This window comes from Pseudarthrobacter raffinosi (genome assembly GCF_023913835.1).
Classification (GTDB): Bacteria; Actinomycetota; Actinomycetes; order Actinomycetales; family Micrococcaceae; genus Arthrobacter; species Arthrobacter raffinosi.
Map to the genome: position 1 here is coordinate 57280 of NZ_JAMXBG010000001.1, position 56602 is coordinate 113881.

A 56602-nucleotide genomic window follows, 5' to 3' on the forward strand; every position below is an offset into this window, starting at 1 on the left:
CACGGGTTCGGCTCGTTCTGCTCGTCGGGGCCGGCGTCGAGCGCCCGATGGTCCACCATCGCCGAGCAGCAGGAAACCAACCACGCGTTCACCGACGCCGATGAGGACCACTTTGTGCAGGAGCTCATCAACAACCTGACCGCCTACCCGTCCTACTACGCGCACATGGCCCCGGCGAACCGGCAGGGGCCAGGCCCGGCGGACCTCACCTTGCCCGAATCACTGGACGCAACAGAGCTCTCGCGCCGGCTCGCGGACGGCGAATGGGTGGTTGACCTGCGCCACCGGGTGGCGTTCGCCAGCAGCCACCTCCAGGGCTCGGTGAGCTTCGAGTACGGCCGCGGCTCCAGTTTCACCGCCTACCTGGGCTGGGTCCTGCCGTGGAACCAGCAGCTCACCTTGGTCGGTGCAGAGGACGACGTCGAAAAGGCCATCCGGACCTCTGCCGCATCGGCATCGACTCCCCCGACGCCGCCCTCGGAGCGGAGCCGTCGGCACTCGCGCCTGGCACCGCCGTCGTGCACTATCCGCGTGTGGGCTGGGAAGATCTGCTGCACGGGCGAAGCGCCGGGGACGTGGTGCTCGATGTCCGCCGGACGGAAGAGTACGACGCCGGCCACGTCGCCGGGGCGGTGAACATCCCGCTGCATGAGCTGCTGACGCGGATGGCCGAGATTCCGGCGGGCACGGTGTGGGTGCACTGCGCCACCGGATACCGCTCCGGGGTGGCTGCAAGCCTGTTGCAGCGCGCGGGCCGGCGGGTAGTTCATGTGGACGCGAAGTACGGTCCTTCTTGAGTTGTGAGGGATAGCATAAGGATGCGTCTCCGCCCAGGTCTCGGGCGGGCCCAGGTCTCGGTTTTTTGTGGGTGACGGGCGCACCTATGGGGAAGGATCCGCGTGTCTCAGACCGGTCTTCTGAATCAACGTCCCGCCATCGGCAAGAGAATGGCCATCTGGGGTTGGCTCATAGTGTTTTCTGCCGTGGTGCTGGGCGTGCTCGGACTGTTTCTTGCTGCCAACAGCGGCACTCCGGCGGCGATGGTGGCGGGCGACTTCGCCATCCTCGTGGCCGCCGCGCTGGCAGGTCGCAGCTGCGCCCGGGCCGCTCGCCGCGGTGGGGTGAACGCGCGCGCATGGACCCTGATGTCGGTGGCCGCCTATGTCTGGGCCGCCGGCCAGGCGGTCTGGACCTACTTCGGGCTCGCCAACAACCACGTGTACCCGTTCCCCTCCCTGGCCGATGCCCTGTTCCTCGCGCATTCGGTGCCGGCCGCCGTCGCGCTTTTCAGCTTTAAGCGCCCAGGCGGCACCACCCGCGTGGGACTGCTCCGGCCAGTGCTGGACGCAGCGGTCATCGCAGGCTCGGTCCTGGCGATCAGCTGGTACGTGACGCTGGGCCCGGCCCTCAGCGCCGAGGGCAACCTCCTGACCCGGCTCACCACCATGGCCTACCCTGTGGTGGACGTGATCATCACGTCGCTGGTGCTGGTCCTGGGGATGCGCCGGCAGCCCGGCGAACGGCTGCCTTGGCTGTGCTTCGGCGGCGGCCTGCTGGTCCTCACTGTCACGGACAGCAGCTACGTGCGGTTGACGTCCGACGGCGTCACGGGAGTCACCGGTTCACCGCTCGCCTTGGGCTGGATTATCGCCTTCCTCCTGATTGCGCTGGCACCGCTGGTCCCCTATGCGGAAAACCCGCGGCCGGACCGCAGGGCGTTTGCGCTGGCCCTGGAGCTGCTCCCCTACGCACCCATCCTGGTGGCTGTGGTGGTGCTCGCGGCCCCGCATGTGCAGGAAATGAGTACTTTCCTCTTGGTGGTGGCAAGAGTCACCATGGCTCTCGTCCTGGTCCGCCAGGTGCTGATCGTCATCGAGAACCTGACCCTGACCACCGGGCTGGAGCAGGAAGTGGCGGCCAGGACGGCTGAGCTGGAGGGCTTGGGCGCGATCGTGAACTCCTCCACGGACGCCATCCTGAGCACCACGCCCGACGGCATCATCACCAGCTGGAACCCGGGAGCGCAGCACCAGTACGGCTACACGGCCGCGGAAGCGATCGGCCGGGACGCGCGTTTCCTCCTGCCGCCGGGCAGTACGGACGGCGGCGACGAGGTTTTCGAGCAGCTCCGCGACGGCGGCGAGGCCATGAGCTTCGAAACGGAGCACCTGCGCAAGGACGGCGCCATCATCCCCGTGTCCTTGACCATTTCCCCCATCCGTGAAGGAGCGACAGTCCGCGGGATCGCCGTTATCGCCAGGGACATCACGCTGCGCCGGGCCGCCGAACTGGAGCTGAAGGCGGCCAGGGAAGCGGCGCTGGAATCCAGCCGGCTCAAGTCCGAGTTCCTGGCCACCATGAGCCATGAAATCCGCACCCCCATGAACGGCGTAGTGGGGCTCACCGCACTGCTGCTTGAGACGACGCCTCTGGACCAGACGCAGAAGCAGTACGCCCAGGGCGTCAAAGGCGCCGGCGAGGCGCTGCTGTCCCTCATTAACGACATCCTGGACTTCTCCAAACTGGAAGCCGGCAAGGTTGACCTGGATATCCGCGCCTTCGATCCCCGCGTCCTCGTGGAGGAAGTGGCGGGCCTGCTGACCGAGCCCGCGCAGGCCAAAAACCTGGAGCTGATCGCCTACTGCGAACCGGACGTTCCGGCCAGGCTGCAGGGTGATTCCGGCCGGATCCGCCAGATCCTGCTCAACCTCGCCTCCAACGCCGTGAAGTTCACGGCGGCCGGTGAGGTGTCCATCCGGGTGACGACGGAGACGCCTGACGCGAAACCCGGGGCCACCGCCATGGTCTGCTTCGAGGTCCGCGATACGGGAATCGGGATCGACCCTTCGCACCACGCGCGGCTGTTCGAATCCTTCTCGCAGGCTGATGCTTCCACCACCCGGCGCTACGGCGGCACCGGGCTGGGCCTGGCCATCTGCAGCCGGCTCACTGAGGCCATGGACGGTGAGATCGGGCTCGAAAGCGTCCCGGAGGAGGGCAGCACGTTCTGGTTCCGCATCCCCGTGCCTGTGGCACCGCCGTCCACGGATCCCGTGCCGGCCGCCGGTTTCCTTACCGGGCTGCGCGTCCTGGTGGTGGACGACAACGCCACCAACCGTCTGGTGCTGGAATCCCAGCTGCGCGGCTGGAAGCTGCAGCCGGAGGCCGTGCCGGATGCCCGCGCCGCGCTGGCCCGCGCCCACGAAGCCGCAACGGCCGGAGTGCCCTTCCACCTGGCCGTACTGGACCTCTGCATGCCGGATACCGATGGCCTGGAGCTGGCCCGCGAACTCAAGGCCGACGCCGCTCTGGCGGACATCGAGCTGATCATGCTCACGTCCACCATGCAGGTCAACGCCGCCGAGATCGCCGACGCGGGAGTCCGCGAATGGCTCATGAAACCGGTCCGCAGCTCCGAGTTCTACAACCGCCTGATCCGGCTGATGTCCACGAGTGAACACCATGCCCCGGCGGCTTCTGGGTCCGGCCGGCCTTCCGACGCTGAGCCGTCGGCTGAGTCGTCCGGTTCGTCGCCCGAGTCCTCCCCGGAGTCGTCCGATGCGTCGTCGCCTGAGTCCTCCCTTCGGGGCGCATTGCGGGGCCGCATCCTGGTGGTGGAGGACAACGAGGTGAACCAGCTGGTGGCCCGCGCCACGGTGACCAAGTTCGGCTACGCGGTGGACGTGGTTGCCGACGGCGCCGAAGCCGTGGCCGCCACCGCCAGCACGCGGTACGCCGCCGTCCTGATGGACTGCCACATGCCGGTGATGGACGGGTTCGAGGCCACGCGCATCATCCGTCGGCGCGACGGCGGGGCCAGCCACCTTCCCATCATCGCCATGACCGCCGGCGCCCTGGACGGGGACCGGGAACGCTGCCTCGCCGCCGGCATGGACGATTACCTCTCCAAACCGGTGGATGCCGCCGAGCTTGAAGCCGCCCTGGCCCGCTGGGTCCCCGAGCAGGCCACGGAGCGTTCTGCGCCGCCGGAGCCGACGGCTCCTCAGCGGGAGGAGGCTCCCCAGCTGCTGGCCGTCACCGGTGGACGTCCGCCGGCGCTGGATGCGGACCGGCTGGCCATGCTGCGCGACCTCGGCCCCGAGGACGGCCTGGGCCTGCTGCCCGCAACGACGGAGGCGTTCCGGAAGGACGTTCCCGCGCGGCTCGCGGCACTGCGCGAAGCGGTGACCAACGGCGGCGGGCCGGCTCTGGCGCAGGCCGCGCACGCCCTGAAGGGTGCGGCGGCCAACATCGGAGCTACCGCCGTCGCAAGTCTGAGCGGCGAGCTGGAGGACATGGGACGCAGCGGAAAGCTCGACGGCGGCCGGCAGCTGGTCAGCCGGCTGGAAGCTGAGCTGGTGCGTGTGGACTTTGAACTCGATCTAGCGCTGGAGGTGGCACAGTGAAAGTCCTGGTGGCAGATGACGATCCGGGCTCGCTCCTGGTGGCCCGCGCCGCCGTCAAACGCTCCGGGCATGACTGCCTGACGGCGGCCGACGGTGACGAGGCGTGGGCCCTGTACCTGGAACACCAGCCCGATGTGGTGGTCACGGACTGGATGATGCCCGGGATGGACGGGCTGGCGCTGTGCCGGGCCATCCGGGCGCGCGAGGCGGACCTGTACACGTACATCGTGCTGCTGACGTCGCAAGGATCCCGGGACGATGTGCTCGCCGGGCTCGCAGCCGGGGCGGACGACTACGTCACCAAGCCGCTGGATCCGTTTGTCCTGCATGCCCGGCTGCTGGTGGCGCTCCGCGTGACCACGCTGCACGCTGATCTGGCCCATTACCGGAAGGTGCTCTCGCAGCAGGCGCGGACCGATCCACTGACCGGCCTCCACAACCGGCTCAAGCTCTCCGAGGACCTCGAGCAGCTGCATGCGCGCAGCCAGCGGTACACGGAGGGGTATTGCGTGGCCATGTGCGACGTGGACAACTTCAAGAGCTACAACGACATCTACGGGCACCAGGCAGGCGATCTCGCGCTGCGTGCCGTGGCGGGGGCGCTGGTGAGTGCGGCGCGGAAAACCGACGGCGTGTACCGGTACGGCGGCGAGGAGTTCCTGCTGGTCCTGCCGAACCAGTCACAGCTGAGCGCAAAGGCCTTTATGGAGCGGGCGCTGGATACCGTGCGCGAGCTGGAAATTGTCCACTCCGGGGATCCGCTGGGGCAGCTGACGCTGAGCGCCGGGATTTCCGCGTTCACGGCCGAGCACCGGGCAGACGCCGACACCCTCCTGGGTGAAGCCGACGCCGCCCTCTACACCGCGAAGGCGGCCGGCCGGAACCGGGTGGAGCTGGCGCTGTAGCGTTTAGCCTTGGCCTGTATTGGCCGGTGGCTACGCGGCTTTTTTGCGCTGCTTGGTCTGACCCGGCTGCTTCTTCGCGGTCTGCTGCTGAGCAGGCTGCTGCTGCACCGGATGGCGCTTGGCGGGCTGCTGCTGGGTTACCGGGCGGTGCTGTGCGGGCTGTTTCGGGGCGGACTGCCTTCGGGCTTCGGGCTCGGCGGGCTGCACCGGGGCCTCAGCTTCCTCGTCCTGCACCCGTTCATCCTGCGCGGCTTCGTACTGGGCGGTCCCGTCCTGCTCCAGCTCAATCAACGCATACATCCGGTTGCGGCGCCAGCGGCGGACCAGGTCCACACCGGCAAGGATGCCTGCCAGCGGCGTCAGGACAGCCGCGGCATAGACGAACAGCATCCACGTCAGGGTGGCCATGGGAGGTTGGTTGTTGTTCAACAGGGAGAGCCCGCCGAACATGGCGATGATCCAGAAAAGCAATACTGCCGTCAACACCGCGGCCGCGGGGAAGTACTGGTTGCGTACGATTTTCTTCAGGGTTTCCATGCATTTTCCTCCTGCCTGGCCGGGGTGCGGTGAGAGGCCGCATGAACACCAGTATGCGGCTGCAGGCCCGCGGATTCGCGCAACACGCAGGCGGTGGTGACGAACCTAACTGCGGCCCGCTCGAGAGCGGTGATCGAGCCCGTCGAGATCCAGGTTTCGCCCGGCTCAACCACCGGCGGGGGCTTCCGAGCTGCGGGCATTGCCAATACCGTGGATGACACCCGCCCTGATCTTGGAGGTCCTCATGCGCAAAGTTACGTCCGGCCTGTTCCACTCCGTTGACGGCGTGGTCTCGGACCCGTTCCTCTGACAATTCGACAGCTTCGACGACGACCTCGGCAAGGCCCTGACCCGCATGATGGAAAGCGTGGACACCGTGGTGCTTGGCCGGGTGAGCTACCAGGAATGGGCTGGGTACTGGCCCACAGCGTCGGTGGACGAGGACTTCGCCGGCTTCATCAACCCGGTGGAGAAGTTTGTGGCCTCCCGGACGCTGACGGAGCCGCTCGAGTGGCAGAACTCCCACCTTCGTGGCGGGCCTGAAGGAGCGCGACGGCGGCGAGATCGCCGTCACCGGCAGCATTTCCGTGGTGCGCCAATTGCTGTTCACCGGGCTGCTGGATGAGCTGACCCTGATCACACACCCCGTGGTGGCCGGCAGCGGCCGGAAGCTGTTCCAGGACGGCGGCCCCGTGACGCGGCTCGGCCTCAAGGGCCAGTACCGGACCACGAAGGGCAACGTCGTCAGCACCTACGGACTGCTGGGCGAATAACGGGCAAAGCGGCGGTCACCACGGCGCCGCGCTCAGGGCACTTTCTGCAGATTGGTCAGAAGATGAATAAATGTGCTGGTCGGCAACGAATTCCTGCTGCTTACCCTCCTGCCTAGTGCGGAGCACGTCCTTGACGATCTGGGTGAGGGTCAGAGCCTGCCCGGCCGTCCAGGCCAGGCCGAAACGGATCGCACCGGCCTCGGAGCGCGCCCTGGTGATGATCGATTCGATGCGGTGCTGTTCTGCGGGGTAGAGCGGAATGCCCCGGTCGGTACGGTAGGAGTCGGCGGCCGCCAGCACGCGAATGGCAAGCTCGACGCCATGCCCGGCCACGTAGACGCCGGCCAATGACTCGAGGAAACCCACAAGGTTGCCCTGTGCACCCAACTCGAATCCAGCGTCGACCGCCTCGAGGAGCAGCCGTTCCGCGGCGTCGTAGTCGCCGGCCCGCTCTGCGTTTTCGGCCAGGTTAGTCAAAACTACCCCGAGGGCCCATCGATCGCCGAGCGGTCGTACAAGCCTGACGCTCTCGCGGCTCAGGTCAAGGGCTCGCGCGTGGTCACCGGCGTAGAAGGCTAACCGCTCCAGAACAACGAATGCGGCAGCGCGAGTCCGGGGGCTGGCATGAGGTATGGCCAATGCTTCTGCAGCGAGTCGGTGGGCGGTGATAGTGTCGTTGATCTCCATCGCCTGCACTGCCAGGCACATCGTGGTCCAGGCGGCGCCTTCGTCGTTGCCAGCGCTCTGGAATGCCTCAAGCGCGCGGTGGTGAAGGTCGGCCGCCGCGTCGTTGCGACCGAGGAGCCAACACAGAGTCGCTGCTCCACTGAGTGCAGGGGCTTGGAGCGAAGGTGGAGCGTCGGGTGTGCCCGCGACCAGCTTGAGAGCGATCTCGCATTGCTCGGCCACGTCCTCGGTGAGCTCCCAGTAATGCCAGAGTTGCCCGACCATTCGAAGCGCCAGGTCCGTGGAGCCATCCGGCCCCGTTGCCCACAACAGTGCGGCGCGTAAATCCGGTGTATCAGCATTCAGCAGCCGGAAGGCGTCCACTTGCTCGCGCCCCCACAGCTGTGGGCCGACAGACTCAGCGAGGCCGAGGTAGTACTCGGCATGCCGGCGCCGAACGGCCGACCCATCGTTGAGCACCCGGAGCCGGTCACGGGCAAACTCGCGAATCGAATGCAGCATCGACACGCGGCTTTGTCCCGCGGGATCGGTATAGCGATGCAGCAGGCTATGGCGGGCTAGGGAGATGAGCAAGTCTTCAGGCATCGTTTCCGTGCCCGGAGGCTGACCACAGATGCTATTGACTGCCGCCATAGTCGGATCAGCAGCGAAGACGCCGAGCTGATCGAACAGCCGCCGCTCAGCCTTACGCAACAGTTGGTGGCTCCACTCGATCGTGGCCGTGACGGTCCGCTGGCGGTCCGGAAGGTCGCGGAAGGCTGCCGGCAGCGCGGCAAGGCTGACCTCCAAGTCGTCCAGGAGCTCAGCCTCACTGTGATCCCGCAACTGGGCGGCTGCCAGTTCGATTGCCAGCGGAAGGCCGTCCAGGCGGTGGCACAGACGGGTGAGAACAGCCGCGTTGCCGTGGTTAAGATCGAAATGCGGACGGACTGCCCGGCCACGGGCCAGGAGCAGCTTCACGGCCGGCACCTCCCGTAGCAGTGTCGGCGGGAGGGGCTGGTCAATCGGGGGCAGGGCCAACGGTGCGAGCTCATATTCGTATTCGGCGCGCAGTCCCAGTCTTCGTCGGCTGGTGGTCATAATCCGCAGGTCGGGGGCGGCGGTGAGCATGCCAAGCACCACCGGCCACGCCTCCTCCAGATGTTCGAAATTGTCCAGGACCAACAACAGCCGGCGCGAGTGTAAGAAGCGAGCCGCGACCTTCAGCGGGTCTTCTCCGGCCCGGTCCTACAAGCCGAGCGCAGCAACTATGGCGGCCGGCACTTGTTGAGTCTGGGTGAGCGGGGCGAGATTGACCCAGCCCACGCCGTCGGCCATTCGCTCACCGAGCTGGGCCGCTGCTGCCAAGGCCAACCTGGTCTTGCCGGTCCCGCCGGCGCCCGTTACGGTAACCAGCCTGCACCCCTCCGCGGCATACATTGAGCACAGCTCTCTTATTTCTGCATCGCGCCCGACCAGCGGGGTGAGTTCGGCCGGGAGGTTGTCCAGCCGTTGCCTGATCCTGCGGTGTCCGTCAGCGGCGGGGGCCGCAAGCAAGGCTTCCTGCCGAAGGACCTGGCCTTCCAGTTCCTGCAGGCGTGCACCGGGATCAATACCCAGTTCCTCGACGAAGATGCTCCGCGCTTTACGGCATGCCGCCAAAGCATCGGCCTGCCGGTCAGAGCGGTACAAGGCGAGCGCAAGTGAGGCCCACAGGCGTTCCCGGTATGGATGCCGGGACACGAGCCGCTGCAGTTCCCCCACCAAAGTGCCGTGTCGGCCCAAAGCGAGCTCGACGTCGATGAGGTCTTGGTGCGCGTCCAGCTGGGCTTCCTCCAGTGCGTCCAGGTCCGGGCGCAGAAGCTCGACGTCGGCAAGGTCCGGGAAGGCGGCCCCTTTGAAGAGCTCTACAGCCTGGCGCAGATATTCGGTGCCTCCGGCCAAATCTCCTGCCTGCACGGCCAGTTCACCGGCGGTGACGTGTTCACGGAACTGCAGGAGGTCGAGCTCGTCCTCGGTGACTGTCAGCAGGTAACCGCCCGGCCGGCTTGCCAGGCGCTGGGAAGCAATCCCCTTGGACCGGTCCGGTTGGAGCAGGCGCCGCAGGTTGGCCACGTACACCTGCAGCTGCGGGCCCGGCTGCGCGGGCGGGCGGCCGTCCCAGACGGCTTCAGTCAGGAAGTCAGTGGAGACCACCGAGTTTGCCCGCAGGGCCAGGCATTCCAGGACGATCCGCAGCTTCCCGCTGCCCACAATGACCGGCGCCCCGTCGGCAACAACTTCCAGAGGGCCCAGGGTCCTGATCCACAGTGCGCCCATCGCCAAGCACCCCTCACCGACCGGCCGCTGGCCCGGACCTGGTCGGCCCGGTACCGCGGAGCTCATCGACCAGCGAGCCCATATGCCCGCCCTGACACGAGATGGCCCCGAGGAGCCACATCAACCCCATCATGCTCCTGCGGCGGGCAGAGGGTCCAGAGTCCTCGGGGAGTCCCGTCCGCGATTAAGGACCGGTTAAGGCCCGGGAGCCACGCTTGATTCACCCACCCGATATACGTTCGAAAGGAAATCCCATGAAAACAAACAGCATTACTCGCGGACTGGCGTTGTCGGCCTTTGCAGCAGCAGCCCTTGTGGCACCCGCGCAGCCGGCCTTGGCCGACGAACCGTTAATCCTCCCGGTCGGAGTCGGATGTGCCGACTTCAACCTCGGGGTGAGTGGGACGGGAGGCAAACTTCACACCAAGGAATTCTTCGACAAGGACGGCAACATCGTTCGAATCCTCACGGCAGGCAAGGGCGTCCTCCTCACCTACACCAACTATGGAACGGACCTAGGGAATCCGGTTGCGGGCAAGTCAGTCACGTTCCGGACCGATGGATCAGTGACGTCAATCAAGGTCAACCCGGACGATACCCTGACCTACACGGCCACGGGTCATCAAGGGCTCGTCATGTTCCCAGGTGACGTGCCAGCCGGACCGTCCACCACTCAGTATGTCGGAAGGATCGTCTTCAACGTCGACCTTGTTACAGGAATATTCACGTTGGTGAGTACCAAGGGATCGGCGGTTGATGTCTGCGCCAAACTGGCCAGCTGAGGCCTAGGCCCCGTTGCGTTCAATCGCCTGGCCAATAATCCGGGCGCCCTCGGGAAAGGCGCCCGGATTTGTCCCCGAGTAGTTAAGCCGGATGAACGGGCCTGCCGGTTCGGCCGGGAACCATTCGTTTCCCCCGGCGATGATCACCCCGGCGGTTTCACAATCGCGGGTCAGCCGTTCGAGGTCGGTCCCGTCGGGCAGCCGCGCCCACAGGTTCAGGCCGCCCTTGGGCACCTGCTCGATATGCGCCTGCGGGGCGTGCTGGCGCAGGCTGGTGACCAGCAGGTCCCGGCGTGATTCGAGCTGGTGGCGGAGGCTGCGAAGGTGCGTCTGCCACCCGGGCTGCGTCACGACGTCGAGCGCTGCCGCCTGGAGCAGCCCGCTGACGTACATCGATTCGGCCGCCCGGTCCGCCAGGATGCGCTCCCGCGCCGGGCCGCGGGCGATGACCGCGGCGACGCGGATCGACGGTGACACGCTCTTGGTCAGCGAGCGCAGGTAGACCACGTGGCCGGAGTCGTCGCGGGAGGCGACGGGCACGGGGTTGGAGGTGATGCCGAAATCGTGCGCCCAGTCGTCCTCCACAAGGAACGCCCCCTTCGCGCGGACCACGTCCAGGACCTGTTCACGCCGTTCGGCAGACCACTGCGCGCCCGTGGGGTTGGCGTAGTTGGGCTGCGCGTAGAACAGCCGCGCCCCGGACTCGTCAAAGGCGCGGGCCAGCTCCGCCGGGTCCGGTCCGTCCGGTCCGCTGGGCACCGGGACAACGCGCACGCCGGCCTGCGCTGCGGCCAGGATGGCGCCCCAATAGGACGGCGATTCCATGAGCAGCGGCTGTCCGCGGCCGGCGAGCGCGCTGAAGATGGAGCTCAGCCCGCTTTGGCTTCCCGGGAGTACGACGACGTCGCTCGGGTTCGGCGGGGTGGTCCCGGCCGGTGTGGAGGCACCGAGTTCGTGCGCGAACCACGACTGCAGTTCGGGCATTCCGGCCGCGGGCGGACGGAACAAGGCAGCGTCACCGCGGGCTGCCCGGGCAATAGCGGCCCGCACCAGCCGCTCGGGCAGGAGTTCGCGGTCCGGATAGCCGGAGTGGAAGGAGATGGCATCGTTGGCCACGTTGCGCATGGTGCTGGACGCCGGGGGCGGGGGCGCCAGCGGGGAACGGAGGGCCGCCGTCTGCCAGCCGTAGTCGGAGGGACGGGCGCTCCGGACGGCGCGCACAAAGGTCCCGACGCCGGGCCGGCTCTCGATCAGTCCCTGTGCCGTGAGCGTCTGCAGCGCCTTCTGCACCGTGACGGGACTGGCCTGGTACTCGGCCACCAACGAGCGCGTGGAGGGCAGCTTCGCACCGGGCGCGGCCGAAGAAATCCATTTCTTCAGGTGCGCCACAATCCGGGAACTGCTATCGTTGTTCATGAGAGACAATAGTAGCGCTACTACACTTATTCGGCCAGTGATACCGCCCGGCCAGCCCACCGGCCTCTGGTGGGGCCTCGCCGGAGTAGCGGCCTTCTCCTTCACGGTTCCTTTCACGAAGGTGGCCGTCGAGTCCCTGTCCCCGCTGTTTATCGGGTCAGGCCGTGCAGTCGTAGCCGCCATTCTCGCCGCCTTCGCACTCGCCCTCACCCGGCAGCGGCTCCCCCGCGGCACGCAGTGGGTCCGCCTCGCCGTGGTGGCCGGCGGCATCGTCGTCGGGTTTCCCCTGCTGACCTCCTTTGCACTCACCACCACACCGGCCAGCCACGGCGCCGTCGTGATCGCCCTGTTGCCCGCCGCGACGGCAGTAGCTGCAGTTCTTCGGGGGCGCGAGCGTCCACGCCTGGCGTTCTGGCTCATCACCGGCGTGGGAGCGCTGGCGGCCATCGCCTTCGCCTCCATGCAGTCCGGCGGATTCGGGCAGCTGCACTCGGCGGACCTGCTGCTCCTGGGCGCGGTGGTGGCCGCGGCCATCGGCTACGCGGAGGGCGGCCTGCTGGCCCGCGAGCTGGGCGCCTGGCAGACGGTGTCGTGGGCGCTGGTGCTGGCGTCGCCGCTGATGCTGTTCCTGGTGGCGGTGTCCGTGGCGCAGCAGCCGCCGTCGGGCACACCGGTCCAGTGGCTGGCCTTTGCGTACCTCGGCGTGGTCAGCATGTTCCTCGGCTTCTTCGCCTGGTACAGCGGCCTGGCCATCGGCCCCATGGCGCAGGTCAGCCAGATCCAGCTTGTCCAGCCCGTGCTGAGCATCTGCTGGGCGGGCCTACTGCTCGGCGAGTCGCTGACGTGGAGCACGATCGTCGGCGGCCTGGCTGTCATCCTCTGCGCGGGCGCCGCGGTCCGGGTCCGGCTCAAGCCGGCATCCTCGCAGCCCGCCGTCCCTCACCCTGCCGAGCCTCTCGCCACAAGAACCCTCGAACCTGCAAAGGATTAGCACCATGTACACGCCAGCCCATTTCGAAGCCGGCCCCGACGCCATCCAGGAACTACTCACGAGGCCCGGCGCAGCGAACCTGGTCACCATGACGCCGGGAGGCCTGCTCGCCACGCTGCTGCCGTTTGTTTACGACCCCTCGGTGGGCGAACACGGCGCGCTGCACACGCACGTCGCCAGGAACAACCCCCAGTGGTCCGAACCGGCCATCGGGGAATCCCTCATGATCGTCCAGGGCGCGGACGCCTACATTTCGCCGTCCTGGTACGCGTCCAAGGCCGAGCACGGACGCGTTGTGCCCACGTGGAACTACTCCACGGCACACGTGTACGGCCAGCTCGTGATCCATGACGACCCGGCCTGGCTCGCCGGCCAGGTCAGGCGGCTGACCAACATCAACGAAGCAGACTTCGAGCACCCGTGGAGCGTGGATGACGCGCCGGAGCGCTATATCTCGGGCCAGCTGCGCGCCATTGTGGGCATTGAACTGGTCATCACCAGGATTGAGGCGAAGACCAAGCTGAGCCAGAACCGGTCCGCGGCGGATGTGGAAGGCGTCGTGGCCGGGCTCAGCGAACGCGGGGAGACAGAAAGCGCCGCCGACGTCGAGCGGGCACGCTGACTCGGTTCAGGCCCGGTCCAGCCCAACTAGGTAGCGCTAACTGTCGTTTTGAGGCCCCATAACGACAGTTAGCGCTACCTAGTTGGGATCCTGAACCCGGCACGCCAGAACCTAGCGGGCGACGAGCGCCTCGCTGGCCTCCCACAAACCCTGCGCCAGCTCGGCGTCGTACGCCTGGGCGTTGGCCTTGGCCAGGGCGCGCTTGGCGTAGTAGGCGCCGGAGATCCAGTCGGTGCCGGCGGTGCCGTTGCTGAGCCAGAGGAGGGTGTCGGCGCCCTGGTCCGGGGTGAGCATAAAGCGGTTGAGGAGCGTCTTGTAGGCGTGCCGCATGGGGCTGGTGGACTCTGCCGCGAAGTTGGTGCGGACCACGCCCGGGTGGAACGCCGCCGTCGTGATTCCCTGCTCGCCGAAGCGGCGGTGCAGCTCGCTGGTGAAGAGGATGTTGGCGAGTTTGGCGGTGCCGTAGGCGCGGTTGGTGGAGTAGGTGTGCTCCGATTTGAGGTCGAAGAGGTCCATTTTGCCGAAGCCGTTGGCCGCGCTGGCGGTGTTGATGACCTTGGCGTTGCTGGCGGTGAGGACGTCCATCAGCTCGGTGGTGAGCAGGAACGGCGCCAGGTGGTTGATCTGGAAGGTGGACTCGTTGCCGTCCACGGTGAGCTGGTGCTTGCCCATGATGCCGCCGGCGTTGTTGGCCAGGACGTCGATCCGCTCGTAGTCGTCCTTCAGCTGCGCGGCGAGCGTGCGGACCTGATCCAGGTCGGCGAAGTCGCTGACGAAATAGTCGGCATTGAGCTCCTTCGCGATGGCCTGCGTCTTCTCCTCGGAACGGCCGACGACGACCACCCGGTCGCCTGCCTGCGTCAGCGTCCGCGCGGCTGCCGCGCCGATGCCGTCGCTGGCGCCGGTGATCACGATGGTGCGTTGGGTCAAGGGGTGTCCTTTGGTTGAGGTGGGAACCTGGGAGGTGAGTGCGGACTCCTGCAAGCCTAGCGGTACGGAAATTCTGTCCCAGTCGACTGAGCGGGCATAAGCTGCACAAAGAATCACACCGCAACCCTGGGAGAAGCACCATGGAGATGGCCAAAGCGTCCGACGAAGCCAAGGAGCGGTTCCGCTCAGTAGTGCCGGACAACCCCGAGGTGGTCGTCAAGCCGATGTTCGGCAACCTGGGCGCCTTCGTCAACGGCAACATGTTCGCCGGACTGTTCGGTTCCACCATCGGGGTGAAGCTCTCCGACGCCGACAGGCAGGTGCTCGAAAGCACGGAGCGGACCGTCCCGTTCGGCCCGGCGGAGCGGCCGATGGGCGGCTACACCGGACTGCCGGAGGTCTGGAACGCCGAGGGCGACGGCGACGACGCGCGGGCAAGCGCCTGGCTGGAGAAGGCCTTCGAGTACGTCGCGCAGCTCCCGCCGAAAGCGCCCAAGGCGGCCAAACCGCGCAAGTAGCGGCGGACCAGGAGTACGACGACGGCGGGGCGCCCAGAATTTCTCTGGACGCCCCGCCGCCGTACTTCAGTCAGCCGTGGCTGGAATCAGAGCGCTAACCCGCCACGCCAGCGAGCAGGAAGAGGACCGCGGCGATGGCGAAGCCCATCACACCGATGAGGGTTTCCATGACGGTCCAGGTCCGCAGGGTGGTCTTGACGTCCATGCCGAAGAAGCGGCCCACCAGCCAGAAGCCGGAGTCGTTGACGTGGGAGACCACCACGGAGCCTGCTGCCACGGCAATAACCAGGGCGGCGATCTGCATGCCGGTCAGTCCGGCGGTGGCCACTGCCGGGGCGATCAGGCCAGCGGTGGTGGTCAGGGCCACGGTGGCGGAACCCTGGGCGATGCGCAGGATGGCGGCGATCAGGAAGCCGGCCAGGATCAGCGGGATGCCCAGGTTGCCCAGGACATCGGCCAGTGCGTCGCCAATGCCGGAGGCACGGAGGACGCCGCCGAACATGCCGCCGGCGCCGGTGATCAGGATGACGGAGCAGACCGGCCCCAGCGAGGATTCGAGCAGCTTCTCGATGGCGCCAGCGTCCTTGCCGCGGCGGGCGCCCAGGACAAACACGGCCACCAGTACGGCGATCAGCAGGGCCACCGGGGTTTCACCGATGGTGCGCAGGACCTGGAACCACTGCTCGCTCTTGACCGAGTCGGACAGCACGCCGGAGGACGCAAGGGTGTTCAGGCCGGTGTTGATGAAGATCAGGACGAGCGGCAGGAGCAGCAGGCCGATGATGGTGCGGAAGCGCGGCGGGTGGGACTCGGCTTCAGCGCTGGCGTGGCCCAGGATTTCCGGCACCGGGAGGACCAGCTTCTTGCCGGTCCAGAGGCCGAACAGGTAGGCGGTGACGTACCAGGTGGGGATGGCGGTGATGAGGCCGGCGATCAGGACCAGGCCGATGTTGGCATCAAAGAAGGCAGCAGCGGAGACCGGGCCAGGGTGCGGCGGGAGGAAGATGTGCATCACGGAGAACGCACCGGCGGCCGGGAGGCCGTAGCGCAGCACTCCCCCGCCCAGGCGGTGGGCCACGGCGAAGACGACGGGCAGCATGACCACCAGGCCGGCGTCGAAGAAGATGGGGAAGCCGAAGATCAGGGAGGCGAGGCCCAGGGCGAACGGGGCACGCTTTTCGCCGAACACGCCGATCAGGTAGTCGGCCAGCACCTTGGCGCCGCCGCTGGTCTCAACGATGCGGCCGAGCATGGCGCCCAGGCCCACAAGGAGGGCCACGGTGCCCAAGGTTGTGCCGAACCCGTTGATCAGCACAGGAACTACCTGGTTGGCGGGGATTCCGGTGGCGAATGCGGTGGCGAGGCTGATCACGATCAGGGCGACGAGTGCGTGCATCCGCAGCTTGATGATCAGGAACAGCAGCACAACAATCGATGCCGCGGCGATGAGCAGCAGAGGTCCTGCGCCCAGCGTTTGGGTCCATCCTTCGATGACCATGGTTCTCCTTTGAAACAGAACTAATGAAATATTGGGGGAAAATCGGGCGGGCTCAGCGGCCCGGCTCAGCAGGCGCTGAGCTCAGCTGGCGCTGAGCTCCAGGTGAGCACCCGTCGCCAGGCCCGCGGGAAGCTCGAGGCCAGCCAGAACGGCGGTGACGATCTCCTCCGGGGAATTGGAGATGTCCAGGCGTTGGCTGCCGGCGGCAAGTTCGTTGCCGGTCAGCGGTTCCAGGGTGGCCAGCTGGCTGGGCAGGAGCGTGGGCGGCATAAAGTGGCCTTCGCGGCCCTGCATGCGCTGGCCGATCAGGTCGGCCCCGCCGTCGAGGTGGATGAACAGGACCCGTCCCTGCGCGTCGGAGAGCAGCTCACGGTAGCTCTGCTTAAGGGCGGAGCAGGTGAGCACGGTGCTCTTCCCGGCAGCGGCATGGGCGGTCATCCAGCCCTGGATTTCCCGCAGCCAGGGCCAGCGGTCCCCGTCCTGCAGGGGAATGCCCTGGGTCATCGTGTCGATGTTGGACTGGGGGTGGAACTCGTCCGCTTCGGCACAGGCCCAGCCAAGCTGCTGGGAAAGAGCTGCCGCAATGGTGGACTTGCCGGAACCGGCAACGCCCATCACCACCAGGTGCGTGGCTGGATACTGCATATTTTACCTCCGAAGAAGACGCCGTTGGCTAAATGAAGAAAGCTCATTGCGCATCCCACACGGAACTGCGCCGGGAGATAAGGTATCACCATTTCTAACCATAGATACTATCTTTTGGTGTCACAAGTCATACCTTTGGGAATTTGTCGGTACGATTGGAGGGCGCACAGGCGCAGAGGAAAGCAGGAAAGATGTCGACGGCGACACCACCGGACGCGGATGACGCGCACGACGGCGGGGCCTCCCCCGCCATGCATGAACGCGTTCTCGAGGCGGTTGGCGTCGCCATCGCGGCAGGGAGCCTGCCTCCGGGCAGCCGGCTGACCCTTGAGGGCCTGCAGCGGGAGTACGGCATTTCCCGCACCGTTGCACGGGACACCATGAAGGTCCTGGAGTCCATGAACCTGGTGTATTCGCGCCGGCGGGTGGGCATCGTGGTCCAGGAGCGCAGGCTGTGGAATGTCTTCGATCCCAAGCTGGTGCGCTGGCGCCTGGGCTCTGTCCGGCGCGATATTCAGTACAGCAGCCTCACGGAGCTGCGCATCGCCGTCGAGCCCATTGCAGCCGCAGGTGCTGCCCGCCGGGCGAGCGCCGCGGAACGGGCCAAGCTGGTTGCCCTGGCTGCAGAGCTGCGGCGACTGGGTGAGGCCGGCGAACTCGAGGCGTTCCTGGCCGTCGACATCGAGTTCCACTGCCTGCTGCTCCAAAGCTGCGGCAATGAGATGTTCACCGCGTTGGAAGGCATGGTGGCCGAGGTGCTCACCAGCCGGACCCAGCAGGGCCTGATGCCCTTCAAACCGCGGAACGAAGCCTTACAGGCCCACGAGGATGTTGCTGCAGCGGTGGCCCGTGGAGACGCGGTGGGGGCGGAGACCGCCGTCCACCACATCCTGGACGAGGTCCGGAACGCGATGGGCCTGCACTGACTCTTTCGGGATGCCGCGTTAGTGAGTAGCCTGCAATTAGGGGCTCATGCAAAGGGCCCATAGCTGTCATGCAGAAGTATCTGTGAGGTGGAAGATGGCCATCACTGGACATTCACGAATGGGGACCGGCTCAACCGCTGCTCCTGCGGTAGTACCCCGGCGCAAAGGCGCCATGGTGGTCAGCTGGATCACGTCCACTGACCACAAGGTCATCGGGTACATGTACCTGATCACGTCGTTCGTCTTCTTCTGCCTGGCTGGAGTTATGGCCCTGCTGATCCGGGCCGAGCTCTTCGAACCTGGCATGCAGATCCTGCAGACCAAGGAGCAGTACAACCAGCTGTTCACGATGCACGGCACCATGATGCTGCTGATGTTCGCCACCCCGCTGTTCGCCGGCTTCGGCAATGTCATCATGCCGCTGCAGATCGGCGCCCCCGACGTCGCCTTCCCGCGACTGAACGCCCTGGCCTTCTGGTTCTTCCTCTTCGGCTCCACCATCGCCGTCTCGGGCTTCATCACCCCGCAGGGCGCTGCGGCGTTCGGCTGGTTCGCCTACGCGCCATTGAACAACACCACATTCACTCCCGGCGTCGGCGGTGACTTGTGGGTCTTCGGCCTGGCACTGTCCGGATTCGGCACCATCCTGGGCGCCGTCAACTTCATCACCACCATCATCTGCATGCGCGCCCCCGGCCTGACCATGTGGCGGATGCCCATCTTCACCTGGAACACGCTGGTCACGGCCATCCTGGTGATCATGGCCTTCCCGCCGCTCGCCGCAGCACTGTTTGCCCTGGGGGCGGACCGTAAGTTCGGTGCCCACATCTATGATCCGGAGAACGGCGGCGCGGTTCTGTGGCAGCACCTGTTCTGGTTCTTCGGACACCCCGAGGTGTACATCATTGCGCTGCCGTTCTTCGGCATTGTGTCCGAGATCTTCCCGGTCTTCAGCCGCAAGCCGATCTTCGGCTACAAGGGCCTTGTCTACGCGACCATCGCCATTGCAGCCCTGTCCATGACCGTGTGGGCACACCACATGTACGTGACCGGTTCGGTACTGCTGCCGTTCTTCGCCTTCATGACCATGCTCATCGCCGTACCTACCGGCGTGAAATTCTTCAACTGGATCGGCACCATGTGGGGCGGATCCCTCACCTTCGAAACCCCCATGCTCTGGAGCCTCGGTTTCCTCATCACGTTCCTCTTCGGCGGCCTGACCGGGATCATCCTCTCCTCCCCGCCGCTGGACTTCCACGTCTCCGATTCGTACTTTGTCGTGGCGCACTTCCACTACGTGGTGTTCGGCACCGTGGTGTTCGCGATGTTCGCAGGCTTCTACTTCTGGTGGCCAAAATTCACCGGCAAAATGCTCAACGAGCGCCTCGGAAAGATCCACTTCTGGATGCTGTTCCTGGGATTCCACGGAACCTTCCTGATCCAGCACTGGCTAGGGGTCATGGGCATGCCCCGCCGCTACGCCGACTACCTGGTGGAGGACAACTTCGCCTGGATGAACCAGTTCTCCACCATCTCGTCATACCTTCTCGGCGCCTCGATGATTCCGTTCTTCTGGAACGTCTACATCACGTGGCGCAGCTCAGAGCGCGTTGAGGTGGATGACCCGTGGGGCTTCGGCGCCTCGCTCGAATGGGCCACGTCCTGCCCGCCGCCGCGCCACAACTTCACGTCCCTGCCCCGGATCCGTTCAGAGCGTCCCGCCCTGGACCTCCACCATCCGGAGCTCAGCGTTCGCGCGCACGAAACCACGCACAGCCCGGCCGCGGCCGCCCTGGGTGCTGCGGATATCGGCGAAAAGGACGTACGCAATCCGAACCCGGACGAGTGACCGGGGATTGAGCCTGCCAACCTCCGGTGGTTGAGCCTGTAGAAACCTAAACCAAGCGGCCCACAGCCTGGACCGCCAGCAGGAACTTCACGCCGCCGTCGGTTAGCAGTGCCCTGTCAAGAGGCCCCACTTTGGGCGCCGTCAGGTGCAGGCACTCGAAGTTCAGACGCACCACGCGGTTGATGTCGCTGACCCACTCGTCCGGGATGGGATGGCCGGACCGGGTGACAAACCCGGTGGCCAGCATGGCGCATCCGCGTGTTCCGGATGCTCCGGGTCCGCGACGATCTGCAGCAGTCGCCGGTAACCGCGGGGCCCGCCGAAGGCCTCCACGGGTCCGCGGTTGGCGCCGTCGACGCACAGCAGTTCCCCGGCCGGAAGGTCCGCTGAACCAAACACCTCCACGTGATGCGTCCAGCTATCGCCAAAGTCGTACTCGTATTCCAGCGCGCTTCCCGGCTTTTGGGCATCCAGCAGTTCGGAAAGGACGACGCCGGAGCCGGCTCTGCGTCCAGATCTTCCGTGAGGTCCTGGGGACCCACAATCTCCCGCGGCTTTCCGGCGCGGTCCTCCCAGCGGATGGCGTAGAGGTGGCTGTTTTCCCAGCCGAACGCGGGAACGGAAAGTTGCATGGAGGCAGTCCTGCAGGGTGCGGCCGGGGATCCGTCATGGTGCAGGCTCAACGGACTCAACTGACTCAACCGCATAGGGTTTGGTGGCCGACCGCCGCAGCGGATGACGCAGGCGCACCTGGTACGGACCGTTCCGGAACGTGGCGCGGGGGTCCAACTGGACAAGCACGAGTGGTTCGTCGCTGGCGGAGTCCAGCCGCACCACCATGCCGTCACGCCGCCCGTCCACCCACAGCGGGGTAGCCGGCTCCACGGCGGTTTCCTTAAAACGTTCCCGATATTCCTGCCCTGCGGCCAGGAAGAGTATCCCATGGGCCAGCCCAATGACTTTCAGCGGGACCACGGCGTCAGGCGGTGGGGGTTCGGGGGTGGGCCGGGCTTGCTGGTGGTATTCCTGCGCAGCTGACGCCCTGGCTGCCTTCGCGTGCCGGTTGCATTCCGCGCACCGGGTTCGCTCCCCCACAGCGGCCAACAGGGTCACTAGCAGTCTTCTGGGGGCGTGGTCCCAGCTGTCGGCCACCACCGGACACCACGCCGCGTGATAGACCGTCCCGTATTTCATCACATAGACCTGGTCATCGCCCAGTACGGGCAGCCCCTCCCGGCGGGCGGCGGGCTCCACCGGCTTGAGCTCGCCGAGGCCTCTGGTCTCTGCCTGGGCGGGGCGGCTGCCGTTGACGAACTTGCGGATGAGCGGACTGAGTTGACGTTTTGGTATTGGCACGAAGTGCGGGCCTCTCTGTGCGGCGGGATGGACTCGATCACCCCCCTGCTTGCCCACTGACTATCTTGAAGGGGTTTCTCGCAAGTTGCCAGTCGGGCGCTTTGAAGCACATCCGGGTTAACAAAAGCAGGGCCGGTCTAATGACCGGCCCTGCTTTGAAAATGAAACCCTAAGGCCCCAGAATCTCTAAAGAATTTAGAGTGCCTGGATGTTGACGGCCTGGGGACCCTTGGGGCCCTGCTCGGTTTCGAAGGAAACCTTCTGGTTCTCTTCGAGTGAGCGGAAGCCGGAAGAGGCGATCGCGGAGTAGTGAGCGAAAACGTCCTGTGAGGAGTCATCGGGGGAAATGAAGCCGAAGCCCTTTTCAGCGTTAAACCATTTGACGGTACCAGTAGCCATTATTTTTGTCCTTCGTGAAGGTGGAGGAAAAGTCCCGACTTTCGGGTCCTCCGGTGTGGGGTGTTCAAAACCGCTACTTCAGAAAGACGCGGACTTTCGACCGCGCGTACTGCCTGAACTACCAACCGCATAAACACAACAACAGGATCAACACTACAGGAGATTTTCCGAACCATTTACCACCGGCCAACGAGACGGGTGGTTGAGCCTCCAGTATCCGGTGGTTGAGCCTGTCGAAACCCAGGCGTACCGTTCTCCCATGGGACCAATTCGGGCCATCCTTCTACCGGGCGCTGTACTCCCCGCCCAGGCCGCCTTCGGCGGACTCATCGCAGCCCTCGGGCCGGATGTCCAGGCAATCGCCAAGGATCTCGAGCTCTACGCGGACGATGGGCCGCCGGCGGACTGGAGCCTGGACACAGAGATCGACGGCGTGCTGCGCGAAGCCGATACCCGGGGATGGGAGACGTTCCATCTGGCGGGCTATTCAGGTGGCGGCGCGGCGGCGCTGGCGTTCGCTGCCAAGCACCCGGGCAGGCTGCTGAGCCTGGCGCTGCTGGAACCTGCCTGGGCCGGGAACTGGGACTGGAGCCCTGCGTACACGGAGCTCCGGAAGATGTACGAGCAGTTGGAAACCCTCCCGCCGGAGCAGTTCATGTCCGCCTTCATGAGGCTGGGAGTTAAGCCCGACGTCGTCCTTCCGCCGCCGCCGGATCCCCCGCCGCCGTGGATGGCCAACCGGCCGGCGGGTATCAGGGCGTTCCTGCGGACCTTCAAAAACTATGACCTGGAGAGGGCGCGTTTGGCTGCCTTTCGCCAGCCCGTCTACTTCGCCTTGGGCGGCCTGAGCAATCCCCATGACTACGGCGATATCGCCAGCCGGCTGTCCAGGGTCTTCTTCCCGGACTTCCATCTGGAAGTGTTCCCCAAGCGCCACCATTTCGATCCGCCACACCGGATCGAGCCCGAGCGGCTGGCTGAATTGCTCCGGCGGCACTGGGAGCGGGCGGTGGTTGAGCCTGTCGAAACCCACGGTGGTTGAGCCTTACGCTCAGACGCAGCGGTTGCTACGCTTGCTACGGAGGTAACCATGGCGACCATTCCACACCGGGAACTGCGCAACCAGAGCAGCAAAATCCTGGAGCGCGTTAAGAACGGCGAAACCATCGACGTCACAAACAACGGCGAGATAGCCGCTACATTGATTCCGCCGTCGGCGTCGCCCTTTGAGCGGTTGCTGCTGGCGGGCCAGGTCCGCCCAGCCGCCAAGGGGCCGGTCGATTTCCAGACGCTGCCGCGCGTCCCGTCAGAAGCCGGCACTGCTGAGATCCTGGCTGACCTCCGCGGGGACCGGTGATCATCTACCTGGACACGTCGGCTGTCCTCAAGCTTGTGGTCGAAGAGCCAGAATCATCCGCGGCCGCCCATTACCTCTCAACCGCGGCAGCCCAGGGCCACCAGCTGGTGGCTTCGATGCTCCTCTATACGGAACTTCATTGCGCGGCCCATCGCCGCGGATTTCCCGGCGAGCCAGTCAATACGGTCCTGGGAGCCATCAACCTGGTCGATGTTGCCCGTTCGGACCTTATGTACGCGGCGGCCCTGCCCGGCATGCTGCGAAGCGCCGACGCCATACATCTGGCCGCAGCCATCCGGCTGCAGTCCGACGTAATGGTGGCGTATGACGCCGAGCTCCGGGCTGCTGCCGTCGATGCGGGCATCAACGTCCTGTCCCCCGGCGGTTGAGTGCGCCTGGCGGTTGAGCTTGTCGAAACCCTGGATCTCGACAGGCTCGATCACCGGGCTTCCGGATCTCGACAGGCTCGATCACCGGGGACGACAAGTTCGATCACTGTCACCGTCCCCGTGTAGCTTAGGAATAACAGCACCCTGCATGAGGACGCCATGGATTTCTACGCCATCAACGCACTGCGTGAGAACCACGCAGGGTGGTCCCTGCTCCGCGCACAGAACGCCCCGTTGGCCGTCAGCTTCTTCATCAAGGCCTTCACCGGACCCAACCAACGGGACATCGGCCGGCAGGAGCTCATTGACCACCTTGATGATGTCCTGTTCGGCCTCCGTGAAGTCTTCGGCGAGGACAAGTATCCTAGGCCGGCCGGTGAGTACCTGGATGAGTGGGCGGCCCCGGAACGTGCCTGGCTGCGGAAATACTACGTCCCCGGCCAGGACGAGCCGCGCTACGATCTCACCGCCGCCGCCGAGGACGTGGTCCGCTGGGTGGAGAGCCTGAGCGGGCGGGACTTCGTGGCCACCCAGTCCAGGCTGACCAGCATCTTCGCCGTGCTGAAGGCCCTGGTCCAGCAGTCCGAGACCGACCCGGAGGTAAGGCTCGCCGAGCTCCAGCGCCAGCGGGACGGGATCGACGCCGAGATGCAACGGATCAAGGACGGCAACATCCGCGTGATGACTGCGCCGGAAGCCCTGGACCACTTCCAGCAGCTGACCACCCTGGCCAAGGACCTGCTCTCCGATTTCCGTGAGGTGGAGCAGAATTTCCGGAAGTTGGACCGGCAGGTCCGTGAACAGATCGCCACGTGGGACGGCACCCAGGGCGAGCTCCTTGCCTCGATCTTCGCCAACCAGCAGGACATCAGCGGTTCCCTCCAGGGCCGAACGTTCCAGGGCTTCTGGGACTACCTGATGTCCCCGCAGCTGCGCACCGAACTGCGGGACCTGCTGCAGCGGGCCACACAGATCGACGCCCTCGCCAAACTGGACAACCTGCACACCGTGACCAATCTGCACCAGGACTGGCTACCCGCCGTCGAGCAGACCCAGGCCACTGTCCGGCAGCTCTCGCAGCAGATGCGCCGGCTCCTGGACGACAAGGTGTTCCTGGAAAACAAGCGCATCATGCAGCTGGTCAGGAGCATCGAATCCGGCGCGCTGGGCACCCGGGAGGTGCCGCCGTCGGGCGTCTTTATGGAGATCGCGGCTCAGTCCGTCGAGGTCGCGCTTCCCTTCGAACGGCCGCTGTATGAGCCGAGCCGGCGCATCATGGTGGACGACGTCGTGGTGGCGGCAAATGATGCAGAAGTGGATGCCGGCGCCCTCTTCAGCCAGTTCCATGTGGACACGGAGCGGCTGAAGTCCAATATCGACGACGTCCTGGCCGGCGCCGAGCAGGCCACTCTTGGCGAAGTAGCGGCCGCGCACCCTCTGTCGCAGGGACTGGCGGAGATCGTGGCCTACTACCAGCTCGCCACCGAATCGGACTGGGCCTCCATCAACCCGGACGAGTCACAGCAATTGTCCTGGCAGCTCCCGGACGGCAGCATCCGGGAAGCCACCGTCGAACAGATCATCTTCGTGAGGCCGGCATGACCACCACAGACGCAGCCGAAACACACACGCCGGAGGAACTTCCCGGGGTCGTCACCAAGCTCTTCAAAGGCGTGGTGTACGCCGAGACGGACGAGAAGATCTGGCAGTCGCTGCTGGGCCTGTCCTCCCATGTCCGCGACTACGTGGCCGTCCTGGGCCTTGACCTGATCCTGGACGAGTCCGAGGGCTACGCGTTCCTGAAATCCCGCGAGGACCCGGACGGCACGCTGCCGCGGCTGATCCCCCGCCGCCCGCTCACCTTCAACGTCAGCCTCCTCCTGGCGCTGCTCCGCGGCCGGATGCTCGAATTCGACACCAACAGCAGCGAACTGCGCCTGATCATGACCGAGCAGGACATCGCGGACATGGTGGCCGTTTTCCTGCCCGAATCCAGCAACGAGGCGCGGATCCTGGACCAGCTCGGCACCAACATCAAGAAGGTGGTGGAGCTGGGCTTCCTGCGGAAACTGCGCGGCCAGGCGGGCACGTACGAGGTCGCCCGGATCCTGAAGGCCTACGTGGATGCCCAGTGGCTGGAGGAATTCGACGCGCGGCTGGCCGACTACCGCGCCTCGCTCAGCGGAGCCGTCACCGGCAGTAAGGAAGAGGACCGCGCATGACCACCGAGACGGCCACCGCCATTAAGGGCGCCACTGACCAGCAGGAGATGCTGTTCAGCCTCGATGAAAAAGCGGACGACGCCGGTACTCCCCCGGGCTTCCGGCTGCACCGTCTGGAGCTGCTCAACTGGGGCACGTTCCACCAGGAGGTGCGGACGTTCCGGCTGGACGGTTCGAACAGCCTGCTGACCGGCGACATCGGCTCCGGGAAGTCGACAGTGGTGGATGCGATCACCACCCTGCTGCTGCCGGCCAACAGGATCGAGTACAACAAGGCCGCGGGTGCGCAGAAGAAGGAACGCACCCTGATGTCGTATGTGCGGGGTTTCCACAAGAGCACCCGGAGCGCCGGCGGCGAGTACTCCAAGCCCGTTGCGCTGCGCGGCACCGGCAAGCTCACCGTGGTCCTGGGCGTCTTCCACAACGCCGTCCTGGGCAAGTCAATCACTCTGGCCATCACCCTCTGGGCCACCCAGGAAGCCGGCCAGCCGAACCGCTTCTACTCGCTGGTGGAGGGCGAGCAGTCCATCGCCGGGGACTTCGCCAACTTCGGCCAGGACCCCGCGAAGCTGAAGAAGCAGCTCCGGGCCGCGGGGGCGTCCATCCATGAAACCTTCGAGCCCTACGCGGCGGCGTTCAAGCGGCAGTTCGGCATCAGCGGCAATCAGGCCATGGAGCTGTTCCACCGCACGGTGTCCATGAAGCAGGTGGAGAACATCACCAACTTCGTGCGCACCAACATGCTCGAGGAAGACGACGTCGAAGCCCGGATCGGCAACCTCATCCACCACTTCGACGACCTGAAAAAAGCCCACGACGCCGTCCTCCGCGCCAAGGACCAGATCGCCCTGCTCACCCCCATCACCGAGGGCGCGGCCCAGCACACCGCCCTGAGCCGGGACGATGAATTCGCCCGCCAACAGCGGGACCAGCTGCACCCGTGGTTCACGGACCGGAAGCTGCAGCTGAGCATCGAGCACCAGACGGAACTGCAGAACACCGGCCTGCGGCTGCAGGAGGACAGCGGCAAGCTGGCCACCGAAATCACCCAGCTCCGCCTCGACCTGGCCGCCGTCAAGGAAGACATCCGCAGCAACGGCGGCGGCCGGCTGGCCGCCATCGAGGCCGAGGCCGCACGGCTGGGCGAAGAGTCCCGGTCCCAGCGGGTGCGCTTCGAAAAGTACGCCGAAGCTGCCGCGGACCTCGGTCTTCAGGCCCCGGCCGACCGCGTCCAGTTCGACGCCAACCGGGCCCGGCTGGCCGACGTCGAAAAGGAACTGGCCGCCGCAGCAAACGACGTGCAGGATAGCCGCACCGAACTGACCATGACGCGCACGGTGCTCACCGGACGCGCCACCGACATCGCCGCGGAGCTGACCAGCCTGCAGGCGCGCCCCAACCTGCTGCCGCGCCCCCAGGTGGAGCTCCGCCGTCGGCTCTGCGACGGGACCGGCATCCAGGAATCTGACCTGCCGTACGCCGGCGAGCTGCTGCGCGTCCGCGACGGCGAAGCGGCCTGGGAAGGCGCCGCCGAACGCACCCTGCGCGGCTTTGCGCTGTCGCTGCTGGTGCCGTCGGAGCACTACGCGGCGGTGAGCGGCTGGGTGGATGGCAACAACCTGCGCGGCCGGCTGGTGTACCTGAAGATCGGCGAATCGTACGCTCCGAAGCCGGCCGAGGCGGGCACGCTGGGGGCGAAGATCGCCATCAAGCAGGGGACGCCGTTCCGCAATTTCCTGCTGGATGAGCTCAGCAGCCGCTTCGACTATTTCTGCTGCGACACCCTGGAGGACTTCCGCCGCCGCTCCAAGGCCCTCACCGCCAACGGCCAGCTCAAGGGCGGCCGCGGCCGGCACGAGAAGGATGACCGGCAGGACCTGTCTGACCGCCGGAACTATGTCCTGGGCTGGGACAACCTGGACAAGATCAGCCGTTTCCGCGCCGAACAGGACGAGGTCCAGGGCCAGCTCAGCGTGGTGGCTGGCCAGCTGTCCCGGGTCAACGAATCCCTGGGCGCCATCGGCCGGCAGAACCAGCAGCTGGGCATCATCGGGGCGGTCTCGGACTTCGCCGAGCTCAGCTGGCAGCTCACCGCACGCCGCATCGAGGAGCTCAAGGCAGAAAAGGCCCAGCTGGAGTCCACCAGCGACGTGCTGCGGCAGCTGACGGCGAAGGAAGCCGAGCTCACCGGAAAACTGGAACGACTGCAGGTGCGGGCCGATGACATCCAGCGCCGGATCGGCTCCAACGAGGGCGCGGCCAAGGACATCGTCGAGGCGATCGAGGACTGCCGCAGCGTCCTGAACGAGACCCCGTTGACGGACGACGGCGGCGTGCTGTCCGCCGTCGCCCGGCTCGCCGCCGCGGAACTCGCCGGCAAACCGCTCACCTACAAGAACACCGGCACCGTGGAAAGTGCGGTCCGGTCCGGGCTGACCGACACCATCGACGCGCTGTCCAAGCAGATCGCCCGGGCCGCCGAGAAGACTGTCCGGCTGATGGCCGAGTTCCGGAACAAGTACCCGAACGAGACCACGGAGATCGACGCCGCCCTCGAGTCGGCCGGCGACTTCGGCAAACTGCTGGAGCAGCTGGTCAGCAACGATCTCCCGCGCTTCGAGGCCCACTTCAAGGAGTCGCTGAACCAGAACACCATCCACGAGGTGGTGGCGTTCAACGCGTTCCTGGACAGCCGCCGCCAGGACATCGTCAACCGGATCGGCGAAATCAACCTCTCCCTGGCCGGGATCGAGTACAACGCCGGCCGGCACATCCAGCTGGAGCACCAGAACAGCACCGACCTGGACGTGCGGCAGTTCGGCATGGACCTGCGCGCCTGTTCGGAGGGGACAATCGGCGACGACGACCAGTACTCGGAGCAGAAGTACCTGCAGGTGGCGCGCCTGATCGAGCGGTTCCGGGGCCGCGACGGCTACACCACCCTCGACGAGCGCTGGACCGCCAAGGTCACGGATGTCCGGAACTGGTTCACGTTTTCCGCCTCGGAGAAGTGGACCGAAACCGGCGAGGAGTTTGAGCACTTCACGGACTCGGGCGGCAAGTCCGGCGGCCAGAAGGAGAAGCTCGCCTACACCATCCTCGCGGCCGCCCTGGCCTTTCAGTTCGGGCTGGCGTCCGGCAAGAGTGCGGGCAAGAACGCGGGGAGCGGGCGGAGCTTCCGGTTTGTCGTCATCGATGAGGCGTTCGGCCGCGGCTCAGACGAGTCCGCCCGGTACGGGCTGGAGCTGTTCCAGCGGATGAAGCTGCAGCTGCTGATCGTCACGCCCCTGCAGAAGATCCACGTCATCGAGCCTTTTGTGTCCCATGTGGGTTTCGTGGCCAACACCAACGGCGACGATTCGCAGCTGCGGAACATGACCATCCAGGAGTACCGGGACGAGCGGGACCGGCGTGCCGGCTGACGCACGCGGTCTCGGCTGGACCACGCTGGCAGACCTGCGGGCGCAGTCGAGGAAGGCCTGGGGCAGCGGGGCGCTGCTGCGAGAGGTGCTGGAACCCGGCGGACTGTACCCCCGCCGTCGTCCGTTGAAGCGTCCGACGGCGGTGGCTCTCTTACGCGATTATGCGGCGGCCCGCGCGTGGGCGGCTGAGCTGGCTGCCGCCGTCGGGCATTTCAGCCTGGAAACCGCGGAGGTGGGCCGCACCACGGTGGGGGCCAACCAGCTGCCCGCCGCGGCGGTGTTCGCGTCCGTGGAGGACGAGATCGCTTTTACAGGCAGGATGAAGGACGCCGCCCGGTTTGTGGAGCTTGCCGGCGGGTTGTCAGCACTGGATCCTGCGTTCCGCGGGTGGGCGCTGAAGCGGCCGTTGAAGCTTTTGGAGCTCGGGGCTGATGTGCTGACGGCTGCCCGGGTGGCGCTCTGGCTGCGGGACCACCCCGAGCCGGGGTTCTACGTCCGGCAGCTGAGCCTGGCCGGCGTGCACACCAAGTTCATCGAGAACCACCGGGCTGTTGTTGGCGAGCTGGCATCGGAGCTGCGGGCGGACGTTGTTGATGTTTCAGATGCCAAGGAGGACGGGGGCCTGGCTGAGACCCCGGCCGCGCCCGGTTCGTTGCTCGGCTTGACCCCGGCCCGGACGCCGGCGGCGCGCTTTGCTGCGGCGCACGGCTTCCTGCATCCGCCCGAGCTGGTCCGGTTCCGCCTTCTGGATCCCGGCATGCAGCTGCTTGGCCAGGCGCGGGACCTGACCGTCACCGCGGAGGCGTTCAGCACCCTGCAGCTGCCCACCAGCACAGTGATGATCACCGAGAACCTGGTCAACTTCCTGGCCGTCCCGGAGCGCCCGGACGCGCTGGCCGTCTATGGGGGCGGTTATGGGTTCTCATCGCTGCGGGATGCCGGGTGGCTGCGGAACTGCGAGGTCCTCTACTGGGGCGACCTGGACACCCATGGGTTCCGGATCCTCGACCAGCTCCGCGCGGTCCACCCGCACGTGGTGAGCCTGCTGATGGACGAAGCCACGCTGCTGGCCCACCGCGATGCCTGGGGCAGTGAGCCGTCGCCGTCGAAAGCTGTGTTGACCCGGTTGACCGCCGAGGAGTCGGCGCTCTACGACGGGCTCCGCAGCGACGCCTACGGTATTGCGGTCAGGCTGGAGCAGGAGCTGATCCGCTGGAACTGGGCGCTGGAGCGGCTCGATATCAGTCGCTGAGACTGCTCACGGTGACTTCAAATTCTTCCACCGCAACGATCTGCGTTTTTTCCGCCTCGCTGTTCTCCTTGCGGATCTTGTTTGCTTCCTGCCGGCTGGCAGTCATCGCTTCCTCGGTATCCCAAAGCGTGATGGAGATGGCCTTGTCTATTTCTTTCCCGCTCAGGTAGTAGATTCCCTTGCAGCCGGGGATCTGACGCACCCTGCTGACGATGTCTTCCGTAGGGGTGTCTGAGACCGTCTCGGGGCCGGTCTTGTACGTGCTGACTCTAGCGAACATCGGTTTTTCCTCCCGTAGTCACTGCGCGGAACCGCTGGCCGGCTCCCCGTTGCGACACAGGGAACCAGTCCGTGCGGCAGGAACCTGGTGTTGCCATCCGTAGCAGATGTCCTCCGGATGGCGGTTCCTTCCATTAGTAAGGACCGGCCAAGGTCCAAAAGCAAGGCCCTGAAACTGGCCAGCTATGACTGCTGGCAGTGCGGCGGGTGACAGGAGTAATCTCTCTTGCTTAGGGACGGGGGTTTAACCCGTTCCCGACCAAGGGGACCGGCCCTCACCCCGGAAGGGTGGAAGCTCAAATGAGAACCAAAGCGCTCGCCGTCGGCGTCATCGTAGCCGCCTCATCAGTCATGTTTGCCCCGAGCGCGCTGGCGTTCGAGCCTTCAGCGGACCCCCAGGATAAATTCAGCTGTCCCGGAGGCAATCCCGTCGCCGGACACCCGGGATTCCCCGGAATCGTGACGGGCGTTGAGAAGTCGTTTGTAAATACCGATGCCACTGCCGCGGCCGCGTGGTCAGCAACGGTCCTGTTCGATGGCCCGCTGGCCGTCTGCTGAGCGGCCCAAGTCCATCCCGGCGACAAAGACCCCCGTCCGGAACTTTCCGGACGGGGGTCCTTTACTGGAGTCCACCGGGTTGAGCCCCGCGAGAGACCTCACATCAAATAGTTTTCCCAACAAGCCATCCACACTGCGATGCGGCCCCGAACAGCAGGTATAACCCGTTGGTTCAGCAGGTCAGCACTACCCGCTGATTCAAAAAATGCACTCAGGAGAACATCATGGCTACACACACCCACACCGGCACAACAGCCCGCACCAACGTCCAGAAGGCATCGATGCTTGTCGGCGCCGTGTTCCTGCTGGTCGGCATCCTAGGCTTCGTCCCGGGCATCACCGGCAACTTCGACCAGCTGCACTTCGCCGGCCACGAATCCGAAGCCATGCTGCTGGGCCTCTTCCAGGTCTCGGTACTCCACAACATCGTCCACCTGCTCTTCGGCGCAGCAGGAATCGCCCTGGCCAAAACCGCCACCGGCGCCAAATCCTTCCTCCTCTACGGCGGCATCATCTACCTGGTCCTGTTCGTCTACGGACTGATCGTCCCCCAGGAATCAGCCGGCAACTTCGTACCCCTGAACGGCTTCGACAACGGCCTGCACCTCCTCCTCGGCGTCGGCATGATCGCACTGGCCCTCATCCTCACCAAGGGCCATACCAAGGCACACGCCTAACCCAAACCCACACGCATGACAATGGCCCCGGCCGCAGCTTCCCGCTGCTGCCGGGGCCCTTGGCGTTTCCGGCATCATGACCTCGAACCCCCACGGTTGAGCCTGCCGAACGGCTGCGGCGGCTGCCGGTCCGCACACACCCTTTCGGGGGTAAGGCGGGCCTGTCTGAGCAATAAATCCCCGCTCAGGCTCCGGATGCGCTCAGTTCTCCGGGGAGTTCTTCCAGGGAAGCGACGGTGTAATCGGGTGCGGTGAAATAGCCAGGGTAGCTTCCGCCGGTCCGGTTGATCCATGCAGTGCCGAGACCGGCCTGGGCTGCGCCGTGGATGTCCCAGGGGTGCACGGCCACGAGCAGCATCTGCTCGGGAGCCACCGCGCAGACCCCGGCGGCGTAGTCGTAAGCGGCCCGGGCAGGCTTCCATCCCCGGGCATCCTCCACGGAAAGCAGCCGTTCAAACTGGTCCCGTATCCCTGCCGGGCCGAAGAGTTTTTCCGCGACCTGGGTGGAGCCGTTGGTCAGGGTCACCAGCCGGTATCCCGCTGTCCGCAGTGCCCGGACGCCTTCCGGAACGTCGGGGTGCAGGCCGAGCCCGGCCATTCCTGCCCTGACATGTTCCACCGCCCGGTCCAGGTCCGTGCCGATGCCCGCATTGGCGAGCAGCCCGCGCAGAGCCTCTGCACCGATCTCGGCGAAGGCGCCGTTGCCGCCGGCGGCAGTGAGGGCGAAACCGTCGCGAAGCAGCGTAGCGAACCAGAGTTTCGCCAACTGGGCAGGGGCGCCGACTTCGGCAAAGCGGTCCCCCATCGGTGACATGTCCGAAAGCGTTTCGTTAACGTCAAAAACAATGACTGACGGGGCGCTGTTCATGAGTTCTCCTTCATCTTCACGGTCTTGTGGTTTACGAGGCGCAGCAGGAGAGCCGCGAGACGTCCGTAGTGTAGGTCTGCGCGGCAATTTTCAGGCCTTCTGCCATGGTCAGGTACGGCGCCCACAGGTGGGCGACGTGGTCCACGCTCAGGCCGCCTTCCAGGATATAGACGCCCGCAGCGGCCAGGTCTCCTGCTTCCTTGGCCACCGCCGTGATTCCCACGATCCTGCCGGTCGCTTTCTCGGCGACAATCTTGATGAAGCCGCGGGTGTCTCGGTTGACCAGGGCGCGCGGGACGTATTCCAGCGGCAGCACCCTGCACTCGCACGCGATCCCGGCCTGGTTGGCCTGCCGGTCGGTCATGCCCACCGCGGCGAGCGCGGGGCTGGTGAAGGCGACCCGCGGAAGATGCCGGTAATCGATTTTCCGTGACCCGGCGGTGAAGGCGTTCTCGACGGCAAGGGCCCCGTGCGCCGCGGCGACGTAGACGAACTCCCGGTGGCCTGTGACGTCCCCGGCAGCCCAGATGCGGGGATGGTTGGTTGCCAGTGTGTCATCAACCAGGATCTCGCCGTTCGCCCCGAGAACGACGCCGACTCCCGGCAGGTTCAGCCCGGCCGTGACAGGGCGCCGGCCGGTGGCCACGAGCAGATGCGTGCCTTTGAACTCCCTGGTGCCCCCCGCAACGGTGGCCGTGACGCTCACCGTACCTCCGGCGTCGCGCGCTACCTTTTCCGGTACGGCACGCCGGACCACCCGGATGCCTTCATCCGCGAAAACCTCCGCCAGGGCCTGTCCGGCTTCGGGTTCCTCAGTGGAGGCCAGCCGGGAGCGGACCAGCATGGTCACCTTCGAGCCGAGCCGGGCGAACAGCTGCGCCTGTTCCAGCGCCACGAAGCCTCCACCAATCACCAGCAGGGACTCGGGGACCTCGGTGAGATCCATCGCCGTGGTTGAGGTCAGGTATCCCGTTTCTTCGAGGCCGTCCACCGCCGGTGCCCACGGCGAGGATCCGGTGGCCACCACGTAGTGGGCGGCGCGGATCCGTTTCGGCTGCCCGTCGGGAAGGGCGATGTCCAGCAGCGGATCGTCCGCGCTGCCGGTAAACGAGGCATGGCCCTGGTGCAGATCCCAGCCGTAGTCCGCGATCAGGTCCAGATACTTCTCTGCGCGCATCCCCTCCACCAAATCCTGTTTTCCGGCCGCCAGTGCTGGCATGTCCACCGGCATGTCCACGGCGGGCAGGCCCGGGAACCGTCCCGCGTCCAGGGCCGTGTGGCGGGCCTCTGCCGCGGCAAGCAGGGCCTTGGAGGGAACGCAGCCGGTGTTCACGCACGTCCCGCCGACCGTGCCGCGTTCCACCATGGCCACGCGCTTGCCCAGCCCGCTGGCCCGTATCGCGGCAGCAAATGCCGCGCCGCCTGACCCGATCACAGCCAGGTCATACTCTTCTTCGGCAGTTTCAGTCATGGTGGCCTCCAAGGGGCGGGATGAAGCGGGACGCTTCCGCGTCGGTCCTGTCCTGACCCATTCTTGCCCCTTTTCCGATAGGGGAAGGTCAAGCTCCGCTCCCACGGCGAGGTCCGCAGTAAAGACTCGGGGCTCAGCCTTGCCCCGATCAACGAAATCCTGCGGATCCACGACGCCGATGGCGGCCTAGCGCAGCGGATCCGCAGCCTCCAGGTCCGTGAGCCGGGCAGCGAGTTCGGTGAGGTCGGGGATGGTTGGGCAGGCCTGCCAGGCCATCATGCATCGCCTGGCGGGTCGGGACCTCTTCGGCTTCACGGCGGCCCGTGATGTCCTCGAGTTGGGCGACCAGGTACAGGGGCGCCCCATGGCCATCGGCGACCACCGCGCTTGTCATCGATGTCCACACAATGTGTCCGTCGGAGTGGAGAACCGCCGGGAATCTGCGTACGAGGTGACTTCGCCGGCCAACATCTGCGCCAACCGGTGCTGCGCCGCGGGCCGGTCTTCGGGCACCGTCAAATCCAGAACGTTACCCGACGCCAGCTCGGAGGGCGCCCGTCCCAGCAGGGTGCAGAACGCGGAATTGGCCCGCAGCACCTTTCCGGGAGCCTCCGGGTCCAGGCCGATCAGCGCGATCCCGATAGGGGCGTGTTCGAAGGCCAGCCGGAAGCGTTTCTCGCTCCGCTCAAGCTCCGCTGCCCCCTGCTGGCGTACAGCATTCAGCGCGGCTGCGGCCTCACGCTCCGTCAGGCGCTGCCGCTCGATCAGATCTTCGAAAATCACCGGCCCGGCCAACATTGACGCGTATGCCCGGCGCAGCGTCCAGTAGTAGAGACCGATTCCTGCCGTCAACACATCCCATAACGCGTCATGCCAGGAGATCTCTTCCCTGGCAGCTATGCCCTCGGCGGCATCCACCCCATCAGAGGCAGCAGCGGATGTACGGCGTGCAGGCCGTGCCCGATCGCGCAAGTAAAGAAAATCGCCGCAGTAGCGGCCCCAACCGGTTCCGGCGCACCTGCCCGGCCCGGGCCAATGGCACAATGATCGCCCCCGAGATTGCCAGATAAGACATAGCAACCATCGCGTTGGCCGCCAATGAAAGCCACCACCAGTCCATCAAAGATCCCCCTGCACCCTCGACGGAAGCACGTGCTTTCAGGTTCCGCAGTTCTCCTGATACTGGCTGCCGGGCGCTTTCCCGCCAACCCCCGCCCGGACCCGGCCCCTCGTGAGGTGCCTGTCCTGGGGCGGGGATCGATCGCCGCCGAGTGCAGGAGCGTCAGGCGCGCGCCTGGCCCTCCCGCTAAATGCAGCTGGGCTGGTAGGCAGGGTCTGCCGGGCCGGACGCCTGGCCCAGTGCGTGCGCCACGATCTGGTGCACCACGGGGTCGTTGGGCGTCTGGTCATGTTCGAAGAGATCGGTCGGGCACTTGTCCTGGATGGTGATGTTGGTGACCTGCCGTGCCGGCCCGTCAAGGAACTGGCTGTTGTAGGGAATGACCACTTCGTCATAGACCGTGGAGATGACCGTGTAGGAAGGACCGGCAACGGTGTCGCCGATGGAGTTCAGCTTCTGGATGAAGGCCGATCCCGCCTGCTGGTCGGCGCAGGCGGCACAACCCAGGGCGGTGTAGTCCGGGTCCTCGATGAAGCCCGGCGGCGGGACGATCACGCCTTCCGTTCCGTGGTTGGAGGGGGCGATGCCGATGAGCTGGTGGACGTACTTGGCCCCGCCGAGGAAGCCCATGTAGTAGCGGGGCATCATGCCGCCCTGGCTGTGGCCCACCAGGTCCACCTTCTTGGCGCCGGTGGCGGCACGGACCGCGTCCACGAACGGGGAGAGTTCCTGCGCGGACTCGGCCACCGGCGCGGTGGCATACACGCCGTTCGTCTCACCATAGTTGAGGGCAAAAACGCAGAACCCGGCGCTCTTGAGGTACGGCGAGAGGGTGGACCAGTTCTTCTCCATGCTCTCGAACGTTCCCGGTACCAGGATGACCGGATACGGATGCTCGGCGGTTGGCTTGCAGGACCAGTCGTTGGCCCCCGGCGGGGAAATCTCGATCGCCTGGGCGGGAGCCGCAGCCAAGGAAGTGACGAGGACGGCGGCAGCGGCAACGGACAGGGCCCGGGTAACGAATGACATGGAAACCTCTTTGTTCATGTGCCAACAGGGGCGGCCGGTAGCGATGGTTCTGAGTGTTGATCAGGTACCGGCCGAGTTTTTCCATGCTACGCAGCACACCCGTCGTTGCGGAGCCGGGTTGCACAGACGTGCGCCAAAAAAGCCTTACGAAGCGGTGCGCTCTCCGCCGAGGCCAAAACCCTCAAACCCAGCGTTGTTACTGGTGGGTAGCGCATGCGTCGGCGCCGGGACTGAGAAAACCCGTCAGAGCTGCTGCACAAATGTGCACTGCGTGCGGAAAATAGCGCCAGCCGGGGGCTATGACCGGTGAACCCATAAGGGTTATAAATGTGATCCGTAGGGAACTTTGTGGTCACTATTATGATCATTAATCGTCTCAAAGAATTCGCTCCCGGAGGGTTTCTAAAACCCCACCCAGCGCTGGGACATCCTGGGCAAGCAGGTTCAAAGCCACCCGCGCCTTGTCCAACAAGCGCGTCACACCGGTAGGCTGGGAATTCCCAGACCACGAAGCGAGGCATAACGTGCACGAGGACGCCGTCCGGTTCCTATCCCAGCCGGTGCAGGCCCAGCCCGGCTCACCCCTCCGCGTGGCGGTGTACTCCCGGATCGCCGAAGCCATCCGCAACGACCTCCTCAAGCCCGGCTCCATGATCCCCACGGAAACCGATCTCGGCGCCGACATGAAAGTCAGCCGCACCGTGGTCCGCGAAGCCCTCATGCTGCTCGAGGAAGACGGGCTCATCCGGGCGAGGCGCGGCGTCGGACGCTTCGTCTCGGACACCCCCCCCCGCATCGGCATCGAACGGATCCGCCCGTTCGAGGAAGTCCTCGGCGGCCCCGGCCAGCACCTCGAAATCAAACGCGTCCTCCGGGAGCGGCAGCCCGCCTCGGAATTCGTCGCCCCCGGCGTCGGCGTCGAGCCCGGCGACGACTGCTGGCTCTGGGAATCCGTCCTGATCCGCGACGGCGAGGCCATCGCCCACCTGCAGGAAAACATCTCCGCCCTGCCCATGAGCCTGGGCAGCAGTTCCGCCGCCGCCGCGCCGCTGGAAATAGAGGACGACGGCGGCAACACCCTGCTTGCCAGCCTCAACAACCGCTTCGGCCGGATCCTCGGGCCTGGCGAGTGCCAGATCAGCCTCAGCCAGGTGGGACCCAGCCGCGCCAAGCTGCTGGACCTCCGGCCGTCGGACCCTGTGCTGGTCCTCACCCAGTACGTCAGATACGGCAACCGGCCCTTTTACCTGGCCAAATGCCTTATCGCCGCCCGCGCCGGGCACCTGTCCGTGATGCAATCCCTCCAGTCCTGACGGCAACCGCGTTCAGGGCTATGGGCAACCGCCGACTGCTTTGCAGGCGTTCACGCGGCCGTGTGCCCAGAGGGTGCCGGTGCCGGTAATCCGCTCCGCAGTGGATTCGATTTTCTTGCGGACTGCGGCATTTTCGGTCCCGGCGGGCGTGCTCCAGACAAGGGCGGCAACACCGGCGACGATGGGTGAGGCCATCGAGGTGCCGCTGGCGATGTCATAACCATGGGAGCGGCCGTTCTGGGTACCGAGGTAGAAATCGTGGTTCGGGAAGGTGGAGTACACGCTGACCCCGGGCGCTGCCACATCCACCCACTTGCCGTAGGTGGAGAAGGAGGCCTTGGCGTCATCGTTGTCCGTTGCCGCGACGGCTATGACGTTGGGGTAGGCGCCAGGATAGATCTTGGCCTGGGTACCGCCATTGCCTGCTGCGGCGACGATCACCGCGCCCCTGATCCAGGCGTCGTTGACGGCAGCTTCCAGGGCCCGGGAGGAAACGCGCTGTCCCAGGCTCATGTTGATGACCTGGGCACCGTTGTCGAGGGCCCAATCGATGCCATTGACAATGCTGGAGGTGGAACCGGACCCGCTGTCGTTGAGGACCTTGCCGTCCAGGATCCGGCAGCCCGGACACACACCCGTGACGCCCACCGCGTCTTTGGTGGCGGCAATAATACCCGCCACATGGGTACCATGGCCGTAATTGTCTTCACCGGTCGCCGCAGTACTGAAGTTGGCGCGTGCATCAACACCAACCTTTGGTGAAATGTCGGGATTGTCGGTGGTGACGCCGGTATCGAGCACGGCGACCTTGATGCTTTTGGTCCGGTCTTCGGTGGCAATCTCCCACGCGTCGACGGCGTCCACGTCGGCGTCGAGCGTACCGCCGGCCACAGTTGCTCCCAACGTGCTGGTAAATTCCTGGCCAGTGTTGTGCAAAGCGTACTGGCGGGGGAAATAGTCGACGTTGGGCTGATCGGTAGCTACCGTTACCACCTCGTCCGGCTCGGCATACTCAACGTTCGGGTTCCGGCTGAGGGCGTCGATGAGTTGCAGTTCCTTACCGGCCGGAACCTTGATGAGGTGGGCCCCGGTGCTGCCAATCCCCGGGCCGTCGCTGAGCCCATGGCGGCGCAGCACGCCGGCGGCCGCGCCATCGTCGCGGAACTTGACCATGATTTGCCCCGCGACGTGCGACGACTCGGGCGCTGCGTTGCCTGGGCCTGCGAAGGTGATGGCGCCGAGCCCCATCATGAGCGCTGCGAAACCGGCGATAACTGTTTTTTTCATGGGGTTATCGTGCACCAACCCGGACCGGCTGGATAGTGCGGCGCGGCAAATCGCCCTACCTAATCACGCAGGTGACGGAACCGCGGAGGCGAGTGCCGCCGTCATACTTTCAGAGAAGGACAGCAGCGTCTCCACCAGGTGCGGGGCGAAATCTGCTTCTAGCGAGAGCACCACGCGGCAACGCGCGCCCGGCTGCTCCGGGTAGTCCCTATAGGAGCCGCGCATGTCGCAGACGGTCTGCCCGCGGCCCGGCCCGGCAGAGGTGTCGACGGCGGCATGCACCACCGGGGCCACCGTCGCCTTAATGCCGCCCACCGCGAGCGCCGCCGCCAGCGGATCATGCATGGCGGAGCAGGGCCGGCCGAAGATGCCCTCATAGAACCGGAAGTAGTAGCCCAGCATGTCGCCGAGGGCCTGCGGGACCGGGTGGTCCGCGGCGAGCAGTTCCTGCCGGTGGCTTTCCTCCAGGACGTTGGCCATGGTGACGTCCAGCGGCACCAGGGTCACGTCCCAGTCGGCGGCCAGCACCAGGGCGGCGGCCTCGGGGTCGTTGAAGATGTTGGCTTCCGCCACCGGGCTAATGTTCCCGGGGGCCAGGGCCGCCCCGCCCATGATGGTGATGTCCTGCACGAGCCGGGGCAGCGCGGGGTCCAGGCGCAGCGCCTCGGCGATGTTGGTCAGCGGGCCGATGGCGAGCACCCGCAGCGTTCCCGGATACTCATGGGCGAGCCGAACCAGCATCTCGGCCGCACTCTCGGACTCCAACGTGGCGGACGCCGTCGTAAGGGAAACCCCGCCGACCCCGTTCTCTCCGTGCACCCACGGCGCCCCGCCGCCAAACTGCCCGGCCAGCGGATCGTGGGCGCCGAGCGCCACGGGAATGTGCGCGTGGCCGGCGAGCTGGAGCAGGTCCAGGGTGTTGCGGGCGCCGACGGCGGCACTGACGTTGCCGCTGACGGTCCCGATGCCAACCACGTCGGCGGTGGGGGCGGCCAGCAGGTAGGCCAGGGCGAGGGCGTCGTCGATTCCGGTGTCGCAGTCCAGGTAGAACGGAAAGGTGTCGGTCATGGCGGTGGTTCTCTTTCGGTAGAGGGGAGTTAGACCGTCTCGCCCTTGGGGGCGGCGACGAAGAGGCTGACGATGAACGCTGCGGCCGTAATGGCCACCGAGATCCAGAGGGCGGTGGTGTACCCGGCGGCGGTGGCCTGGGCGGCGAAGGGTGCCACGAGAACGACGCCGAGGCTCGCCCCGATGCCGAAGGAGGCACCGTTGATGCCGGGCAGGGCAGCCGGGGCTTCCTTGGGTGAGAGCAGCACCGAGAGCCCGTTGATGGCGGTGAGGAAGAAGCCGTTGTAGAAGATGCCCAGGGCCGCAACGGCGATCAGCACCGCGATCTGGTTGTCCGAGAACATGGCGGCTGCGATAGCGCACGCCAGGCTCAGGCCGGTGCCGGCGCGGAGGGTTTTGATCCAGCCGCGCCGGTCGGCGAGCCAGCCGGCGAGGGGTGCGGCGAAGACGCCGATCAGGGCGGCCGGGGTGAGGAACAGCAGCGCGGAAACTGATGCGGTCAGCCCGAAGCCGGCACCGGCGTCCTGGCTGAGGAGCACCACGGTGAAGTTGATGATGGCGAAGATGCCGGCGAGGGTCAGGACGGTTGTGGCGATGACCGGCCAGACTTGGCGGGAGCGCAGGTGGTGGACTGCGATGAGAGGGTTGGTGCGCCGTTTCTCGATGCTCCAGAAGGCGGCGAAGGACGCGATGGTGGCGGCGAGCAGTGCCAGGGTGCTGGGCGCTGTCCAGCCGGCGGCGGATCCGCCGGAGACGAAGTAGGTGATGAACACAAGGAACACGGAGAGGGATCCGGCGCCCCACCAGTCCATGGCGCCGCGCACGCCCCGCGGCCGTCCGGCTGGGACGATCTTGATGATGCAGGCGGCGGCGATGGCGGTGAGGACCAGCACGACCACGAAGATGGAGCGGAAGCCGAGGGTCTCGGCCATGAGCCCGCCCACGTAGCCGTCCACGCCCCCCACTCCGCCGTTGATGGCGGCGATGATGCCCACGGAGGTGCCGAAGACCTTCGCCTGTAGATTCTCGCTGAGCACGATGTAGGCGAGCGCGAACACGGCGCTGGAGACGCCCTGCAGGAACCGGCCGGTGACGAGCAGGGGCAGCGTGGGGGCGGCGATGCAGAGGATGGTGCCGGCGCCCATGATGCCGAGGACCAGGAGCAGGGCGGCGCGGCGGCCGATGAAGTCGCTCCAGCGGCCGATCACGGGCCCGGCGATGGCGCCGGCCAGGAAGAACATGGACTGGACGGGCGCGGCACTGTCGGCGCCCTGGCCGAAGCTCGCGGCGATCTGCGGCAGCGCGGGGGTGACCATGCTGGCGTTGAGCTGGAAGGACAGCACGCCCAGCAGCAGGGTGGAGATCAGCAGGGCGGCGCGGCGGCCGGCGAAGGCGGGCTGTTCCGCGCTGACCGGCGGGGAGGCGGTGACCGGGGTTGGGGTGTTCACATCAAACTCCTTTGTTCGAGCTGGATCGTCCGGAATGGCGATTCGAGTTGTTATACAACCATGTATGACGCACAAGTACAACCATGCCGTAGACTATTTCCTAATCCGGCCGCTTCCGGCTTCCCCTCGAGAGAGACTTTCCATGAGCAATCGACTTCCTGCCGTCACCGTCGTCGGCAGCATCAACCTGGACCTGATCGCCACCGCCGAGAGGCTTCCCACCGCCGGCGAAACCATCGGCGGCGCGGTGCTCTCCGAACAGCCCGGCGGCAAGGGCGCCAACCAGGCCGCAGCAGCAGCCCGCTTGGGCGGGAGCGCCCGCATGGTCGGCGCCGTGGGCAGCGACGCCCAGGGGCAGCGGATGCTGGCCGCGCTGGCGAGCGCCGGCGTCGACACCGCTGACGTCGCGGTCCATCCGGAGGCGACCGGGACGGCACTGATTGTGGTGGACCGCGACGGCGAGAACCAGATTGTCGTCTGCCCGGGCGCCAACTCCAGCCTCTCCCTGGAGGGTGTGGAGTTCGGCCCCGATGAGACGGTGTTGTGCCAGCTGGAGGTGGGCCTGCCCGTGGTACTGGAGGCCGCCAGGCGGTCCGCCGGGTACTTTGTGCTGAACGCCGCACCAGCGATGGACTTGCCGGCCGAGCTGCTGGAACGCTGCGACCTGGTGATCGTCAACGAGAGCGAGTACGCCCTAATCCCCGCCCTCGCCGCGGCCAAGCTGGTGGCCGTGACGTACGGCAAGGACGGCTCCGCGATGTTCGAACACGGGCGGAAGGTGGCCGAAGCCCCGGCCTCTGCCGTGAGCGTGGCGAACACGGTGGGCGCCGGCGACGCGTTCTGTGCTGCCCTGGTCTTGTCCCTGCGACAGGGGCTGGATTACACCCATGCCTTGGCCGTGGCCAACGCTGTGGGAGCGGACGCCGTGGGCCATCCCTCCTCCCAGCCTGATTTGGCACAGCTGGGCCACTATGTTGAGCGGACCGCCGCAACCGACGGTGCGCGGTGAGCGTCGCTTTCAGGCGGGCAGCGCCGTCGGACTTTCCCGAGGTCCGGCGCATCACCCGCGACGCCTACGTGCGGGCTGGACACTTCGCCGCGGACCACCCGTACATGAGCGTGCTGGAGGATGTGGAGCACCGCGCCGAGCATGCTCAGGTGTGGGTGGCGGAGGCGGCCGGTCGGGTGGTGGCGGCGGTGACGCTGACGTTTGCCGGCCAGCCGTACAGCGAGATCGCCGCCGACGGGGAGCTGGAGTTCCGGATGCTGGCCGTTGATCCCGCGGTTCAGGGCGGCGGAATTGGTCGCGTTGTAGTCCGAAGGGTCATTGAACACGCGCAGTCGCTGCCCGCAATCAGGGCGATCAGCATTACGAGCGCGACGTTTATGGGACGGGCACATGCTCTTTACGAATCCCTGGGTTTCCAGAGGGTTCCGAAGCGCGACTGGTACGTGCCCGGCGAGGACGTCCTTCTCTGGGTATTCCGCCTGGAGCTGCAACGATAGTTGCCCGCCGCTTGAGCCTGCCGATCAGGGCAATTCCCCCCGGCCCCGCCGTCCGACCGGTCAGGAACCCCAGGACCCTCTCTCACTTCCCGCACGTTTTCGGGCAACCCTCTCTCACGTTCTGGGAGGAGCTTGCGTGCGCAAACTGAGAGAGGGTTTGGGGAAAACGCGCAGGAAGTGAGAGAGCGTTGGAAGGGGCAACTGGGATCCGGACAGGCTCGATCACCGGACAGGCCCGATCGCCGCAGTCTCCATCACCCCGGCTACTCCCCGCGGGCCCTGGAAAGGTGGTTCGCGGCCGCGATTTCCAGGTGTGTCAGGTCGGACGCCACGGTGACGAATGTGAAGCCCTCCGCGATCCGCTGGCGCGCGATCTCACCGCTCGCTGTGTGAATGGCTGCGATTACGTCGGCGGCCTGTGCTGCCTCGCGGATGGTCACCAGCGCGGCGTTGAACTCCTCGGCCACGTCGGGATCGTTGGGGAACTTGCCGCCCACGGCCAGGCAGAGATCGGACGGGCCGATGTAGACGCCGTCGATTCCGGGCACGGCGCAGATTTCCTTCACGTTCTCCAGGCCCTCAGGCGTCTCGATCATGGCAAGGCACAGCACGGTGGCGTCGGCCTCGGCGGGCACCGGCCCGATCCGGAGCGCGGACCGCATGGGCCCATAGGAGCGCATGCCGTGGGGCGGGTAGCGTACGGCCCGGACTGCGGCGGCGGCTTCCTCGGCGTTGTTGACCAGCGGCACGATCACTCCGGCAGCTCCGGCGTCCAGCGCCTGCCCGATGAAGGCCGCGTTGTTGGACGGGACCCGGACGATTCCGGCAGCCCCGGCGGCATCAATCGCCATCAGGCCGTGCAGCCAGCCGGAATAACCCATCAGCCCGTGCTGGGCGTCGAGGGCCACGTAGTCATAGCCCAGCCGTGCCACGCGCTCGGTGGAGACCGGTGAGTCCAGGACCACCCAGTATCCGACGACGGGCTCATTGGCTCGGGCTTTTGCGGCAAACGATGCGGCAGTCATGGCAGATTCCTCTTCAGTTAGTAAAGGCGTGCAAGTGGGCTAGCGGTTGTAGTTGGGCATGGGCCCGCGGATTTCCGCGGCCACGGCATCACAGGTGGCCACCACATCTTCCGGCAGCGGGCCCTTCGCGGCCGCGGCGATGTTGGTCTGCAGCTGCTCCAGCTTGGAGCCGCCCAGCAGGATGGAGCCCACGCCGGGCTTGCTGAGCAGCCAGCGGAAGGACAGCTCCGGCAACGGCAGGCCCGTGCCGTCGGCAATGACACCGAGCTGGCGGACCGCCTCGAAGAGCCGGGGGTCCCAGTATCGCTGCTTGTACATCTCGGCCAGCCGGGAGCTGCCGAACCGGCCTTCGGTGGGTGATTGCGCAAAGGTGTGTTTGCCGGTGAGGAGCCCGCCGCCGAGCGGGTTGTAGACCATGGTCAGCAGCCCGGTGTGCTGGGCGAATTCCAGGTATTCGTCCTCGATCCGCGTGGCCAGCAGGTTGTACAGCTGCTGCGCCACCACCGGCCGCGGCACCCCGGAGCTGTCGGCTGCCGCGTTCAGCTCGCTGACTTGCCAAGCGGCGAAGTTAGACACGCCCCAGGCGCGGATCTTGCCGTCGCGGATCAGTTGGCCGACGACGGCGAGCGTCTCTTCCAGCGGCGCCTTCCGGTCCGGCTGGTGGAGGTAGAAAAGATCCAGCCGGTCCGTGGCCAGCCTCCGGAGGCTGCCCTCCACGGAGCGCGTGAGGCCCTCCGCCGAGAGGGGCGAGTTGTCGCCGGCGTCCGGGTGCGGCATCCCTGCTTTGGAGGCGAGGACGACGGCGTCGCGGTGCGCGGGCAGGAGCTTCGCCAGAATTTCCTCGCTGGCGCCGCCCGCGTACCCGTTGGCGGTATCCACCACGGTGATGCCCGCCTCGAGCGCGGCCGCCAGCATGCCGGCAGCCACCTCTTCCGATGCGGTGTCCCCGAAGGTCATGGTGCCCAGCGCCAGCTGCGAAATGGCAAGCTCCAGGCCTGCCACGTTGGTTCCCTGCATCAGCTTGCTTCCTCCATCAGTACCGGCTCACCGTGCGGCGCCACCTTGTTCAGTCTTGAGACCAGCTCGCGTGGTTTGCGGCCGGTCATGGTCAGCGGATCCAGCGCCGCAGCCCGCAGCGCGCGGGTGTAGGGGTCCCGGGGTCTGGTGAGGACCTGTTCGGTGGGGCCTTGTTCCACGATTTTGCCCTTGGACATGACCACCACGTGGCTGCTGCTTTCCCGCACCACGCCGAGGTTGTGGCTGATCATCAGGTACGTGAGCCCGCGGTCCCGCTGGATGTCCGCAAGGAGCTCCAGCACCTGCGCCTGCACCGAGACGTCCAGCGCGCTGGTGGCTTCATCACAGACCAGCAGTTCCGGCTTGGAGGCCAGCGCCCGGGCGATCCCAATGCGCTGGCGCTGCCCGCCGGAGAACTCAGCCGGACGGCGCCCCAGGGCAGAGGCCGGCAGACCCACCTGGTCAATCAGTTTGGCCGCTTCCGCCCGGCGTTCCTTGCCGGACCGGACGCCGCGCAGGATCAGGGGTTCGGCCACGATGTCCTCGGCGGTCAGGTGCGGATCCAGCGAACCGTAGGGATCCTGGAACACCATCTGCACCTTGGACCGGAGAGGCCGCAGCTGCCGGGCAGGCATCCTGGCGATGTCCTGGCCGTTGAGCAGGATCTCCCCGGAGGTCGGCGTCAGCAGCCGCACAATCGCCTTCGCGATGGTGGACTTGCCGCAGCCCGACTCCCCCACGATGGCCACGGTACTACCGCGCGGGACGTCGAAACTGACGTCGTCCACCGCGCGGAAGCTGGTGCGGTGCACGGCGTAGTCCACGGTGAGGTTCTTGACGGACAGCACCAGGTCCTGCCCGGCTGATTTCTCCGGCGGGGTGCTCAAGGATGAACTCACGGGTGTGCTCCGTTCAGTGTTACCGGGCTGGTGGTTGCCTGGCTGGACGTTGCCTGGCGGACGGTTGCCTGCTGGTCGGTTGCGTACGGCGACGGTGGGCCTGCTTCGAGCGCGTCATGGTGCGGTTCCCCGTCCCAGTGCCCCAGCTTAGGCACCGCGGCGAGGAGTTTCTTGGTGTACTCCGTCTGCGGGTGCTCAACGATCTGTTCCACTTCGCCGCTTTCCACGAACTTTCCGTCCTTCATCACGTGGATCCGGTCCGAGACCAGCCGCGCCACGCCCAGATCGTGCGTGATCATGAGGATGGCCACGTGGGTCCGTTCCTGCAGCTCCATGAGCAGGTCCAGGATGCCGGCCTGCACGGTGACATCCAGTGCACTGGTGGGCTCGTCGGCCACCAGCAGAACCGGGTCAACGGCGAGCGCCATGGCGATCAGGACACGCTGCTGCATGCCGCCGGACAGCTGGTGCGGGTACTTCTTCAGCTGCACAGCCGGTTCGGGGATGCGGACCTGCTCCAGGAGCTCCACGGAGCGCCTGTTCAGGTCGGCTGTGGAGGCGCCTCCTTTCCGGAGGATCGCCTCGCCCAGTTGCCGGCCGATGGTGTGCACCGGTGACAGCGCGGTCATGGCGTCCTGCGGGATCAGCGCGACGGACCGGCCGCGGAGCTTCGCGAACTTCTTCGGCTCAGTCACCACATCCACGCCGTCCAGCACTGCATGGCCGGAGATAACGGCGAGGTCGTCCGGCAGGAGCCTCAGGAGGCCCATCGCCGTCGTACTTTTGCCGGAACCGGACTCACCGATGATGGTGACGGTCTGTCCGGCATCGATGGAGAAGCTGATGCCGTCCACGGCGCGGATCACGCCGGCGGTGGTCATCAGTTCAACGGCAAGGTCCCTGACCTCCAGCACGCTCATGAGGCGGCTCCCTTCCGGCGCCGTACACGGTCCCGCAGGCCGTCGGCCAGCAGGTTCACACCCACCACCAGGATGGCGATCACGGCACCCGGGAGCGTCACGATCCACCAGGAGGTGGTGATGAAGTCCTGGCCGTCGGAGATGATCCGGCCCCAGGTGGCGAAGGGCCGCTGCGGGCCGGCGCCGAGGAAGCTCAGCGCGCTTTCCATCAGCACGGCAGTGGCCAGGAGCAGCAGGACCACCACAATCACCTGGTTGATGACGTTGGGGATGACGTGCTTGACCAGGGTGGTGATCTGGGGCAGGCCCAGGACCTTGGCCGCCTGGACGTAGGGCTTTTCGCGTTCCACGAGCACCAGCGAGCGGGTCAGGCGGGCGGGTTCTGGCCATTGGGCGATGGCGATCACGAAGGTAATCACCGGGATGGAGGGCCCGAACAGGGCCACCACCAGCAGGAGCATCATCAGCAGCGGCAGCGAGAGCTGCGCCTCGATCAGACGGGACACCACAGCGTCCACCCAGCCGCCAAAGAACCCCGCGAGCGCGCCGAGGACCACACCCACGAGGCCGGAAATCACGACGGCGAGCACACCGATGGTGAGCGACACCTGGCCGCCGTGCAGCACGCGGGAGAGAATGTCCCGGCCCAGCTGGTCGGTGCCGAACAGGTGGCCCGGGCTGAACGGCGGCAGGAAGCGTGAGGTGATGGCCTGGGCGTCCACGTCAGGCAGGGGCAGGACCTGGGCCAGAATGATCGGCAGGACCACCACGGCCGTGAGGAAGGCGCCCAGCACGATCTTCACCTTGGCGGAGCGTTCCCGCCGGGCCGCAGAGGAGCGGCGCAGCAGCCGCTTGGTGACCGCCGTCGGCCGTTTCATGCTCTCGGCGGCCAGCGGGATTTCGTTGACGGTACTCATGCGACGGACACCTTTCCGAGCCGGACCCGGGGGTCAAGCAGCGGGTAACACAGATCGATCAGGAGCTGGACGCCGACGGCGAGCACGGACGTCACCAAGACCGTGGCCTGGATCAGCGGGTAGTCGCGGGTTTCGAGGGCCCGGACCACCAGGGAACCCAGTCCTGGCCAGTTGAACACCACTTCAACCACAACCACGCCGTTGAGCATGCCGGCGAACCGTGTGCCCAGGGTGGTGAGGATGGGGATGGAGGAGTTGCGCATGGCATAGGCCCAGGTGAGCTTCTGCTCGCCCGTGCCGCGGGCCCTCGCAACCGTGAGGTACGGGGCGGCCATGTTGGTGCCCACCTCGCGGCGGACCATCCGGGACACCAGCGCGATCTGGAGAATGGCCACCGTGGTGACCGGCAGGACCACCCCGGACCAGCTGGTGAAGCCGGAGGACGGGAAGATGGGGAACACCACGGCGAACAGGGTCAGCAGCATGATGCCGATCCAGAAGTCCGGCATGGACTGCCCGGCGATGGTGAGCACGTTGACGCCGAGCTCACGCTTGGTGTCGGCGCGTTTGGCCATCCAGACCCCCAGCGGGATGGCCACCACGATGGCCAGCAGGATGGCGAGCACCGCCAGGAAGATGGTGTTGGGCAGCCGGGACATCACCACTTCCAGGGCGGGTGCCTGGAACGAGTAGGACTTGCCGATGTTCCCGGCGCCAAGGTCCTTGAGGAAGATACCGTACTGGGTCAGCAGGGGTTCGTTGAGCCCCATGGAGATCCGGATTTTTTCGAGGTCCCCGGTGGAGGCCAGCGGCCCGGCCAGGGCGTAGGCCGGGTCGCCGGGAGCCATCCGGATCAGGACAAAGACTGTGGACACGGTCAGGAAGATCGTGAGGAGGCTCTGCCCCAACCGTTTGGAGACGTATGTGAGCATGGGGCTAGCCGTTCACCTTGACTGTGGAGAGCTGGTAGGAGTTGATGGGGCGCAGTTTCAGGCCCTCTACGCGGGTGCGGCGGGCCAGCACCGCGTTGGGGATGAACGCCCACATGCAGGGCCACTGGGCCCAGATGTCCTTCTGGACGTCGGTGAGCAGCTTGGTGCTCGTGGCGGTATCCGTCTCGGAGGTGGCCGTGATGATCCTGCTGCTGATCTCCGGGAAAACGAAGCCGTGGTACGTGTCGCGGGTGGCTTCCTTCGCGGCGGTGCCTGCGTACATGCCCTGCAGGTTGGTCAGCGCAAGGCCTGTCTGGTTCCCGTAGCCGTTGCCCAGGATGTCCCAGTCGCCGGCTTTACCCTGGCGCCAGCTGGAGATGTCTCCGCCGGGTTCGAACTGCTGCAGCTCGGCGGTGACGCCGATCGCCTTCATCATTTCGACGAGGGCTTCCATGATGGACACGTCTCCGGCGAACTCCCCGGTTTCCCAGATGACCTTCACGGCCAGGTTGGCCACGCCCAGGTCCGCGAGCATGGACTTCGCTTTGGCGGGATCGTACTTGTACTCACCTGTTTCCACGGCGCCTGCCAACGTCTGCGGGACCACGCCCTTGGCGGAAGTGACCGTGCCGCCCAGGATGCCGTCAACGATGCTCTTGCTGTCGAAGCCGTAGGAGAGCGCCTCACGGACCTTGGGATCTGACATGGGACTGCTGGCGGGCTTGCGGAAGTTGTAGAAAAGCTGGTTGTAACGGGTGCCGGTGACCGATTCGATCTTGATGCCTTCAACGGACTTCAGCTGGGCTACCGAATCCGGGGTGATGGAGTCGATGACGTCCACCTCGCCGGAGCGCAGGGCCACCACACGGCTGGATTCCTCGGACATGAACCGGACGTTGACCTCGGAGATGTTGGGCTTCTCGCCCCAGTAGTTCTCGTTGACCACCAGTTTGTAGGTACCCGTTCCGCGGTCCGCGGAGGCCACCTTGTAGGGGCCGGTGCCTACGCCCTCCTGGAGCTCCTCCGGCTTGTTGGCGGCGGCCGGGGTGATGAGGATGTTGGACATCAGCGTGTTCAACACGGGCAGTGGGGCCTTGGTATCCAGTGTGAAGGTCAGTTCGTCCTTCTTGGTCACAACGGGCCATTCGGGGAACTGGGGTGCCAGGAAGGAGCCGTTGACCTGGCTGTACATCTCCAGCGCTTTGGAAACGTCCTCCACAGCAACCTTGGTGCCATCGGAGTACTTGATGTCGTTGCGCAGCTTAACGGTCCACTGGGTGGGGCTGGTCAGTTCGAAGCTTTCGGCCAGGACGTTGCGGGGCTTAAGGTCGTCGCCGATCTCGGTGAGGGCCTGGCGGACGGCGCGTTGGACGGTCACGGCGGCGTCGAACTGGTTGAGTTTGTTGTCGAGGCTGACCAGTGAGCGGTTCAGGCCAAGAGTGAGCGTGCTGGTGCCGGTAACGCCGGGGCCGGGGGCGGACGGGCCCACGCAGGCGGTGACGGCAGGAGCCAGCACGGCACCCGCGCCGGCCAGAGCGCCCCACCGGAGCAGCGAGCGCCGGGAGAGTGAATGTTGCGCTACTTCGCCGAGGAATGCACTGCCGCCGGCAACGCTGTCGGATCGAGTCATCTTTGACCTCCAGGTAAGGGCCGGCTCCTGCCGGCCAGATGCTGCATCTTGCTGATACAGGCACCAGGGTTGTTACTCCGATCACAATGTCATGATTGCGCAAAGTGCGCAAGTAGGTTAGCGTGTTTTGTGCAAGCAAATCCAAAACGGCTTCACAGTACCCAGTTCCGCGGATGCCAAAGGAGGCAGCGATGAAACGCATTATTGCCATTGCTGACGATCTTTCCGGCGCCGCAGAGACAGCAGCGGCCTTCCTGACGGAACACGCCGGGACCCGTAGTGATGCTGCGCAGAGCGCGCAAACTGTCCCCGGCAAGACAAGGCCCGACGACGGCGCCCCGCTAGTATGCCTGCTCCCGCACCTTCCGGAGGAGCTTGCCACCGCCCTGCGGAACCTCATGCAGGACGCGAACCGCGGGGTCGATAGGCTTTTGGTGCTGGACACGGACAACCGGAGGTTCCCAGCAGATGCCGCCGCCGGGCGGTTGCGCCAAGTCCTGGATTCCTTTCCTGTGGGGAACCACTCTCCCACGGCATTCCTGAAGATCGACTCCCTGCTCCGCGGGCCCGTGGCCTCCCAGCTGGAGGTTCTCAGCGCGGATGGTCCCGTCATCCTGGCGCCGGCACTGCCTCCGCTGGGCCGCAGCACGTTTAACGGAACGGTGCACCACCAGGGCGTGCCCCTGCATAAAACCACGTTGTGGCATGCCGAGCCGTCGGTTCCGCCGGCAACCATCGCCGCTGCCTTGCAGTCTTTGGCAACCACCCTGGTGGAGCTGTCCACTGTCCGCGGCGGCGGCGAGACCTTAGCCGCAGCACTGAAGGACGCCAGTGCCGGCCAGCCATTCCCCGTGGTGGTCTGCGACGCCGAGATGCAGGCCGACCTGGACGCCATCGTCAGCGCCGCCCTCACGATTCCCGGCGTCCGGTTCGCGGGTGCTTCCGCCTTGGGAGCCGCCCTAGGAGCCGCGATGGCGCGGACTGCCGGTATGGCACCCAACGGCAGCGCCGCCGTCGTACATTCCTCCATTGGCGAGCTCACCACCGGCGATTTTCCCCTGCTGGTGGTGGGCTCCGCCTCCGGCCCGGCACGCGAACAGTTGCAGGCCCTGGCCGATAACGGCGTTGCGGTCATCACCCTGTCCCCGGCGGACCTGCTGGCCGGAACCGCTGATCTGGTTCTGCTGGAGGAGGCCCTGGCCGCAGGCCCGACGGCCGTGACCGTGGATGCGGCCACGGTGGATCCGGCGGTGTCGGCCAGGCTTGCCGACGCCCTGGCCCGGACAGTGGCGCCGCTCGCCAAGGACCGGCCGCTGATGCTCACCGGCGGGGAAACGGCCCGCTCTGTGCTGGATGCCCTGGGCGTGCAGCGGCTGAGCGTTCAGGGCGAGATTGAACACGGCGCCGTCCTGTCGCTGGCTCCGGACGGAAACCCTGTGGTCACCCGCCCGGGCAGTTTCGGCGAAACAAACAGCCTCCGCACCATCCTGGCCGTATTGGCCGGCAATCCCACGCCACCACCTCCCCTGACAGGGAATCCCCCCAAAACGCACTCCCCTCTGCCGACGGCGCCCCAGCCGTCTCTGCCCGGAAAAGGACCCTCCATGAACTTTGTTGATCCCGCTGGACTCCCCTATGTAGCCGTGACCATGGGCGACGGCGCCGGCGTTGGACCCGAGGTGGTGGTGGCCGCCGTGCTCGACCCGAAGATCAACGCTGAGTGCAAACCCGTGGTGATCGGTGACGCGCTGCGCCTCCGCCAGGCCGCGGACATCCTGGGCATCGAAGCGGACATCCAGACCATCGTATCCGTGGAGGACGCAGTGTTCACGCCGGGCCGGGTGAACGTGATCGACCTGGCACTGCTGCCGGCGGACCTCCCCTGGGGGCAACTCTCCCCCGTGGCCGGGCACGCCGCCTATGAATACATCCGGGTGGCGAGCGAGCTGGCCATGGCCAGGAAAGTCCAGGCCATCTGCACCGCGCCGCTGAACAAGGAGGCCCTGCACGCCGCCGGGCACGTCTTCCCCGGTCACACCGAACTGCTGGCGCAGCTGACCGGGACCGAGGAAGTGTCCATGATGCTCTCCACGCCCAAGATCAAGGTCATCCACGTAACCACGCACATCGGGCTCATGGACGCTGTGCGGAAGATCAATCCGGCGCTGGTGGAGCGCACCATCCGCCGCGGCCACGAGGCCCTGATCCGTGCCGGCATCCCCAACCCGAAGATCGGCGTCTGCGCCATCAACCCGCACGCCGGCGAGGGCGGACTGTTCGGCCAGGGCGAGGAAGCGGAGAAGATCGAACCGGGAGTGAAGGCCGCCCGCGAATCAGGCATCGACGTCACGGGCCCGCTGCCCGCTGACACCCTGTTCTTCCTGGCCGGCCGGGGCGATTACGACCTGGTGGTGGCCATGTACCACGACCAGGGGCACGGCCCGGTGAAGGTGCTGGGCATCGAGGCCGGCGTGAACATCACCGTGGGCCTGCCTGTCATCCGCACCTCCGTGGACCACGGCACCGCCTTTGACATTGCCGGCAAGGCGATCGCCGATTCGCGCAGCATGGTGGAGGCCCTGCACCAGGCGGCGGAGATGGCCACCCGGCCCGCCGTGGCCGTGTAGGCGCACACGGCAATGCTGCGGGCAGTTGGCCGGGGCCGGAACTAGCATGGTAACCACGCCCACGGGAAGGAGACCGGGAATGCTGTCGGCAAATGCCAGGCGCGAAGAAATTTACCATCTGGCGCTCACCACCGGCCTGGCCTCCGTGGAGGAACTGTCCGCCCGGTTCGAGGTCACGGCCTCCACCATCCGCCGCGACCTGGCGCTCCTGAACGGGCAGGGCCGGCTGGCCCGCACGTACGGCGGCGCCATGGCCCTGGGCGCCCACCCGGAAGCATCGCTCCGGCAGCGCACCGGCGAGGCGTTTGAGCAGAAGCACGCCATTGCCCGCTGGGCGGCATCCGTGATTCGGCCCGGGGAGAACATCCTGCTCGACGCCGGCTCCACCGTGGGTGCCCTGGCCCACGAACTGCGGGGGTTTGATCGGTTGTCCGTGACGACGCCGGGCATCAACACCATGCAGGAACTGGCCGAGTCCGACGGCATCGAGGTGGACTGCCTGGGCGGGCGGCTGCGGAGCCTGAGCCAGAGCTTCGTGGGTCCCCTGGCCGAGGCAGCCCTGGAGCGGATGAGCTTTGACCGTGTGTTCATCGGCGCCGACGCCGTCACCGCCGAGGACGGCATCTGCGAGGCAGACCACGCCCAAACCCGGCTCAAGGAGCTCATGGCCCGGCGCGGCAACAGCGTCTACGTCCTGGCAGACTCCTCCAAGCTCGGCCTGCGGCCCTTCCATGCGTGGGCGCGGCTCGCGCTCCCCTGGACGCTGGTCACGGACGACGGCGCCGACCCGGGTCAGGTGCAGAAGTTCCGTGACGCGAGGGTCACGGTAGAGGTGGCTGAGGTACTGCCCGGCGGTTGAGCCTGTCGAAACAAACGACTCGCCCGTACGGCGGGGATACGCCTCGGTGGAGGGTGATGTCAGAGTCGGAAAATGGCACCGCTCCCTAAACTCATCATGCAGCCGCTCTATCCAGTGACTTCGCTACGCGCACCGGATAACTGACTAGCAATGCATAGACAAAGTACGCTTTTCGCTAGCCTTCGGAAGGGTCCTTCTGTGCCTGGCAACCGGCTCTTGACCGCCACACCGGCCCGGTCCAGCATAGGAAGACACACTGGCGGTCTCCAGAGAGATGGCGGTTGACGATGGCACGGGGAAATTTCGACGACCGATTCTGGGCAGGGCAATTTTCCAGATGGGCTGGCGCCGCAGCGATGCTCGGCGGCGTGCTGTGCGTCTTGGCCGCATTCCTACACAATCTGGAACCGATCGGCTGCATCGGCTCGGAATGCGAGACAAGAGCCATGCGTACATCAACCGGGTTTGTCCCTTTGGCAGCCTCTGCCGCGTCCCTTCTCATACTGGTTGGCGTTGCCGGTATGACACTCCTTGCACGGCGATCCGGCCAGTACCTCAAGCTTGCGAACGCTGGCCTGATTACGGCCGCAGTTGGGTTCATCCTGCTGTTTACGGGCGCGCTGATCCAGACGGCATTCTTCGCCGGCAACTTCCCAGGGATGCCCTATTTTGTCATCCCCGGGCTGCTGGCTATCATCGCAGGCCTCCTGATGATCGGGGTCTTCATTCTCCGTTCAGGTGTTCTTCCACGATGGCTCGGGATCTTCTTCGTGGTCAGCACTGTCGCTCTGCTGGCAGCCAACGAACAAACACCTGCTGTCCTGCTCGCCATACCTTTTGGGCTCGCCATGGTGGCGGCCGGCTACTACATGTGGGCAGGGGCGGCAACTATGCAGCCGCCCCTGCCAGAAGCGGCTGCATAGCCGAACAAACCTCATCCAAACGAGTCCCCGATCGGTAGGCGACGACGAGATTCGATGCCCGCTGAGGGATCCCCTGTTCAGCCCCGCGTCGTCGCCCCGCCACAGGAGGGCCACGAGCGCACGTCAGAGATGGTCACGGACGATGTAGCTGGACGATGTCCGCAACGAGGGTTCGGGGGGCCGTAGCCTCAAAATACTCCTGATCCAATCGAGGGTCCGGACGCTAAAATAGACCATGTTGGTCTTCCCAGCCATCGGACTACTGCTCTGGATTGCCTTCCTTCTTGTCGTGCTGGTCCTGGCCAGCATTCTCTGGGTCCTGTCCAGCCTGGTGCTCTGGATTACCGGCCTGAAGCCCCGGGCCAGTCAGAAGAAAGTTACCACCGCCGGACGGGACCCACGCCGGGTCCAACGCCCCATCCCGGACCCGGCTCCGACCCGGGCAGCACCCCCGGTTCGAGACCGGGCACTGCGGCCCGCACCCGCCCCGGCCTCGCCCGACATCTGGCCCAAATGGACTCCTGCCCACAGGCGCTACGTCGATGAGGAGTTGGCCCTTTGGCAGGAGCAGTTCGACGCGCTGAACTCCAAGAACTAGAAACTGCTCCAAATCGACAGGTCTTGTCACGCAGTTAACCACGCATTCACGCCGCCCTTACACACTGTTCAACCGGCCGCAATACGGTCGAAGCCATGGACAACATTTCGCGCAGATCCCTCCTTTCCGCCGGCCTCGGGGCCGGGCTCGTCGTCGCCTGGCCGGGTGCCGCCGTCGCCGTTTCAACAGCGGACGACGCCGGCCTCCGCACCGATCCGTTCCTGCTGGGCATTGCCTCCGGCGAGCCGTGGCCGGACGGCTTCGTGATCTGGACCCGGCTGGCGCTGGACCCGATCGCCGAGGACGGCCTGGGCGGCATGCCCTCCCGCAGCGTCGCCGTGGCCTGGGAAGTTGCTGAAGACGCCGGCATGCGCACCGTAGTAGCCCGCGGCGTCGAAACCGCCCGGATCGAAACCGGGCACTCCGTGCATGTGGAGCTCAAGGGCCTCCGCCCGGGGCGCGAATACTTCTACCGGTTCCGCACGGGCAAGCACGTCAGCGTGGTGGGCCGCACCCTCACCAGCCCGGCGCCGCACGAGACGCCGGCGGCGCTGGCCATGGCGTTTGCCAGCTGCTCGCAGTACGAGCACGGCTACTTCACCGCCTACTCGCGGCTGGCCCAGGACCAGCCGGACCTGGTGCTGCACCTGGGTGACTACATGTACGAGTACAAGAAGGACAGCTACGTGATCGGCGGCGGCAACCCGCGCGACCACCAGGGCCCCGAAACTTCCAGCCTGGCAGGGTACCGGCAGCGGCACGCGCAGTACAAGTCCGACGCCGACCTGCAGGCCGCGCACGCGGTCGCGCCGTGGCTGGTGGTGTGGGATGACCACGAGGTGGACAACAACTGGGCGGACGAGATCCCGGAGAACAAGGACGCCGGCCAGCTTAACGACACCACCGAGCGTTTCCGTCAGCGCCGGTCCGCCGCGTTCCAGGCGTACTACGAGAACATGCCGCTGCGCGCCTCGTCCGTGCCGGCCGGGTACGACATGAAGATCTACCGCACCATCCAGTGGGGCCAGCTGGCCAACTTCCACATGATGGACACCCGGCAGTACCGCGACGACCAGCTCGCCGGGGACGGCTGGAAGAAGAACGTCACCGAGCGCCTGGCCGAGGACCGCACCATCACCGGCGCCGAGCAGGAGAAGTGGCTGCTGGACGGCTTCAAGAACTCCACCCAGCGCTGGGACATCCTGGGCCAGCAAGTGTTCTTCGCCGAAAAGGACCGCAACAAGGCCCCGGAGATCGACGACGTCTCCATGGACGGGTGGGACGGCTACGCCGCCTCCCGCCGCCGCATCACCCAGGGCTGGGTGGACGCGAACGTCCGCAACGCCGTGGTCCTCACCGGCGACGTCCACCGCAACTGGGCCAACGACCTCAAGGTCGACTACAAGGACCCCGCATCCCCCGTGGTCGGCTCGGAACTGGTCTGCACGTCA

Annotated in this window: 50 protein-coding genes and 3 pseudogenes (2 of these 53 running past the window's edge); 27 read left to right on the plus strand and 26 right to left on the minus strand. The window is 66.1% G+C overall.

Going from position 1 to position 56602, the window contains the following annotated elements; all coding sequences use genetic code 11:
- The 3 genes and pseudogenes from NG697_RS00270 to NG697_RS00280 all read left to right on the plus strand — a co-directional run.
- Positions 1 to 797: pseudogene (locus NG697_RS00270) on the plus strand (MBL fold metallo-hydrolase); it begins 528 nt to the left of the window's first position.
- Between the two features lie 102 nt (positions 798 to 899).
- Positions 900 to 4406, plus strand: coding sequence for a response regulator (locus tag NG697_RS00275; protein ID WP_252613098.1), 3507 nt, complete (start codon positions 900 to 902; stop codon positions 4404 to 4406).
- The gene (locus tag NG697_RS00280) at positions 4403 to 5311 is read left to right on the plus strand and encodes a GGDEF domain-containing protein (protein WP_252613101.1); all 909 of its coding nucleotides are present in this window, start codon (positions 4403 to 4405) and stop codon (positions 5309 to 5311) included. The genes NG697_RS00275 and NG697_RS00280 overlap by 4 nt, the downstream gene beginning before the upstream one ends.
- A 30-nt stretch (positions 5312 to 5341) precedes the next feature.
- Here NG697_RS00280 and NG697_RS00285 read toward each other — a convergent pair whose 3' ends face one another.
- Positions 5342 to 5848 (minus strand): hypothetical protein, encoded by a 507-nt coding sequence (locus NG697_RS00285; RefSeq protein ID WP_252613104.1) that lies wholly within the window; start codon positions 5846 to 5848, stop codon positions 5342 to 5344.
- A 244-nt stretch (positions 5849 to 6092) separates the two neighbouring features.
- Between NG697_RS00285 and NG697_RS00290 the strand changes: the two are divergent.
- Positions 6093 to 6621: pseudogene (locus tag NG697_RS00290) on the plus strand (dihydrofolate reductase family protein).
- Between the two features lie 15 nt (positions 6622 to 6636).
- Here NG697_RS00290 and NG697_RS00295 read toward each other — a convergent pair.
- Together NG697_RS00295 and NG697_RS00300 are read right to left on the minus strand one after the other, a co-directional pair.
- Positions 6637 to 8472, minus strand: coding sequence for an ATP-binding protein (locus NG697_RS00295; protein WP_252613107.1), 1836 nt, complete (start codon positions 8470 to 8472; stop codon positions 6637 to 6639).
- A gap of 63 nt (positions 8473 to 8535) precedes the next feature.
- On the minus strand, positions 8536 to 9606 hold the full coding sequence (locus NG697_RS00300) for an AfsR/SARP family transcriptional regulator (RefSeq protein WP_252613111.1): 1071 nt from the start codon (positions 9604 to 9606) through the stop codon (positions 8536 to 8538).
- A gap of 254 nt (positions 9607 to 9860) precedes the next feature.
- Between NG697_RS00300 and NG697_RS00305 the strand changes: the two genes are divergently transcribed.
- A complete protein-coding gene (locus tag NG697_RS00305; protein WP_252601221.1) occupies positions 9861 to 10388 on the plus strand; it encodes a hypothetical protein in 528 nt (175 codons plus the stop codon).
- 3 nt (positions 10389 to 10391) lie between these two features.
- Here the strand turns inward: NG697_RS00305 and NG697_RS00310 are convergent, their stop codons facing one another.
- The gene (locus NG697_RS00310; protein WP_252607772.1) at positions 10392 to 11804 is read right to left on the minus strand and encodes an aminotransferase-like domain-containing protein; all 1413 of its coding nucleotides are present in this window, start codon (positions 11802 to 11804) and stop codon (positions 10392 to 10394) included.
- Between NG697_RS00310 and NG697_RS00315 the strand changes: the two genes are divergently transcribed.
- Together NG697_RS00315 and NG697_RS00320 are read left to right on the plus strand one after the other, a co-directional pair.
- Complete coding sequence (locus tag NG697_RS00315) at positions 11803 to 12795, plus strand: DMT family transporter (protein ID WP_252613114.1); 993 nt, start codon at positions 11803 to 11805, stop codon at positions 12793 to 12795. The genes NG697_RS00310 and NG697_RS00315 overlap by 2 nt on opposite strands.
- Positions 12796 to 12799: 4 nt before the next feature.
- The gene (locus NG697_RS00320) at positions 12800 to 13417 is read left to right on the plus strand and encodes an FMN-binding negative transcriptional regulator (protein ID WP_252613116.1); all 618 of its coding nucleotides are present in this window, start codon (positions 12800 to 12802) and stop codon (positions 13415 to 13417) included.
- 111 nt (positions 13418 to 13528) lie between these two features.
- Here the strand turns inward: NG697_RS00320 and NG697_RS00325 are convergent, their stop codons facing one another.
- Positions 13529 to 14347 carry an SDR family NAD(P)-dependent oxidoreductase gene (locus tag NG697_RS00325; protein WP_252613118.1) on the minus strand — a complete coding sequence of 273 codons (819 nt, stop codon included), beginning with the start codon at positions 14345 to 14347 and terminating at the stop codon, positions 13529 to 13531.
- 140 nt (positions 14348 to 14487) lie between these two features.
- On the opposite strand from NG697_RS00325, the gene NG697_RS00330 reads away from it, so the two are divergent.
- Positions 14488 to 14865, plus strand: coding sequence for a TfoX/Sxy family protein (locus tag NG697_RS00330; RefSeq protein WP_252601236.1), 378 nt, complete (start codon positions 14488 to 14490; stop codon positions 14863 to 14865).
- Positions 14866 to 14959: 94 nt separating this feature from the next.
- On the opposite strand, the gene NG697_RS00335 is transcribed toward NG697_RS00330, so the two are convergent.
- Both NG697_RS00335 and NG697_RS00340 read right to left on the minus strand, forming a co-directional pair.
- On the minus strand, positions 14960 to 16363 hold the full coding sequence (locus tag NG697_RS00335; protein ID WP_252601239.1) for a GntP family permease: 1404 nt from the start codon (positions 16361 to 16363) through the stop codon (positions 14960 to 14962).
- An 81-nt stretch (positions 16364 to 16444) separates the two neighbouring features.
- Positions 16445 to 17008 (minus strand): gluconokinase, encoded by a 564-nt coding sequence (locus NG697_RS00340; protein WP_252601241.1) that lies wholly within the window; start codon positions 17006 to 17008, stop codon positions 16445 to 16447.
- Between the two features lie 191 nt (positions 17009 to 17199).
- On the opposite strand from NG697_RS00340, the gene NG697_RS00345 reads away from it, so the two are divergent.
- Positions 17200 to 17934, plus strand: coding sequence for a FadR/GntR family transcriptional regulator (locus NG697_RS00345; RefSeq protein ID WP_252601242.1), 735 nt, complete (start codon positions 17200 to 17202; stop codon positions 17932 to 17934).
- 94 nt (positions 17935 to 18028) lie between these two features.
- The gene (gene ctaD / locus NG697_RS00350) at positions 18029 to 19783 is read left to right on the plus strand and encodes an aa3-type cytochrome oxidase subunit I (protein ID WP_374209871.1); all 1755 of its coding nucleotides are present in this window, start codon (positions 18029 to 18031) and stop codon (positions 19781 to 19783) included.
- A 46-nt stretch (positions 19784 to 19829) separates the two neighbouring features.
- Here ctaD and NG697_RS00355 read toward each other — a convergent pair whose 3' ends face one another.
- The 4 genes from NG697_RS00355 to NG697_RS00365 form a co-directional block, all read right to left on the minus strand.
- Positions 19830 to 20030 (minus strand): hypothetical protein, encoded by a 201-nt coding sequence (locus NG697_RS00355; RefSeq protein WP_252613121.1) that lies wholly within the window; start codon positions 20028 to 20030, stop codon positions 19830 to 19832.
- Positions 19946 to 20446: an IS1096 element passenger TnpR family protein gene (locus tag NG697_RS21285; RefSeq protein ID WP_374209874.1), complete on the minus strand. Its 501-nt coding sequence runs from the start codon at positions 20444 to 20446 to the stop codon at positions 19946 to 19948. Before NG697_RS21285 ends, NG697_RS00355 begins: the two co-directional genes overlap by 85 nt.
- A gap of 3 nt (positions 20447 to 20449) precedes the next feature.
- Entirely contained in the window at positions 20450 to 21139 is a 690-nt protein-coding gene (locus NG697_RS00360; protein WP_252613123.1) for a hypothetical protein, read from the minus strand.
- A gap of 195 nt (positions 21140 to 21334) precedes the next feature.
- Entirely contained in the window at positions 21335 to 21538 is a 204-nt protein-coding gene (locus NG697_RS00365) for a cold-shock protein (RefSeq protein ID WP_024365339.1), read from the minus strand.
- A 259-nt stretch (positions 21539 to 21797) separates the two neighbouring features.
- Between NG697_RS00365 and NG697_RS00370 the strand changes: the two genes are divergently transcribed.
- The 7 genes from NG697_RS00370 (at position 21798) to NG697_RS00400 (ending at position 30180) form a co-directional block, all read left to right on the plus strand.
- The gene (locus tag NG697_RS00370; RefSeq protein WP_252613126.1) at positions 21798 to 22580 is read left to right on the plus strand and encodes an alpha/beta hydrolase; all 783 of its coding nucleotides are present in this window, start codon (positions 21798 to 21800) and stop codon (positions 22578 to 22580) included.
- A gap of 48 nt (positions 22581 to 22628) precedes the next feature.
- Positions 22629 to 22895, plus strand: coding sequence for a type II toxin-antitoxin system Phd/YefM family antitoxin (locus NG697_RS00375; protein WP_141139769.1), 267 nt, complete (start codon positions 22629 to 22631; stop codon positions 22893 to 22895).
- A complete protein-coding gene (locus tag NG697_RS00380) occupies positions 22892 to 23284 on the plus strand; it encodes a type II toxin-antitoxin system VapC family toxin (protein WP_252613128.1) in 393 nt (130 codons plus the stop codon). The genes NG697_RS00375 and NG697_RS00380 overlap by 4 nt, the downstream gene beginning before the upstream one ends.
- Before the next feature lie 159 nt (positions 23285 to 23443).
- Positions 23444 to 24886 carry a DUF3375 domain-containing protein gene (locus NG697_RS00385; protein WP_252613131.1) on the plus strand — a complete coding sequence of 481 codons (1443 nt, stop codon included), beginning with the start codon at positions 23444 to 23446 and terminating at the stop codon, positions 24884 to 24886.
- Complete coding sequence (locus tag NG697_RS00390; RefSeq protein ID WP_252613134.1) at positions 24883 to 25506, plus strand: DUF4194 domain-containing protein; 624 nt, start codon at positions 24883 to 24885, stop codon at positions 25504 to 25506. The genes NG697_RS00385 and NG697_RS00390 overlap by 4 nt, the downstream gene beginning before the upstream one ends.
- Positions 25503 to 28928 (plus strand): ATP-binding protein, encoded by a 3426-nt coding sequence (locus NG697_RS00395; RefSeq protein ID WP_252613137.1) that lies wholly within the window; start codon positions 25503 to 25505, stop codon positions 28926 to 28928. Before NG697_RS00390 ends, NG697_RS00395 begins: the two co-directional genes overlap by 4 nt.
- Complete coding sequence (locus tag NG697_RS00400; protein WP_252601261.1) at positions 28918 to 30180, plus strand: Wadjet anti-phage system protein JetD domain-containing protein; 1263 nt, start codon at positions 28918 to 28920, stop codon at positions 30178 to 30180. Before NG697_RS00395 ends, NG697_RS00400 begins: the two co-directional genes overlap by 11 nt.
- Here the strand turns inward: NG697_RS00400 and NG697_RS00405 are convergent.
- A complete protein-coding gene (locus tag NG697_RS00405) occupies positions 30170 to 30460 on the minus strand; it encodes a hypothetical protein (protein WP_252601264.1) in 291 nt (96 codons plus the stop codon). The genes NG697_RS00400 and NG697_RS00405 overlap by 11 nt on opposite strands.
- Before the next feature lie 299 nt (positions 30461 to 30759).
- Here NG697_RS00405 and NG697_RS00410 point away from each other — a divergent pair, with 299 nt between their 5' ends.
- Together NG697_RS00410 and NG697_RS00415 are read left to right on the plus strand one after the other, a co-directional pair.
- On the plus strand, positions 30760 to 31017 hold the full coding sequence (locus NG697_RS00410; protein WP_252607758.1) for a hypothetical protein: 258 nt from the start codon (positions 30760 to 30762) through the stop codon (positions 31015 to 31017).
- Between the two features lie 224 nt (positions 31018 to 31241).
- The gene (locus tag NG697_RS00415; protein ID WP_252607757.1) at positions 31242 to 31694 is read left to right on the plus strand and encodes a DUF4383 domain-containing protein; all 453 of its coding nucleotides are present in this window, start codon (positions 31242 to 31244) and stop codon (positions 31692 to 31694) included.
- 184 nt (positions 31695 to 31878) lie between these two features.
- Here NG697_RS00415 and NG697_RS00420 read toward each other — a convergent pair whose 3' ends face one another.
- From NG697_RS00420 to NG697_RS00435, 4 genes and pseudogenes are all read right to left on the minus strand, one after another.
- Positions 31879 to 32562, minus strand: coding sequence for a haloacid dehalogenase type II (locus NG697_RS00420; RefSeq protein WP_252601272.1), 684 nt, complete (start codon positions 32560 to 32562; stop codon positions 31879 to 31881).
- A 31-nt stretch (positions 32563 to 32593) separates the two neighbouring features.
- Positions 32594 to 34033 carry a mercury(II) reductase gene (merA, locus tag NG697_RS00425; protein WP_252613140.1) on the minus strand — a complete coding sequence of 480 codons (1440 nt, stop codon included), beginning with the start codon at positions 34031 to 34033 and terminating at the stop codon, positions 32594 to 32596.
- 361 nt (positions 34034 to 34394) lie between these two features.
- A pseudogene (locus tag NG697_RS00430) lies at positions 34395 to 34831 on the minus strand (PAS domain S-box protein); the annotation flags it as partial.
- A 508-nt stretch (positions 34832 to 35339) separates the two neighbouring features.
- A complete protein-coding gene (locus NG697_RS00435; protein WP_252613145.1) occupies positions 35340 to 36182 on the minus strand; it encodes an esterase/lipase family protein in 843 nt (280 codons plus the stop codon).
- Positions 36183 to 36706: 524 nt separating this feature from the next.
- Between NG697_RS00435 and NG697_RS00440 the strand changes: the two genes are divergently transcribed.
- Complete coding sequence (locus NG697_RS00440) at positions 36707 to 37495, plus strand: GntR family transcriptional regulator (protein WP_252613409.1); 789 nt, start codon at positions 36707 to 36709, stop codon at positions 37493 to 37495.
- Between the two features lie 18 nt (positions 37496 to 37513).
- Here the strand turns inward: NG697_RS00440 and NG697_RS00445 are convergent, their stop codons facing one another.
- From NG697_RS00445 to NG697_RS00455, 3 genes are all read right to left on the minus strand, one after another.
- Positions 37514 to 38782 carry a S8 family serine peptidase gene (locus NG697_RS00445; protein WP_252601283.1) on the minus strand — a complete coding sequence of 423 codons (1269 nt, stop codon included), beginning with the start codon at positions 38780 to 38782 and terminating at the stop codon, positions 37514 to 37516.
- A gap of 63 nt (positions 38783 to 38845) precedes the next feature.
- Positions 38846 to 39850: a nucleoside hydrolase gene (locus tag NG697_RS00450; RefSeq protein ID WP_252613147.1), complete on the minus strand. Its 1005-nt coding sequence runs from the start codon at positions 39848 to 39850 to the stop codon at positions 38846 to 38848.
- A 29-nt stretch (positions 39851 to 39879) separates the two neighbouring features.
- Positions 39880 to 41298, minus strand: coding sequence for an MFS transporter (locus NG697_RS00455; RefSeq protein ID WP_252613150.1), 1419 nt, complete (start codon positions 41296 to 41298; stop codon positions 39880 to 39882).
- Between the two features lie 142 nt (positions 41299 to 41440).
- Between NG697_RS00455 and NG697_RS00460 the strand changes: the two genes are divergently transcribed.
- Together NG697_RS00460 and NG697_RS00465 are read left to right on the plus strand one after the other, a co-directional pair.
- Complete coding sequence (locus NG697_RS00460; protein WP_252613152.1) at positions 41441 to 42307, plus strand: ribokinase; 867 nt, start codon at positions 41441 to 41443, stop codon at positions 42305 to 42307.
- Positions 42304 to 42804, plus strand: a complete 501-nt coding sequence (locus NG697_RS00465; RefSeq protein WP_252613155.1) for a GNAT family N-acetyltransferase — start codon at positions 42304 to 42306, stop codon at positions 42802 to 42804. The genes NG697_RS00460 and NG697_RS00465 overlap by 4 nt, the downstream gene beginning before the upstream one ends.
- 263 nt (positions 42805 to 43067) lie before the next feature.
- Here NG697_RS00465 and NG697_RS00470 read toward each other — a convergent pair whose 3' ends face one another.
- Genes NG697_RS00470 through NG697_RS00500 form a run of 7 tightly spaced genes read right to left on the minus strand, consistent with a single transcriptional unit; the run spans position 43068 to position 50144 of the window.
- Positions 43068 to 43829: an HpcH/HpaI aldolase family protein gene (locus NG697_RS00470; RefSeq protein ID WP_252601294.1), complete on the minus strand. Its 762-nt coding sequence runs from the start codon at positions 43827 to 43829 to the stop codon at positions 43068 to 43070.
- 39 nt (positions 43830 to 43868) lie between these two features.
- Positions 43869 to 44846: an aldo/keto reductase gene (locus NG697_RS00475; RefSeq protein WP_252601296.1), complete on the minus strand. Its 978-nt coding sequence runs from the start codon at positions 44844 to 44846 to the stop codon at positions 43869 to 43871.
- Positions 44846 to 45745: an ATP-binding cassette domain-containing protein gene (locus NG697_RS00480; protein ID WP_252601298.1), complete on the minus strand. Its 900-nt coding sequence runs from the start codon at positions 45743 to 45745 to the stop codon at positions 44846 to 44848. The genes NG697_RS00475 and NG697_RS00480 overlap by 1 nt, the downstream gene beginning before the upstream one ends.
- Positions 45742 to 46665 (minus strand): ABC transporter ATP-binding protein, encoded by a 924-nt coding sequence (locus tag NG697_RS00485; protein WP_252613157.1) that lies wholly within the window; start codon positions 46663 to 46665, stop codon positions 45742 to 45744. Before NG697_RS00485 ends, NG697_RS00480 begins: the two co-directional genes overlap by 4 nt.
- A complete protein-coding gene (locus NG697_RS00490) occupies positions 46662 to 47582 on the minus strand; it encodes an ABC transporter permease (RefSeq protein ID WP_252601304.1) in 921 nt (306 codons plus the stop codon). The genes NG697_RS00485 and NG697_RS00490 overlap by 4 nt, the downstream gene beginning before the upstream one ends.
- Positions 47579 to 48514 carry an ABC transporter permease gene (locus tag NG697_RS00495; RefSeq protein WP_252601307.1) on the minus strand — a complete coding sequence of 312 codons (936 nt, stop codon included), beginning with the start codon at positions 48512 to 48514 and terminating at the stop codon, positions 47579 to 47581. Before NG697_RS00495 ends, NG697_RS00490 begins: the two co-directional genes overlap by 4 nt.
- 4 nt (positions 48515 to 48518) lie before the next feature.
- Positions 48519 to 50144 (minus strand): ABC transporter substrate-binding protein, encoded by a 1626-nt coding sequence (locus NG697_RS00500; protein ID WP_252601310.1) that lies wholly within the window; start codon positions 50142 to 50144, stop codon positions 48519 to 48521.
- Positions 50145 to 50335: 191 nt separating this feature from the next.
- On the opposite strand from NG697_RS00500, the gene pdxA reads away from it, so the two are divergent.
- From pdxA to NG697_RS00525, 5 genes are all read left to right on the plus strand, one after another.
- Positions 50336 to 52771, plus strand: coding sequence for a 4-hydroxythreonine-4-phosphate dehydrogenase PdxA (pdxA, locus tag NG697_RS00505; protein ID WP_252607751.1), 2436 nt, complete (start codon positions 50336 to 50338; stop codon positions 52769 to 52771).
- Between the two features lie 79 nt (positions 52772 to 52850).
- Positions 52851 to 53630 (plus strand): DeoR/GlpR family DNA-binding transcription regulator, encoded by a 780-nt coding sequence (locus tag NG697_RS00510; protein WP_252601315.1) that lies wholly within the window; start codon positions 52851 to 52853, stop codon positions 53628 to 53630.
- A gap of 521 nt (positions 53631 to 54151) precedes the next feature.
- Positions 54152 to 54553 (plus strand): hypothetical protein, encoded by a 402-nt coding sequence (locus tag NG697_RS00515; RefSeq protein ID WP_252613160.1) that lies wholly within the window; start codon positions 54152 to 54154, stop codon positions 54551 to 54553.
- A gap of 235 nt (positions 54554 to 54788) precedes the next feature.
- Positions 54789 to 55151 carry a hypothetical protein gene (locus NG697_RS00520; RefSeq protein WP_252613163.1) on the plus strand — a complete coding sequence of 121 codons (363 nt, stop codon included), beginning with the start codon at positions 54789 to 54791 and terminating at the stop codon, positions 55149 to 55151.
- 95 nt (positions 55152 to 55246) lie between these two features.
- Positions 55247 to 56602: the 5' portion of an alkaline phosphatase D family protein gene (locus tag NG697_RS00525; RefSeq protein WP_252613165.1), read on the plus strand. Its footprint extends 225 nt past the window's final position; 1356 of the gene's 1581 nt are visible here — the first part of the coding sequence; it begins with the start codon at positions 55247 to 55249; its stop codon lies off the right edge, out of view.

Excerpts from the sequence above, each read along its gene's own strand:
- NG697_RS00285 (WP_252613104.1), bottom strand. The coding sequence starts at position 5,848 with ATGGAAACCCTGAAGAAAATCGTACGCAACCAGTACTTCCCCGCGGCC.
- NG697_RS00300 (WP_252613111.1), bottom strand. The coding sequence starts at position 9,606 with ATGGGCGCACTGTGGATCAGGACCCTGGGCCCTCTGGAAGTTGTTGCC.
- NG697_RS00305 (WP_252601221.1), top strand. The coding sequence starts at position 9,861 with ATGAAAACAAACAGCATTACTCGCGGACTGGCGTTGTCGGCCTTTGCA.
- NG697_RS00315 (WP_252613114.1), top strand. The coding sequence starts at position 11,803 with ATGAGAGACAATAGTAGCGCTACTACACTTATTCGGCCAGTGATACCG.
- NG697_RS00310 (WP_252607772.1), bottom strand. The coding sequence starts at position 11,804 with ATGAACAACGATAGCAGTTCCCGGATTGTGGCGCACCTGAAGAAATGG.
- NG697_RS00320 (WP_252613116.1), top strand. The coding sequence starts at position 12,800 with ATGTACACGCCAGCCCATTTCGAAGCCGGCCCCGACGCCATCCAGGAA.
- NG697_RS00330 (WP_252601236.1), top strand. The coding sequence starts at position 14,488 with ATGGAGATGGCCAAAGCGTCCGACGAAGCCAAGGAGCGGTTCCGCTCA.
- NG697_RS00335 (WP_252601239.1), bottom strand. The coding sequence starts at position 16,363 with ATGGTCATCGAAGGATGGACCCAAACGCTGGGCGCAGGACCTCTGCTG.
- NG697_RS00340 (WP_252601241.1), bottom strand. The coding sequence starts at position 17,008 with ATGCAGTATCCAGCCACGCACCTGGTGGTGATGGGCGTTGCCGGTTCC.
- NG697_RS00345 (WP_252601242.1), top strand. The coding sequence starts at position 17,200 with ATGTCGACGGCGACACCACCGGACGCGGATGACGCGCACGACGGCGGG.
- ctaD (WP_374209871.1), top strand. The coding sequence starts at position 18,029 with ATGGCCATCACTGGACATTCACGAATGGGGACCGGCTCAACCGCTGCT.
- NG697_RS00355 (WP_252613121.1), bottom strand. The coding sequence starts at position 20,030 with ATGCTGGCCACCGGGTTTGTCACCCGGTCCGGCCATCCCATCCCGGAC.
- NG697_RS00365 (WP_024365339.1), bottom strand. The coding sequence starts at position 21,538 with ATGGCTACTGGTACCGTCAAATGGTTTAACGCTGAAAAGGGCTTCGGC.
- NG697_RS00370 (WP_252613126.1), top strand. The coding sequence starts at position 21,798 with ATGGGACCAATTCGGGCCATCCTTCTACCGGGCGCTGTACTCCCCGCC.
- NG697_RS00375 (WP_141139769.1), top strand. The coding sequence starts at position 22,629 with ATGGCGACCATTCCACACCGGGAACTGCGCAACCAGAGCAGCAAAATC.
- NG697_RS00385 (WP_252613131.1), top strand. The coding sequence starts at position 23,444 with ATGGATTTCTACGCCATCAACGCACTGCGTGAGAACCACGCAGGGTGG.
- NG697_RS00390 (WP_252613134.1), top strand. The coding sequence starts at position 24,883 with ATGACCACCACAGACGCAGCCGAAACACACACGCCGGAGGAACTTCCC.
- NG697_RS00395 (WP_252613137.1), top strand. The coding sequence starts at position 25,503 with ATGACCACCGAGACGGCCACCGCCATTAAGGGCGCCACTGACCAGCAG.
- NG697_RS00405 (WP_252601264.1), bottom strand. The coding sequence starts at position 30,460 with ATGTTCGCTAGAGTCAGCACGTACAAGACCGGCCCCGAGACGGTCTCA.
- NG697_RS00410 (WP_252607758.1), top strand. The coding sequence starts at position 30,760 with ATGAGAACCAAAGCGCTCGCCGTCGGCGTCATCGTAGCCGCCTCATCA.
- NG697_RS00415 (WP_252607757.1), top strand. The coding sequence starts at position 31,242 with ATGGCTACACACACCCACACCGGCACAACAGCCCGCACCAACGTCCAG.
- NG697_RS00420 (WP_252601272.1), bottom strand. The coding sequence starts at position 32,562 with ATGAACAGCGCCCCGTCAGTCATTGTTTTTGACGTTAACGAAACGCTT.
- merA (WP_252613140.1), bottom strand. The coding sequence starts at position 34,033 with ATGACTGAAACTGCCGAAGAAGAGTATGACCTGGCTGTGATCGGGTCA.
- NG697_RS00435 (WP_252613145.1), bottom strand. The coding sequence starts at position 36,182 with ATGTCATTCGTTACCCGGGCCCTGTCCGTTGCCGCTGCCGCCGTCCTC.
- NG697_RS00445 (WP_252601283.1), bottom strand. The coding sequence starts at position 38,782 with ATGAAAAAAACAGTTATCGCCGGTTTCGCAGCGCTCATGATGGGGCTC.
- NG697_RS00450 (WP_252613147.1), bottom strand. The coding sequence starts at position 39,850 with ATGACCGACACCTTTCCGTTCTACCTGGACTGCGACACCGGAATCGAC.
- NG697_RS00460 (WP_252613152.1), top strand. The coding sequence starts at position 41,441 with ATGAGCAATCGACTTCCTGCCGTCACCGTCGTCGGCAGCATCAACCTG.
- NG697_RS00470 (WP_252601294.1), bottom strand. The coding sequence starts at position 43,829 with ATGACTGCCGCATCGTTTGCCGCAAAAGCCCGAGCCAATGAGCCCGTC.
- NG697_RS00475 (WP_252601296.1), bottom strand. The coding sequence starts at position 44,846 with ATGCAGGGAACCAACGTGGCAGGCCTGGAGCTTGCCATTTCGCAGCTG.
- NG697_RS00485 (WP_252613157.1), bottom strand. The coding sequence starts at position 46,665 with ATGAGCGTGCTGGAGGTCAGGGACCTTGCCGTTGAACTGATGACCACC.
- NG697_RS00490 (WP_252601304.1), bottom strand. The coding sequence starts at position 47,582 with ATGAGTACCGTCAACGAAATCCCGCTGGCCGCCGAGAGCATGAAACGG.
- NG697_RS00495 (WP_252601307.1), bottom strand. The coding sequence starts at position 48,514 with ATGCTCACATACGTCTCCAAACGGTTGGGGCAGAGCCTCCTCACGATC.
- NG697_RS00500 (WP_252601310.1), bottom strand. The coding sequence starts at position 50,144 with ATGACTCGATCCGACAGCGTTGCCGGCGGCAGTGCATTCCTCGGCGAA.
- pdxA (WP_252607751.1), top strand. The coding sequence starts at position 50,336 with ATGAAACGCATTATTGCCATTGCTGACGATCTTTCCGGCGCCGCAGAG.
- NG697_RS00510 (WP_252601315.1), top strand. The coding sequence starts at position 52,851 with ATGCTGTCGGCAAATGCCAGGCGCGAAGAAATTTACCATCTGGCGCTC.
- NG697_RS00515 (WP_252613160.1), top strand. The coding sequence starts at position 54,152 with ATGACACTCCTTGCACGGCGATCCGGCCAGTACCTCAAGCTTGCGAAC.
- NG697_RS00520 (WP_252613163.1), top strand. The coding sequence starts at position 54,789 with ATGTTGGTCTTCCCAGCCATCGGACTACTGCTCTGGATTGCCTTCCTT.